Origin of the sequence: Wansuia hejianensis (genome assembly GCF_014337215.1) — a bacterium.
In the GTDB taxonomy this organism is placed as follows: Bacteria; Bacillota; Clostridia; order Lachnospirales; family Lachnospiraceae; genus Scatomonas; species Scatomonas hejianensis.
The window spans coordinates 1,808,662-1,866,332 of record NZ_CP060635.1 but is presented as its reverse complement, the minus strand read 5'-3'; the positions used below and the strand labels follow the sequence as shown (position 1 = coordinate 1,866,332).

At 46.9% G+C, this 57,671-nt stretch carries 52 protein-coding genes (2 of these 52 only partly in view); 48 read left to right on the top strand and 4 right to left on the bottom strand.

Annotation, left to right across the window (positions count from 1 at the left end):
- From H9Q79_RS08505 to holA, 5 genes are all read left to right on the top strand, one after another.
- A protein-coding gene (locus tag H9Q79_RS08505; protein WP_249329636.1) for an ABC transporter substrate-binding protein crosses the window boundary here: on the top strand, positions 1–1,166 show its 3' portion. The gene continues 28 nt to the left of window position 1, outside the view; only the last 1,166 of its 1,194 coding nucleotides appear in the window; the start codon falls outside the window, past its left edge; it ends in the stop codon at positions 1,164–1,166.
- Between the two features lie 294 nt (positions 1,167–1,460).
- Entirely contained in the window at positions 1,461–2,699 is a 1,239-nt protein-coding gene (locus tag H9Q79_RS08500) for an SPFH domain-containing protein (protein WP_118643207.1), read from the top strand.
- A gap of 25 nt (positions 2,700–2,724) precedes the next feature.
- Positions 2,725–3,840: a hypothetical protein gene (locus H9Q79_RS08495; RefSeq protein ID WP_147371409.1), complete on the top strand. Its 1,116-nt coding sequence runs from the start codon at positions 2,725–2,727 to the stop codon at positions 3,838–3,840.
- Between the two features lie 21 nt (positions 3,841–3,861).
- Positions 3,862–4,593 carry a glycosyltransferase family 2 protein gene (locus tag H9Q79_RS08490; protein ID WP_249329635.1) on the top strand — a complete coding sequence of 244 codons (732 nt, stop codon included), beginning with the start codon at positions 3,862–3,864 and terminating at the stop codon, positions 4,591–4,593.
- 7 nt (positions 4,594–4,600) lie between these two features.
- Entirely contained in the window at positions 4,601–5,593 is a 993-nt protein-coding gene (holA, locus tag H9Q79_RS08485; RefSeq protein ID WP_249329634.1) for a DNA polymerase III subunit delta, read from the top strand.
- A 52-nt stretch (positions 5,594–5,645) separates the two neighbouring features.
- Here holA and rpsT read toward each other — a convergent pair whose 3' ends face one another.
- Positions 5,646–5,909 carry a 30S ribosomal protein S20 gene (gene rpsT / locus H9Q79_RS08480; RefSeq protein ID WP_249329633.1) on the bottom strand — a complete coding sequence of 88 codons (264 nt, stop codon included), beginning with the start codon at positions 5,907–5,909 and terminating at the stop codon, positions 5,646–5,648.
- Positions 5,910–6,118: 209 nt separating this feature from the next.
- Here rpsT and gpr point away from each other — a divergent pair, with 209 nt between their 5' ends.
- The 19 genes from gpr (at position 6,119) to rfbD (ending at position 29,339) form a co-directional block, all read left to right on the top strand.
- Entirely contained in the window at positions 6,119–7,024 is a 906-nt protein-coding gene (gene gpr / locus H9Q79_RS08475) for a GPR endopeptidase (RefSeq protein ID WP_118643217.1), read from the top strand.
- A gap of 162 nt (positions 7,025–7,186) precedes the next feature.
- Positions 7,187–8,476, top strand: coding sequence for a stage II sporulation protein P (locus tag H9Q79_RS08470; RefSeq protein WP_249329632.1), 1,290 nt, complete (start codon positions 7,187–7,189; stop codon positions 8,474–8,476).
- 47 nt (positions 8,477–8,523) lie between these two features.
- Positions 8,524–10,338, top strand: a complete 1,815-nt coding sequence (gene lepA / locus H9Q79_RS08465; RefSeq protein WP_283245100.1) for a translation elongation factor 4 — start codon at positions 8,524–8,526, stop codon at positions 10,336–10,338.
- A complete protein-coding gene (hemW, locus tag H9Q79_RS08460; protein ID WP_249329630.1) occupies positions 10,328–11,500 on the top strand; it encodes a radical SAM family heme chaperone HemW in 1,173 nt (390 codons plus the stop codon). The genes lepA and hemW overlap by 11 nt, the downstream gene beginning before the upstream one ends.
- Before the next feature lie 173 nt (positions 11,501–11,673).
- Positions 11,674–12,990, top strand: a complete 1,317-nt coding sequence (locus H9Q79_RS08455; RefSeq protein WP_249329629.1) for a phosphoadenosine phosphosulfate reductase — start codon at positions 11,674–11,676, stop codon at positions 12,988–12,990.
- The gene (locus tag H9Q79_RS08450) at positions 12,983–13,561 is read left to right on the top strand and encodes an IbrB-like domain-containing protein (protein ID WP_249329628.1); all 579 of its coding nucleotides are present in this window, start codon (positions 12,983–12,985) and stop codon (positions 13,559–13,561) included. The genes H9Q79_RS08455 and H9Q79_RS08450 overlap by 8 nt, the downstream gene beginning before the upstream one ends.
- Before the next feature lie 164 nt (positions 13,562–13,725).
- Positions 13,726–14,793: a YkvI family membrane protein gene (locus H9Q79_RS08445; protein WP_249329627.1), complete on the top strand. Its 1,068-nt coding sequence runs from the start codon at positions 13,726–13,728 to the stop codon at positions 14,791–14,793.
- A gap of 657 nt (positions 14,794–15,450) precedes the next feature.
- Positions 15,451–18,285 carry an excinuclease ABC subunit UvrA gene (uvrA, locus tag H9Q79_RS08440; protein ID WP_249329626.1) on the top strand — a complete coding sequence of 945 codons (2,835 nt, stop codon included), beginning with the start codon at positions 15,451–15,453 and terminating at the stop codon, positions 18,283–18,285.
- Positions 18,286–18,369: 84 nt separating this feature from the next.
- A complete protein-coding gene (gene mreB, locus H9Q79_RS08435; protein WP_118643225.1) occupies positions 18,370–19,365 on the top strand; it encodes a rod shape-determining protein in 996 nt (331 codons plus the stop codon).
- A gap of 8 nt (positions 19,366–19,373) precedes the next feature.
- A complete protein-coding gene (recD2, locus tag H9Q79_RS08430) occupies positions 19,374–21,584 on the top strand; it encodes an SF1B family DNA helicase RecD2 (protein WP_249329625.1) in 2,211 nt (736 codons plus the stop codon).
- 119 nt (positions 21,585–21,703) lie between these two features.
- Positions 21,704–22,393, top strand: coding sequence for a ComF family protein (locus H9Q79_RS08425; protein ID WP_249329624.1), 690 nt, complete (start codon positions 21,704–21,706; stop codon positions 22,391–22,393).
- Positions 22,394–22,580: 187 nt separating this feature from the next.
- A complete protein-coding gene (locus H9Q79_RS08420) occupies positions 22,581–23,012 on the top strand; it encodes a hypothetical protein (protein ID WP_118643229.1) in 432 nt (143 codons plus the stop codon).
- On the top strand, positions 23,009–24,103 hold the full coding sequence (locus tag H9Q79_RS08415; RefSeq protein ID WP_118643231.1) for a hypothetical protein: 1,095 nt from the start codon (positions 23,009–23,011) through the stop codon (positions 24,101–24,103). Before H9Q79_RS08420 ends, H9Q79_RS08415 begins: the two co-directional genes overlap by 4 nt.
- A 29-nt stretch (positions 24,104–24,132) precedes the next feature.
- Positions 24,133–25,023, top strand: a complete 891-nt coding sequence (cdaA, locus tag H9Q79_RS08410; RefSeq protein WP_249329623.1) for a diadenylate cyclase CdaA — start codon at positions 24,133–24,135, stop codon at positions 25,021–25,023.
- Entirely contained in the window at positions 25,001–26,311 is a 1,311-nt protein-coding gene (locus H9Q79_RS08405) for a CdaR family protein (protein ID WP_118643234.1), read from the top strand. Before cdaA ends, H9Q79_RS08405 begins: the two co-directional genes overlap by 23 nt.
- Positions 26,312–26,334: 23 nt before the next feature.
- On the top strand, positions 26,335–26,598 hold the full coding sequence (locus H9Q79_RS08400) for an HPr family phosphocarrier protein (protein ID WP_249329622.1): 264 nt from the start codon (positions 26,335–26,337) through the stop codon (positions 26,596–26,598).
- A 137-nt stretch (positions 26,599–26,735) separates the two neighbouring features.
- A complete protein-coding gene (locus H9Q79_RS08395; protein ID WP_249329621.1) occupies positions 26,736–28,073 on the top strand; it encodes a D-alanyl-D-alanine carboxypeptidase family protein in 1,338 nt (445 codons plus the stop codon).
- A gap of 10 nt (positions 28,074–28,083) precedes the next feature.
- Complete coding sequence (locus H9Q79_RS08390; RefSeq protein ID WP_249329620.1) at positions 28,084–28,497, top strand: GtrA family protein; 414 nt, start codon at positions 28,084–28,086, stop codon at positions 28,495–28,497.
- The gene (gene rfbD / locus H9Q79_RS08385) at positions 28,494–29,339 is read left to right on the top strand and encodes a dTDP-4-dehydrorhamnose reductase (protein ID WP_249329619.1); all 846 of its coding nucleotides are present in this window, start codon (positions 28,494–28,496) and stop codon (positions 29,337–29,339) included. The genes H9Q79_RS08390 and rfbD overlap by 4 nt, the downstream gene beginning before the upstream one ends.
- Positions 29,340–29,410: 71 nt before the next feature.
- On the opposite strand, the gene H9Q79_RS08380 is transcribed toward rfbD, so the two are convergent.
- Positions 29,411–32,131: a YfhO family protein gene (locus tag H9Q79_RS08380; RefSeq protein WP_118643242.1), complete on the bottom strand. Its 2,721-nt coding sequence runs from the start codon at positions 32,129–32,131 to the stop codon at positions 29,411–29,413.
- Between the two features lie 253 nt (positions 32,132–32,384).
- Here H9Q79_RS08380 and H9Q79_RS08375 point away from each other — a divergent pair, with 253 nt between their 5' ends.
- The 12 genes from H9Q79_RS08375 to H9Q79_RS08320 all read left to right on the top strand — a co-directional run bounded on the left by H9Q79_RS08375 (position 32,385) and on the right by H9Q79_RS08320 (position 46,538).
- Positions 32,385–34,538, top strand: coding sequence for a pyridoxal-phosphate dependent enzyme (locus H9Q79_RS08375; RefSeq protein WP_118643244.1), 2,154 nt, complete (start codon positions 32,385–32,387; stop codon positions 34,536–34,538).
- Positions 34,539–34,621: 83 nt separating this feature from the next.
- A complete protein-coding gene (locus H9Q79_RS08370) occupies positions 34,622–35,311 on the top strand; it encodes a WbqC family protein (RefSeq protein WP_249329618.1) in 690 nt (229 codons plus the stop codon).
- Between the two features lie 49 nt (positions 35,312–35,360).
- A complete protein-coding gene (locus H9Q79_RS08365) occupies positions 35,361–35,726 on the top strand; it encodes a DMT family transporter (protein ID WP_118643246.1) in 366 nt (121 codons plus the stop codon).
- Positions 35,719–36,075: an EamA family transporter gene (locus tag H9Q79_RS08360; protein ID WP_118643248.1), complete on the top strand. Its 357-nt coding sequence runs from the start codon at positions 35,719–35,721 to the stop codon at positions 36,073–36,075. The genes H9Q79_RS08365 and H9Q79_RS08360 overlap by 8 nt, the downstream gene beginning before the upstream one ends.
- Before the next feature lie 13 nt (positions 36,076–36,088).
- The gene (locus H9Q79_RS08355) at positions 36,089–37,054 is read left to right on the top strand and encodes a glycosyltransferase family 2 protein (RefSeq protein ID WP_118643249.1); all 966 of its coding nucleotides are present in this window, start codon (positions 36,089–36,091) and stop codon (positions 37,052–37,054) included.
- A complete protein-coding gene (gene rffA / locus H9Q79_RS08350) occupies positions 37,047–38,183 on the top strand; it encodes a dTDP-4-amino-4,6-dideoxygalactose transaminase (protein WP_249329704.1) in 1,137 nt (378 codons plus the stop codon). The genes H9Q79_RS08355 and rffA overlap by 8 nt, the downstream gene beginning before the upstream one ends.
- 21 nt (positions 38,184–38,204) lie before the next feature.
- Positions 38,205–40,019: a glycosyltransferase family 2 protein gene (locus tag H9Q79_RS08345; RefSeq protein ID WP_118643251.1), complete on the top strand. Its 1,815-nt coding sequence runs from the start codon at positions 38,205–38,207 to the stop codon at positions 40,017–40,019.
- A 13-nt stretch (positions 40,020–40,032) separates the two neighbouring features.
- Positions 40,033–40,998 carry a glycosyltransferase family 2 protein gene (locus H9Q79_RS08340; protein WP_118643253.1) on the top strand — a complete coding sequence of 322 codons (966 nt, stop codon included), beginning with the start codon at positions 40,033–40,035 and terminating at the stop codon, positions 40,996–40,998.
- Positions 40,999–41,338: 340 nt separating this feature from the next.
- Positions 41,339–42,742 carry an undecaprenyl-phosphate glucose phosphotransferase gene (locus H9Q79_RS08335; RefSeq protein ID WP_118643255.1) on the top strand — a complete coding sequence of 468 codons (1,404 nt, stop codon included), beginning with the start codon at positions 41,339–41,341 and terminating at the stop codon, positions 42,740–42,742.
- A 34-nt stretch (positions 42,743–42,776) separates the two neighbouring features.
- Positions 42,777–44,048 carry an LCP family protein gene (locus H9Q79_RS08330; RefSeq protein WP_249329617.1) on the top strand — a complete coding sequence of 424 codons (1,272 nt, stop codon included), beginning with the start codon at positions 42,777–42,779 and terminating at the stop codon, positions 44,046–44,048.
- Between the two features lie 217 nt (positions 44,049–44,265).
- The gene (locus tag H9Q79_RS08325) at positions 44,266–45,525 is read left to right on the top strand and encodes an LCP family protein (RefSeq protein WP_249329616.1); all 1,260 of its coding nucleotides are present in this window, start codon (positions 44,266–44,268) and stop codon (positions 45,523–45,525) included.
- 95 nt (positions 45,526–45,620) lie between these two features.
- On the top strand, positions 45,621–46,538 hold the full coding sequence (locus H9Q79_RS08320) for a glycosyltransferase family 2 protein (RefSeq protein ID WP_118648682.1): 918 nt from the start codon (positions 45,621–45,623) through the stop codon (positions 46,536–46,538).
- Positions 46,539–46,588: 50 nt separating this feature from the next.
- On the opposite strand, the gene H9Q79_RS08315 is transcribed toward H9Q79_RS08320, so the two are convergent.
- A complete protein-coding gene (locus H9Q79_RS08315) occupies positions 46,589–46,999 on the bottom strand; it encodes a hypothetical protein (RefSeq protein WP_249329615.1) in 411 nt (136 codons plus the stop codon).
- Positions 46,983–47,366: a helix-turn-helix domain-containing protein gene (locus tag H9Q79_RS08310; protein ID WP_118648680.1), complete on the bottom strand. Its 384-nt coding sequence runs from the start codon at positions 47,364–47,366 to the stop codon at positions 46,983–46,985. The genes H9Q79_RS08315 and H9Q79_RS08310 overlap by 17 nt, the downstream gene beginning before the upstream one ends.
- Before the next feature lie 313 nt (positions 47,367–47,679).
- Here H9Q79_RS08310 and H9Q79_RS08305 point away from each other — a divergent pair, with 313 nt between their 5' ends.
- The 12 genes from H9Q79_RS08305 to H9Q79_RS08250 all read left to right on the top strand — a co-directional run.
- Entirely contained in the window at positions 47,680–48,015 is a 336-nt protein-coding gene (locus H9Q79_RS08305; protein WP_118648676.1) for a phage tail protein, read from the top strand.
- Positions 48,016–48,018: 3 nt separating this feature from the next.
- Positions 48,019–48,585 (top strand): major tail protein, encoded by a 567-nt coding sequence (locus H9Q79_RS08300; protein WP_249329614.1) that lies wholly within the window; start codon positions 48,019–48,021, stop codon positions 48,583–48,585.
- 22 nt (positions 48,586–48,607) lie between these two features.
- Positions 48,608–49,162: a major tail protein gene (locus H9Q79_RS08295; protein ID WP_118648673.1), complete on the top strand. Its 555-nt coding sequence runs from the start codon at positions 48,608–48,610 to the stop codon at positions 49,160–49,162.
- Positions 49,163–49,222: 60 nt separating this feature from the next.
- Positions 49,223–49,681, top strand: coding sequence for a hypothetical protein (locus H9Q79_RS08290; protein ID WP_118648671.1), 459 nt, complete (start codon positions 49,223–49,225; stop codon positions 49,679–49,681).
- A gap of 194 nt (positions 49,682–49,875) precedes the next feature.
- Positions 49,876–52,389, top strand: coding sequence for a hypothetical protein (locus H9Q79_RS08285; RefSeq protein WP_249329613.1), 2,514 nt, complete (start codon positions 49,876–49,878; stop codon positions 52,387–52,389).
- Positions 52,382–53,218, top strand: coding sequence for a phage tail family protein (locus tag H9Q79_RS08280; RefSeq protein WP_118648667.1), 837 nt, complete (start codon positions 52,382–52,384; stop codon positions 53,216–53,218). Before H9Q79_RS08285 ends, H9Q79_RS08280 begins: the two co-directional genes overlap by 8 nt.
- Positions 53,209–54,186: a hypothetical protein gene (locus H9Q79_RS08275; protein WP_118648666.1), complete on the top strand. Its 978-nt coding sequence runs from the start codon at positions 53,209–53,211 to the stop codon at positions 54,184–54,186. Before H9Q79_RS08280 ends, H9Q79_RS08275 begins: the two co-directional genes overlap by 10 nt.
- Before the next feature lie 3 nt (positions 54,187–54,189).
- Complete coding sequence (locus H9Q79_RS08270; RefSeq protein ID WP_249329612.1) at positions 54,190–54,939, top strand: hypothetical protein; 750 nt, start codon at positions 54,190–54,192, stop codon at positions 54,937–54,939.
- A 366-nt stretch (positions 54,940–55,305) separates the two neighbouring features.
- Positions 55,306–56,295: a tyrosine-type recombinase/integrase gene (locus tag H9Q79_RS08265; RefSeq protein ID WP_118648662.1), complete on the top strand. Its 990-nt coding sequence runs from the start codon at positions 55,306–55,308 to the stop codon at positions 56,293–56,295.
- A gap of 725 nt (positions 56,296–57,020) precedes the next feature.
- Positions 57,021–57,335, top strand: coding sequence for a hypothetical protein (locus H9Q79_RS08260; RefSeq protein ID WP_118648658.1), 315 nt, complete (start codon positions 57,021–57,023; stop codon positions 57,333–57,335).
- A gap of 30 nt (positions 57,336–57,365) precedes the next feature.
- Positions 57,366–57,641: a phage holin family protein gene (locus tag H9Q79_RS08255; protein ID WP_118648656.1), complete on the top strand. Its 276-nt coding sequence runs from the start codon at positions 57,366–57,368 to the stop codon at positions 57,639–57,641.
- A gap of 4 nt (positions 57,642–57,645) precedes the next feature.
- Positions 57,646–57,671, top strand: partial view of a peptidoglycan-binding protein gene (locus H9Q79_RS08250; protein ID WP_249329610.1) — the 5' portion only. Its footprint extends 742 nt past the window's final position; the window shows 26 of its 768 coding nt (coding positions 1–26); the start codon lies at positions 57,646–57,648; the stop codon falls past the right edge of the window.

The window sequence follows — 57,671 nt, the reverse complement described above, 5'->3', positions numbered from 1 at the left end:
TGGCGGCGGCACTGGCGATTGTGATGTCTTCTTCAGCGCTGGCCGGGTGTGGAGAGAAGGAAGCGGCATCCACCGGGACATCCGCTCAGAGCGCTTCAAAAGAAGCCACTAAAGAAACATCCGCAGAAAATGACGCGGCAGAGAAGAAGACGGAGACAGCGTCTGCAGACGGGGATACACTTGAGGATCTGGACAAGGATCAGGGCTATGTGATTGGTTTTACGGATAATTATGACGGCAATACCCTGCACCAGCAGCAGGAACGGTATTTTCAGGAATTGGCGGATCAGATGAAGGAGCTGGGGATTATTTCTGATTATACCATGACGGTAGCAAACAAAGATGTTGCGACGCAGGTTTCTCAGATTGAAAACTTCATCATGATGGGATGTGATGCGATCATTGTCGATCCTACTTCTGCGACCGGACTGGATGGGGCGATCGAAGAGGCAAAAGCGGCAGGAATTGAGGTAATAGTATTTAATGACGGGCCCGTGAGTTCTTCTGACTGCTATCAGCTGAATGTCGACTGTGTGACAAATTTCGGCTATCTGACAGAATGGTGCTGTGAGAAACTGGGTGGTAAAGGAAATGTACTGGTAGTCCGGGGCATCGCCGGAACGGCATACGATGACCTGGCTTATCAGGGAATCACAGAGGCGCTGGCTAAGTATCCGGATATGAACATCGTGGGTGAAGTGTATGGCGAATGGACCAGCACAACGACTCAGACTCAGATATCTGCAATCCTTCCGTCTCTGCCGAAAGTAGATCTGGTGTGCGGAGAATCAGGTGACGCTTACGGCGCGGCCATGGCATTTGAATCGGCAGGGCTTGAGATACCCCTGATTTATGGCGGAAACAGGGGGGAATTCCTTAACTGGTGGATGAAGGCATCTGAAGAAGACGGATATGAGACGATATCCGGCGTCGCAACCCCCTGGTTCTCAGCCGCCGCCCTGTACCTGGCGATTGACATACTGGATGGTAAAGAAGTTCCCCAGTACATGTATTATCCGATGGATCTGATTACTCAGGATGATCTGCATAAATTTGAAGGCATAGATAATTCCGAGGTCGCCACAAGCGAGCACGACCTGGCCTGGGTGCGTTCGGAGCTTGAAACGCAGGACGAAGTGGCCAATAAACCAGATTTGGTTAAATAATTATGATACACAGGCACCCCTTCGGGGCAGACAGGCAAAATGGTGTCTGCCGGACCGGAGGGGTGCTTTTGTGTCCGGACGAAGCAGCGGAGGGCGGATAGAGAGTTTATCAATATTTATGGATTCAAGCAGAGCCAGGAATAACGTTGACAAATATTCTGCGGAATAATATGATGATAATATAAAGCACGGACAGTTTTTATGCTCACAGTGCACTCCACTATGCATGCCCCGCCAGGGGCATATCAGGGCATGTGTTACGAGATACGCATAATAAAAAGGGGGAGGACGGCAATGCCGATATTTCAGGTTATTAAGTACGAGGGTGATAATTCGACATTTGTGTGGAAACATCCGGCGGAAGATTTTAATACTCATTCGCAGTTGATAGTCCACGAAACACAGGAGGCGGTATTCTTTTTAAATGGCCAGGTGCTGGATCTATTCAGTCCCGGCAAATATACGCTCGAGACGCAGAATATTCCGTTGCTCAGGCATTTCATCAATCTGCCTACAGGCGGAGAGTCCGCGTTTCACTGTGAAGTCTATTTTATAAATAAAGCGGAGCAGATGGCGATTCAATGGGGAACGGACAGCAAGGTGCAGTATCTGGAGCCTAATTACGGTTTCCCTATTTCTATTGGGGCGGGCGGAGAGATGAGTCTGAGGGTCCTGGATTCTAAAAAATTGTTAGTAAAGCTTGTAGGTACGGAAAAAATGCTGACCCGGGAGCGGCTTATGGCTTATTTCAGAATGTTTCTGATGCCCCGGGTGAAGACTTATATCGCCCAGACTATGAAAGCCAATAAGATAAACGTATTTGAGATCGATGAACATCTGCTGGAATTTTCTGATGAGCTGAAAGACAGGCTCGCAGGTGATTTTGCTGATTATGGCATCACACTGGAGCGTTTTTTTGTGGCTCGTATTGTGAAGCCGGAAGGAGATGAACAGTATGAGAAGTTCAAGGAACTGCATTTTCGACAGTATGCGGATATCGCCGAAGCAAAGATCCGTCAGCAGGTGGGCGTGATCGAACAGCAAACAGAATCCCAGAAGACGATTATTGAAGCTCAGGGGCTCGCGCAAAAGCGCAGCATTGAAGGGTACACTTATCAGCAGGAACGAGGCTTTGATGTGGCTGAGAAGATCGCTCAGAATGAAGGGAGCGGGAATTTCAGCAGCGCTGGTATAGGCTTAGGAATGATGGCCGGAATGGGAAACGCTGTGGGAAATACCGTAGGAGCTGCTTTTACAAAAGCAGTTGATAGTGTTTCCGAAGGCCCATTTTCAGGAGCGGCCGGAAGCACAACGGAGAGTTCTTTCCAGAATTCAGGGGCGGGTTCCAAGGAAGAGCCGGAGCAGCAATTTTGCGAAAACTGTGGGGCCAGGCTGCTTCCCGGCAGTGCTTTTTGCGATACTTGTGGCCATCCGGCAGCCGGTGCGAAAAAAGTATGTTCGAAATGTGGCTGCATATTTACAAGGCCCGGGAAATTTTGCCCCAGATGCGGTATGAAACGAGAGGAAGGTTGAGCGCTATATTAAGGGAGGGTATTAAGTGATGAAACAGCTTACCTGTGAAATGTGTGGTGGAACGGATCTGATCAAGGACGGGGGCGTATTTGTGTGCCAGACATGCGGATGTAAATATTCGGTAGAAGAAGCTAAAAAGATGATGATTGAAGGTACAGTGGAGGTTCAGGGCACGGTTCAGGTGGACAACAGCGCACTTGTAGAGAAATACCTGCAAAACGCAAGACGCGCGAAGGCGAAAGAGGATTGGGAAGAGACAGAAAAGTATTATAATCTAGTTGAACAGAACGAACCTGATAATATTGAAGCGATTTTTTACAGCGCTTATGGAAAAGCCAGGCTTTCGCTGATTGATCCGGACATCTATAAAAGAGAACAAATTTTTAATGTGCTGAACAACTGTGTTTCTATAATAGATGATCGTTATAATGCGGAAAAATCCCGAGAGATGGAGGGCATCATCACAGAGATTAGCGATGATATCGATAGGCTGAGAGCCAGCGATTATGTATTTCATCAGGAGCTTGTAAACGGGCGTATCCTTACTGACAAGTATAGAACGGTTAAATTATTTAATAGGCTGCATGTAAATTTTATAGAAACCCTTGAAAATATTACTAAAATAGATAAACAGGTTTATCTATACGATCTTATAAAAAAACATTGTGATTTGCTGGTGAAGTATGGGGAGCTTGAAAACGATAGTATCTTAAGAAGAATAAGAGACGAAGCCTCCAGTGCCGGTGAAAAACTGGCGGTCCAGCAGAGAAAGGAACGGATTGAGGCCTATTGGGCAGAGCACGAGGAGGAAAAGAAAACTCTGGAAAACGAAAAGGCGCAATTGGAAAGCCAATTGGAGGAGGCGGAAAGAGAAAAGGAAAACGTGCCCGGAATGGAAGATATAAAAGCATTGGAAGAACGGAAAAAGGGATTGGAGGATGAGGTGGACCGGATAGCATTTTTTAAAATCCGGGAGAAAAAAGCGAAGGAGCAGGAAATCGAGGATGTCCGCACTCGTATTTACGAAATGAAAGAATCCATAGCTCCTGCGGTCAGAGAGGCACAAGACAGAGTTTATGCGGTAAGAAGAAAGATCGCAGATATCACACGGGAACTGACGAAGGACCGAAGACAGGAATAAAAAACAGCATGGGAGATTTAGATGGACAGCTTATATATTGTGATTCCCGCGTACAATGAAGAAGAAACAATCCATAAGGTTTTGGATCAGTGGTATCCGATTGTGGAAAAATACGACGGCGGCGGAAGGTCCCGGCTGGTTGTGGTGGATGACGGAAGCAGGGACAATACCCATGAGATCCTGACGTCCTATGCCAGAGAAAACCCCTTGCTGGTTCCGCTCACTAAGGAGAACGGCGGCCACGGGGCGGCGATACTGTACGGGTATCGCTACAGCATCGAGCACGGAGCGGATTATATTTTCCAGACAGACAGTGACGGGCAGACTCTGCCGGAGGAATTTGGACAGTTCTGGCAGAGGCGGAAAGCTTACGAGATGGTGATCGGGCATCGGAAAGGCCGTCAGGACGGGGCTTCCAGGGTTTTTGTGACAAAGATGCTGCGGCTTGTGATCAGGATCTGTTTCCATGTGACAGTGACCGACGCGAATACCCCGTACCGGCTGATGCGGTCGGAAGCGCTGGACGCCAGCCTGGAACTGATTCCGGAGAGCTTCAATCTTTCCAATGTGATGATTTCCGTGATCTTCGCGAAGAAGCAGCTTCCGGTGCGCTATATACCCATTACCTTCCGGCCCAGGCAGGGAGGGGTTAATTCCATTAATTTAAAGAAAATCTGCAAGATCGGCAGGCAGGCGGTCCGGGACTTCAGGGAGATGAACCGGAAGCTGGCCGGGGCTGCGGAGAAGGACTGAAGAGCGAATGAAAAGCCTTATAGAAGATATCAAGAATCAACAATACAAAAAAGTCTATTTGCTTTACGGGCCGGAAGCCTATCTGAAGAGTCAGTATAAGCAAAAACTTTTGGAGGCCCTGGTTCCGGAGGAAGATACCATGAATTTTGCCCGGTTTGAGGGCAAGGGTCAGAATGAAGGGGAAATTGTGGATCTGGCCGAGACGATGCCTTTTTTTGCCGACCGGCGCGTGATCCTCCTGGATCATACGGGCTTTTTTAAGGGAAAGTCGGATTTGATTGCCGACTACATGGCCTCTCTTCCAGATTATCTGGTAATGATCTTTGTGGAGGAGGAAGTGGATAAGCGGAGCCGGATGTTTAAAGCAGTCCAAAAGCATGGACGGGCGGTGGAATTCCCCGTTCAGAATGAAGATACGCTGATCCGCTGGGTGCTGGGGATTCTGAAAAAAGAGGGTAAAAAGATTACCCGCGGAGACATGGAGCTGTTTCTGGGGAAAACCGGGACAGATATGGGTCTGATTGACAGAGAATTGGAAAAGCTGCTTACTTATACTATGGGCAGGGATGTGATATCAGCGGCCGACATCGAAGCGGTCTGCGCCACTCAGATCACGAACCAGATCTTTGATATGGTCCGGGCCGTTTCAGAAAAAAAGCAAAAAAAGGCGCTGGGTTTATATTGTGATCTGCTGGCGTTGAAGGAGCCCCCCATGCGGATTCTCTATCTGCTGGCCCGCCAGTTTAACCTGATTCTCCAGGTAAAAGAGCTGCAGGAAAGCGGCTGCGATCAGAGAACCATGGCTTCCCGGACCGGACTGGCTCCATTTGTGGTGAAGAATTATATTCCAATGGCACGGAAGTATTCTGCGGAGGAGCTGCGCAGTGCCGTGGAAGATTTTACACAGACAGAGACAGATGTAAAAACGGGCCGTCTGAATGACGTGCTGAGCGTGGAGCTGATGATTGTCAAATACAGTTCCCAGAATACGCGAGAATGAAAAAAAAGCCCCGGCTGCATGACGGTACAGCCGGGGCTTATAGATTCTTATATTATGCGATAGAGTTTACAGCTTTGCTTAAGCGGGAAACTTTTCTGGACGCATTATTTTTATGGTAAACGCCTTTGGTAGCAGCCTTGTCGATGGTGGAAATTGCATCAACCAGAGCAATGCTTGCAGCTTCCTTGTCGCTTGCGGCAACGGCAGCTTCTACCTTCTTGATGGATGTTTTCACGGCTGATTTGATGGATTTATTTCTCTCAGCTTTTGTTCTGTTTACCAGGATTCTCTTCTTAGCAGATTTAATGTTAGCCAAACTGTACACCTCCAATATTTTGAATTTAATGTATCTGATCATTGAGGCAGACACGGAAACCCCCAATGAAACATGCTTATTCATTCTATTCTATTTAGAAGTATTTGTCAATACATATTTCGCGAAAAAAGTGTAAAACCTATGGAGGAATCAAGAATTCCGCTGCTTAGGAATAAATATGCGGCAGCAAGAGGTTGAAGGAGAAGTGTATGGTGGGAAAGTACAAAGTCCGGACTGATCTGGCAATGGAAAATGGAGAGAAATATGAGAAAGACAATGTGGAAATCTCCGGTGTGGTCATTCACAAGAGCTATAATCAGGAGAAGGATATCCGCACGACAGTTGTCAAAATCGAAAGCGAGCACGGAGCCAAAATGATGGAGAAGCCCATAGGCACCTATATCACTCTGGAAGCTCCTAATATGGCGGTGCCGGACGAGGGGTATCACCGTGAGGTTTCGGTGGAACTGGCGGGGCATCTGAAGAAGCTGCTTCCTCCCAACTTAGACTCTGTGCTGGTGGTGGGTCTGGGGAACCGGAATATCACACCTGACGCCCTGGGTCCCATGGCCATAGAGCATGTGCGGATCACCCGCCATATCATCCGGGAATATGGGGAGCAGGCTCTTGGCGAGGATCAGGTGCCGATGATCAGCGCCCTGGTGCCGGGAGTTATGGCTCAGACGGGCATGGATACGATGGAGATCCTCCAGGGAGTGATCGCCCAGACCAGCCCGGACGTTATTCTGATCATTGACGCGCTGGCCGCCCGCAGCACCAAGCGGCTGAGCTGTACGATCCAGCTGACTGATACGGGCATCAACCCGGGTTCCGGGGTTGGCAATTACCGGTGTGGGTTAAATGAAGAAAGCCTGCATATACCGGTGATCGGCATAGGAATCCCGACGGTGATAGACGCCGGAACTATTGTTCACGATGCTGTATCCAATCTGCTAGAGACGTTGGAGGAATCAGAAATTGATGAATTCCTGTCAGAGCTGATCAGTCCGTCTCTCAACGGGATGTGCGTGACTCCCAAGGATATCGATGAGACGGTGGAACGGCTGAGCTTCACGATCTCTGAGGGAATTAACATGGCGCTCAAAAGAGCCTGACGGTCTGCTGCCTGCAGCCCTGCCTTTCCCGGCAGGGCTGTGAATGGTACATAATTGGAGGGTTTGTCTCATATATAATATCATAGCGTTTGCGCAGGGCACTTGTTCATCCGTAGAAACCGGAAATACCGGTATGCGGCAGAAGAAGAAGGGGCTGATGGTATGAGGGATAAGCAGAAGAAGATCCGGCTGCTGCTCTATTTGTGGCTGGGTTTTATGGGCGTGTATCTGGTAGGCAAGGGGATTATGATTTTGAAGGGGAACGGATGGGAGAAGGGACGAATGATAGCGGCGACGGCCTATGCTCAGGTGGGCAATCAGGCAGCCGCTTTGTTTTTGCCCTCCGTAGGTTATGAGGAAGGCAGTGAGGGCTGGATACGCGGCCTGATGGCTTCGCTGCAGGAACAGGTTCCGTTTCTCACGTTTTTGAGCAGCACGGAGGAGGAAGAAATCATTCTGGAGGACGAATCCACCAGCCAGGCGATTATAGAGGAGAATGAACGGATGATCCGTCAGAGGCTGACGGAGGAAAATCAGAGAAAAGCGGCAGAAGAAGAGAATCAAAAAGAAAAAGAGGCGGAAGAAGCGAAAGCCGCCCAGGCAGAAGCGGAACAGAAGAAAAAGGAAGAAGAAGCCGCCGCTGCCGCCCAGGCTGCCAGGGACCAGATCCAGCCGGTGGCGGAAATCCCGCTGGAAAGCCTGAAAGACTATAATTATCTGCTGAATGAATTTTTTGTGGTGGACCCGAATACTTCTACTGATTCCTCCCAGATTAATGTGGATGATCTGATTAGCAGGGATATGACGATCAAGACGGATTCCAGCCAGCCCCAGATTTTGATTTACCACACCCATTCCCAGGAAGCTTATGCGGATTCTACGGAAGGAGATGTGAATACTACGGTAATCGGTGTGGGCGAGCACCTCGCGCAGATTCTGCGTGATGAATACGGGTACCAGGTGCTGCACAATACGGATACCTTCGATATGGTGGATGGAGTCTGGGACAGGAGTAAGGCTTATAATTATGCGGAGCCTGTGATCGAGCAGATACTGGCGGATCATCCGTCGATAGAAGTGGTGATCGATCTGCACCGGGACGGCGTGGATGAATCCAAGCACCTGGTGACAGAGATAAACGGTGTGCCTACGGCGAGGGTGATGTTTTTCAACGGGTTGTCCAAGACGACGATGAACGGCAATCTGGATTCTCTTCCAAATCCATATATTCAGGATAATCTGGCGTTTTCTTTCCAGCTGGAGTATCTGGCGAAGCAGTATTATCCGCAATTTACGCGGTGCATTTATCTGAAGGGATACCGCTATAACCTTCATGTGCGGCCCAAATCACTGCTTCTGGAGGTGGGCGCCCAGACTAATACTGTGGAAGAGGCCATGAACGCCATGGCGCCCTTTGCGTTCATCCTGAACAAAGTCTTGCAGGGCAATTAAAACTTATGTATAATAAAGACCAACGACAGAAATTGGAGGAAACTGCTTTGGCAGGGATTGATCAGAGTAAAATACGGAATTTTTGTATCATTGCACATATTGACCATGGCAAATCCACGCTGGCGGACCGGATCATAGAGATGACCGGCCTGCTGACCCAGCGGGAGATGCAGGATCAGGTCCTTGACAACATGGATCTGGAACGGGAACGGGGAATCACCATCAAGGCCCAGGCTGTCCGGACCGTCTATAAGGCGAAGGACGGGGAGGAGTATATTCTTAATATGATCGATACCCCGGGACATGTGGACTTTAACTATGAGGTTTCCAGGAGCCTGGCTGCCTGTGACGGGGCGCTGCTGGTAGTGGACGCGGCTCAGGGCATAGAGGCCCAGACGCTCGCTAATGTCTATCTGGCCCTGGATCACGATCTGGATGTATTTCCGGTAATTAATAAAATAGACCTGCCCAGCGCTGAGCCGGAGCGGGTGATCAGTGAGATCGAGGATGTTATAGGAATTGAAGCCCAGGGGGCGCCGCAGATTTCTGCGAAGACAGGCCAGAATGTGGAAGCTGTGCTGGAGGAGATCGTCCAGAAGGTGCCTGCACCCTCCGGGGATTCCGGGGCACCCCTGAAGGCGCTGATCTTTGACTCTGTCTATGATTCTTATAAAGGAGTGATTATCTCCGCCCGCATTATGGAAGGTACGGTGAAGCGGGGCACGAAGATCCGCATGATGGCCACAGGAGCCGTAGAAGAGGTTGTAGAGGTGGGATATTTCGGCGCAGGCCAGATGATTCCCTGCGAGGAGCTGGCCGCAGGCATGGTCGGCTATATCACCGCCAGCATCAAGAATGTGGGCGACACGCGGGTGGGCGATACGATTACTGACGATGGGAGGCCCTGTGATGAGCCGCTTCCCGGTTACAAAAAGGTGAATCCGATGGTTTACTGTGGGATGTATCCGGCCGACGGCGCGAAATATGGAGATCTGCGTGACGCGCTGGAGAAGCTGCAGCTGAACGACGCCTCCCTGTTCTATGAACCGGAGACCTCCGTGGCCCTGGGTTTTGGCTACCGGTGTGGTTTCCTGGGGCTTCTGCACCTGGAAATCATTCAGGAGCGGCTGGAGAGGGAATATAACCTGGATCTGGTTACCACCGCGCCCAGCGTTATATATAAGGTGTACAAGACGGACGGAAGCTGCATCGAGCTGACGAACCCGTCCAATCTGCCTGACCCGTCGGAGATTGAATATATGGAAGAACCGCTTGTGAAAGCGGAGATCATGGTAACGACAGAGTTTGTCGGCCCGATCATGCAGCTCTGTGAGGAGCGCAGGGGCCAGTACCAGGGTATGGAGTATATGGAACAGACCAGGGCGGTGCTGCACTACCACCTGCCGCTGAATGAGATCATCTATGATTTCTTCGACGCGCTGAAATCCCGTTCCAGGGGGTATGCGTCCTTTGATTATGAGATGTTGGGCTACGAGCGCAGCGACCTGGTGAAGCTGGACATCCTGGTCAACCGGGAAGAGGTGGACGCGCTTTCTTTCATCGTCTTTGAAGGCTCTGCATATGAGCGGGGCAGGAAGATGTGTGAAAAGCTCAAGGAGGAGATTCCGCGGCAGCTGTTCGAGATACCGATTCAGGCGGCCATCGGTTCTAAAATCATCGCGCGGGAAACTGTGAAGGCGATGAGGAAGGACGTGCTGGCGAAGTGTTACGGCGGAGATATTTCGAGGAAGAAGAAGCTGCTTGAGAAGCAGAAGGAAGGCAAGAAACGGATGCGCCAGGTGGGAAATGTGGAGATCCCGCAGAAGGCATTCATGAGCGTGCTGAAATTAGATGACAAATAAATTCCAGGGTGTGGGAGAGGCAGATGTCCGGATGAAGGAGATGGAGCTGTATGTGCATATTCCATTTTGTGTGAGGAAATGTGAATACTGTGATTTTTTGTCTTTTGCGGCCGGCCGGGAGATTCAGGCGAGATATCTGAAGGCGCTGGAGGCGGAAATTGCGGGCGGGTCAGACGCGCTCAGGGATTATGAGGTCAGTACGGTGTTTATTGGCGGAGGGACGCCGTCGCTGCTGGAGGCTGATGGGATTGAACGTATTTTAGAGGGGCTGAGGCGGAATTTCGTGATCCGGGAAGGGGCGGAGATTTCGTTGGAGGCTAACCCGGGGACAGTGTCAGGAGAAAAGCTGAAGAGATATAGGGAGTCGGGAGTCAACCGAATCAGTTTCGGGTGTCAGAGTACGGTGAATGAGGAATTGGCGAAGCTGGGGCGCATTCATACCTTTGAGGAGTTTGTGGTAAGCTGGGAGCTGGCGAGGGAGGCTGGTTTCGAGAATATCAACGTGGATCTGATGTCGGGGCTTCCGGGTCAGGATGCGGGCTCCTGGGAAATGTCTCTTCGGGTGATCGCAGGCCTGGGGCCGGAGCATATCTCGGCCTACAGCCTGATCCTGGAGGAAGGGACACCTTTTTATGAGAAGAAGGATCAGCTGGGCCTTCCCGATGAGGATAGTGAACGGCTGATGTATGAAAGCACTCATGCGATTCTGGCGGAATATGGATACCGGCAGTATGAGATTTCTAATTATGCAAAGGCCGGATATGAATGCCGCCATAATCTTGGATACTGGACCGGGACGGAGTATTGGGGACTTGGGCTTGGGGCCTCGTCCCTGTTGGGAAACATCAGGTTCAGGAATACAGGCGATATGGAATACTATCTGGAGAGCAGCGGCCGGCCGGATCTGATTCAGGAAGAGACAGAACGGCTGGATGAAACGGACCGGCAGGCGGAATTTATGATCCTGGGCCTGCGTCTGACAGAGGGGGTTTCAGAGAGAGAATTTGAAGAAAGATTCGGAATCCCGCTCAGGCAGGTGTATGGCGGTCAGGTTGAGAAATACCGGCAGGCAGGGCTGTTAAAGCAGGAAAAGGGCAGGATCGCCCTTACCAGGCGTGGGATATCGCTGAGTAATATGGTGATGGCAGAGTTTCTGCCTTGAATTGGTTTAAGGATCGAACAGGGAGCCGGAGTGTGCCGGTTCCTTTTTTAGTGCAGATTTTTGTGCATCAGTATTGGAAAAATATGGTATAATTATGCGGTAGCAATGTCGAAATATGGAGAATATTCTCGATTGGGCCCAGAAAATGGGCAAGGCAGAGGGATGAGAACAGCATGGCAAAGGAGTATTTAGGAATAAACGTCTATGAGGCGCTGCAGGAGCGCTTCGATTATCTGTTTCAAGAATTCGAAAATATTTTTGTATCTTTTAGCGGAGGGAAAGACAGCGGTCTGCTGCTGAATCTGCTGCTGGATTTCAGGCAGGCCAACTATCCCCACAGATGTATCGGGGTATTTCACCAGGATTTTGAAGCCCAGTATTCCGTGACGACGGACTATGTTACGCGCACCTTTGAACGTATTCGGAATGAGGTTGATCCCTATTGGGTATGTCTGCCTATGGCGACCAGGACGGCGCTCAGCAGCTATGAGATGTACTGGTATCCGTGGGATGATACTAGAAAAGACAGCTGGGTACGGCCGATGCCGGAATTCCCTTATGTGATCAATCTGTCCCACCCGTTTAATCATTACCGTTATCGAATGCACCAGGAAGACCTGGCTAAACAGTTCGGGCGTTTTTATAAGGAACAGCATGGCAATGCGAAAACAGTATGCCTGCTGGGCCTCCGGGCGGAGGAATCGCTGCAGAGGTACAATGGATTTTTAAACCGTAAATACGGGTATAAAGGGAATTGCTGGATTTCCAAGCAGTTTAAGGATGTATGGTGCGCTTCGCCGATGTATGACTGGACGGTAAACGATGTGTGGGCGGCTAATTATAAATTTGGTTATGAATACAACAAGCTGTATGACCTATATTACAAAGCCGGCCTTAAGCCGGATCAGATGAGGGTGGCTTCCCCGTTCAATGATTATGCGAAGGACAGCCTGAACCTGTACCGGGTCATAGATCCGGAAATCTGGCGTAAGCTGGTAGGGAGGGTTCGCGGCGTGAATTTCGGCGCTATTTACGGCAAGACAAAAGCAATGGGATATAAGAATGTCACACTTCCGGAGGGACACACCTGGCAATCCTTCACACGGTTTTTGCTGGATACTCTGCCGAAACGCCTGCGCAACAGCTATGCCAAGAAGTTTAACACGTCTATCCGCTTCTGGCATGAGACAGGCGGAGGGTTATCTGAAAAAACCATTCAGGAGCTGATAGACCATGGATATAAGATTCGCAGAAACGGAGTGTCGAACTACACGCTGGATAAAAAATTCCGCGTCATATTTTTAGATAAGATTCCAGATCATACAGATGATATTAAAAGCACGAAGGATGTGCCGAGCTGGAAAAGGATGTGTTTCTGCATTTTGAAAAATGACCACATCTGCCGTTACATGGGATTTGGCATGAGCAGGCAGGAGCAGAAACGGATAGACCTGATCAAACAAAAATACGGAGGGATGATGCATGAGTGATAAACAGTTTAAAAGCCCTGTATATAATGTTATAGCGGTTCCAATTGAGAAGGTTGTGCCGAATACCTATAATCCCAACAGCGTGGCTCCTCCGGAAATGAAGCTTTTGTATGACAGTATCAAAGAGGATGGTTATACCATGCCGATTGTCTGCTACTATGTGAAATCCCAGGATACCTATGTGATTGTGGACGGATTTCACCGATACCGCGTGATGAAAGAATATCCCGATATTTATGAGCGTGAGAACGGGATGCTCCCGGTTTCAGTGATAGATAAATCCCTTGCTAACCGGATGGCCAGTACCATCCGGCATAACCGGGCAAGAGGTTCCCACGATGTGGATCTGATGAGCAATATCATTAAAGAGCTGCATGAAATCGGCCGTTCGGATGCCTGGATTTCCAAACATCTCGGCATGGATAAAGATGAGATTTTACGCCTGAAACAAATCACCGGACTTGCAGCATTATTCCGTGATGTTAAATTCGGCCAGGCCTGGCAGCCTTCATCTGCCGGCAGAAGAAATTGGGAAGACGATGATGGATGGGAAGACGATATGGAAGGGTAGAAAACAGCAGTACAATTCATATGTAATCTGTGGTATAATCATACTTCAGCGGCTGCAGAGGAGGTCGGCACTTGCAGAAGCGTGGTAGCAGATGATTCCCGGTAGGGCGCGCAATTCTTTGGAGAAGCGGCTGTACGGGCAGATATTTACGGGGTTGAGGGATAATGGGTGAAGAAAGATGTGATAAAAAAGCTGTCGTAAGGATCGCAGGAGGTTTTATCGCCTGGATTATCGGCTCCGGATTCGCGACGGGGCAGGAAGTTCTGCAGTTTTTTTCCAGTTATGGATATTTAAGCTATGCGGTTGCCGCAATCAATTTTGTGGGCTTTTTATTAATGGGATATTTTCTGATGCGGACAGGATTTGAGCATAAGCTCGATAAGGATTTTAACCATTTCCACTATTTTTGCGGCAAAAAGCTCGGCACTTTTTATATCTGGCTGATTATGGCAACACTGCTTCTGCTTATGCCGGTCCTGATATCCGGCGCGGGGGCGACGCTCAACGAATACTATGGAATTAATAAATATATAGCTTCTGCATGTATGACGGGGCTGGTGCTGGCCGCCTACCTGATCGGTTTTGAGAAGCTTGTAAAAATTGTATCATCCATCGGCCCGGTGATCATCGCGTTTTCTTTTATTGTGGGTTTCATCACAATTCTGACGGATTCCGGCCGTTTTATAGACATACCCGAATATGCCCGGGGCCTGTCTGCGTACCGGACGGCGCCGAGCTGGATTCTGAGCGGAGTCTTATACCTGGGCCTGAACTTTTTCCCGGGGAGCAAATATTACACCCAGCTGGGAATGTCTGCTTCGTCCGGTAAAGAGTTAAAAAGAGGGGTTATATCAGGAGCTGTTGCTTTGATACTGTCTATCACAATTATGAGTACGGCGATACTGCTGAATGGGAACGCGACCGCAGGTCTTGATATTCCGGTTCTATACCTGGCGAGAAAGATATCTTACGGCCTGGGGGCAGTCTTTTCCATAACCCTGATCCTCGGAATATTTTCCTCCTGTTCTGCCATGATGTGGTCAGTCTGCAGCCAGTTTAAAGCGGGTGGAAAAAATGGAAATGTTATCTTTGCCATAGGTATAGCAGCCTTAAGCTATGTTCTCAGCCTGTTTTCATTTGGAAGGCTGGTCGGAGTGTTCTATCCGCTCGTGGGATATATCGGGCTGATATTTATTGTGCGTGTAATCTATAAAGGATTTAAACGAAAGTAGATATGGGTTTGTGGCGGGGGGTGGGTGTGGATACCCGGACGAAAAGCAGCGGGAGACCTCCGGCGGCTGCGGCCTGTTGGGCAGACTGGGCTTCGGGTTGAAGTAGTTCTAAGCTTTCCGACGGCTTCTCTCCGGAGGGACCGGGGTAAGTCGCCCAGAAAACTGATGTTTTCTGAGCTCCGTACCCCTCGAAAATTGTGCTGGTGGCACAATTTTCGCCCTCCTGCGAGAAGCCGCCGGAAAGCAAGAACTACTAACAACCCTGCAGAGGTCTGCCCAACAGGCCGCAGCCGCCGGAGGTCTCCCGCTGCTTTTCTGGCTGTTCCAGACGGTACATTGGCCCTCGCCAGAGGTGGGAACCCCGATGGCTTCAGACGGTTGATTTTGTATTCAATAAAGAGATGCTGGCGCCAGCAGGCTGCAATCAGCCAAGAATTACTGTCTGTAATCATATTGATGACACTTTCGGTGAACCTGGGTGATCTAAAACGCCTCTCTCATCACCGACCGTTTGGAAGCAGAACATTAATTGCCCTCTGGTTATTGATGAATCTCCGGTTTTTTGGACAGAACAAATGTTTGCATAACGAATAGAAGTATGATATGATACAGAAGTGAAATGATATAGATAAGTTTGATTGATTAAGAGGAGATAACATGATACAGAAGCAGGGCAATCAATTTATTAAAATACGGGGGGCGGCGGAGAATAATCTGAAGGATTTGAATGTGGACATCCCCAGGAATGAATTTGTGGTGCTTACAGGCCTGTCGGGTTCGGGGAAGAGCTCGCTGGCTTTTGATACAATTTACGCGGAGGGGCAGAGACGTTATATGGAGAGCCTCTCCTCCTACGCCCGGCAGTTCCTGGGGCAGATGGAGAAGCCTAACGTGGAAAGTATAGAAGGGCTGCCGCCTGCCATTTCCATTGACCAGAAGTCGACGAACCGGAACCCGAGATCTACAGTTGGGACCGTGACGGAGATCTATGATTATTTCCGGCTGCTCTATGCGCGTGTCGGCATTCCGCACTGCCCCAAATGTGGCCGTGAAATCAGCAGGCAGACTGTGGATCAGATGGTGGATAAGATCCTCTCACTGCCTGAGCGGACCAAGATCCAGCTGTTGGCGCCGGTGGTGCGCGGCCGCAAGGGGCGTCATGAAAAGGTTCTGGAGCAGGCGAAGCGGAGCGGCTTTGTCCGTGTGATGGTGGATGGCAGCCTGTATGAGCTGACGGAAGAGATCAAGCTGGATAAGAACCTGAAGCATAATATTGAGATTGTGGTAGACCGGCTGGTAGTAAAAGAAGGTATTGAGAAGCGGTTGACGGATTCTATCGAAACAGTCTTGGGCCTTTCAGAGGGGCTTCTGATTGTGGATATCATGGACGGCAGCACACAGAGCTTCAGCCAGAGCTTTTCCTGTCCGGACTGCGGAATCAGCATGGATGAGATAGAGCCCCGGAGCTTTTCCTTCAATAATCCCTTTGGAGCCTGTCCGGAGTGCTATGGACTTGGCTATAAGATGGAGTTTTCGGAGGAGCTGATGATTCCGGACCCGAGCCTTTCCATTTCGCAGGGAGCCATTGCCGTGATGGGCTGGCAGTCCTGTACGGATAAAGGCAGCTTTACCCGGGCGATTCTGGATGCCCTGGCGGATGCCTACCAGTTTTCACTGGATACGCCGTTCTGCGATTACCCGAAGGAAATACATGACGTTATTATCTACGGAACCAACGGAAAGAGTGTAAAGGTACATTACAAAGGCCAGCGGGGAGAAGGCGTTTATGATGTGGCCTTTGAAGGCCTGATTAAAAATGTGGAGCGCCGTTACCGTGAGACTGGTTCAGAGAGCAGCAAGCAGGAATATGAGACATTCATGCGCATCACACCCTGTCCGGCCTGCCATGGGCAGAGGCTGAAGGCGACCTCTCTCGCCGTGACGGTGAGTGATAAAAATATCTATGAAGTGACGAACCTGTCTATCGAAAAGCTGACGGAATTTCTGAGGGGAATGGTGCTGACAGACCAGCAGAAGCTGATCGGTAAGCAGATTCTGAAGGAAATCAAGGCCCGGGTGGGCTTTCTGATGGATGTGGGCCTGGATTATCTGACACTGGCCAGGGCAACCGGCACCCTTTCGGGCGGAGAAGCCCAGCGGATACGTCTGGCTACCCAGATTGGTTCCGGGCTGGTGGGAGTTGCTTATATCCTGGATGAGCCTAGTATCGGCCTGCACCAGAGGGACAATGACAAGCTGCTGGCGACATTGAGGCATCTGCGGGATCTGGGCAATTCCCTGATCGTGGTGGAACACGACGAGGATACGATGCGTGCGGCAGACTGCGTCGTGGATATCGGGCCGGGAGCAGGGGAGCACGGAGGCGAGCTGGTAGGCATTGGCACGGCTGAAGATCTGATGAACAATGAGAGATCCATTACAGGAGCCTATCTGAGCGGAAAAATCAAAATTCCGGTGCCCGAGACCCGCAGGAAGCCCACCGGCTGGCTGAAGGTGCTGGGGGCGCGGGAAAATAATCTGAAGAATATCGACGTGGCCTTTCCGCTGGGAGTGATGACCTGCGTCACGGGTGTCTCCGGCTCCGGAAAAAGCTCCCTGGTCAATGAGATCCTCTATAAGAGGCTGGCCAGAGATCTGAACCGGGCGCGTCTGATACCCGGCAGGCACAAGGGGCTGGAAGGCGAGGAACAGCTGGATAAGGTGATTGATATCGACCAGTCTCCCATCGGCCGGACGCCCCGCTCCAATCCCGCTACCTATACGGGCGTATTTGACATGATCCGGGATCTGTTTGCCGCCACGGCGGACGCCAAAGCAAGAGGCTACAAGAAGGGGAGGTTCAGCTTCAACGTGAAAGGCGGACGCTGCGAGGCCTGCAGCGGTGATGGAATTATTAAAATAGAAATGCATTTTCTTCCAGATGTATACGTGCCCTGTGAAGTCTGTCAGGGAAAACGGTATAACCGGGAGACTTTAGAGGTAAAATACAAGGGGAAAAGCATTTATGACGTACTGGACATGACGGTGGAGGAAGCTCTTAGCTTTTTTGAACACGTTCCCTCCATCCGCAGAAAAATAGAGACACTGAACGATGTGGGACTTTCGTATATCCGGCTGGGACAGCCCTCTACCACTCTGTCGGGCGGCGAGGCACAGAGGATCAAGCTGGCTACGGAACTTTCTAAGCGCGGCACGGGAAAGACGATCTATATTCTGGATGAGCCTACGACGGGACTTCACTTTGCGGATGTCCACAAGCTGGTGGATATTCTGAAGCGGCTGTCGGAGGGCGGCAACACAGTGATTGTGATTGAACATAATCTGGATGTCATTAAAACTGCCGATTATATCATCGACATCGGACCGGAAGGCGGCGACCGGGGAGGCACAGTAATCGCAAAAGGGACTCCGGAGGAAATCGCGTCGAATCCCGTATCTTACACCGGGCAGTATGTCAAAAAATATCTGTAAAAAGTGCTTTCCTTTGCCCTTGTATTTGAGTATAATCATTTTGTGAAGGGTAACTGTTGTTGGATAGACGGAAAGGGGATTATTATGGCAGCTGCGACAGATATTGGAATCGACCTGGGGACAGCCAGTATCCTGGTATATGCGAAAGGAAAAGGAATTGTACTGAAAGAGCCATCGGTGGTGGCTTATGATAAGGATTCAGATAAAGTAAAGGCCATAGGCGAAGAAGCACGTCAGATGATCGGCCGGACTCCCGGCAATATCATGGCAATCAGGCCTCTGCGCCAGGGCGTGATCTCTGACTATGTGATCACAGAGAAGATGCTTCGGTATTTCATTCAGAAATCCATGGGACGAAGAGGCTTCCGAAAGCCCAGAATTGTCATCTGTGTGCCCAGCGGTGTGACGGATGTGGAACGCAGAGCTGTGGAAGAGGCCACCTATCAGGCGGGAGCCAGGGAGGTGACAATTGTGGAGGAACCCATAGCCGCGGCAATCGGGGCCGGCATAGATATCACGAAGCCCTGCGGCAACATGATTGTCGATATCGGCGGGGGGACCACGGATATCGCGGTGATTTCCCTGGGAGGAATTGTTGTGTCCTCCTCGATCCGTATTGCCGGTGATAATTTCAACGAGGCGATTATCCGCTATGTGAGGAAAAACCATGGGCTGTTCATCGGTGAGCAGACAGCAGAAGCGGTGAAGATCAAGATCGGAACAGCTTACCAGCAGCCGGAGCTGATGACCATGGATATTAAGGGTAGGAATGTTGTGACCGGACTGCCGAAGACAGTGACGCTTACCTCGGAGGAGATCAGGGAAGCCCTGGTGGATACGGTCAGCCAGATTGTGGAGGCTGTTCACAGTGTTCTTGAGAAAACCCCGCCGGAACTGGCGGCCGACGTATCAGAACGGGGAATCGTGCTGACCGGCGGCGGCGCTCTGCTGGACGGGCTGGAGGAAGTGATCAGTGAACGTACGGGAATCAACACCATGACGGCTGAGAACCCGGCCTCCGTAGTGGCGCTGGGAACCGGAGAATATGTGGAGATAATGGCGGATTTCGAACGCAGATAGCAGATACTATGAGAGAAAAAATAGAAGGATATGTAGAACATATCGTTTACAGGAATGAGGAAAATGGATATACGGTATTGAATTTGAGCGCGGGTAAGGATGAAATTACCTGCGTGGGAAGCTTTCAGTCGGTACACGAGGGAGAATATCTGGAGGCAGAGGGACAGTATAGCACCCATGCCACATACGGCCAACAGTTTAAGGCCGAACAATACTGGATTAAGATCCCTCAGAACGGGCTGGCGCTGGAACGGTACCTGGGCAGCGGAGCGGTCAAAGGGATCGGGGCGGCGCTGGCTGCCAGAATCGTCCGCCGGTTTGGTGACGATACCTTGAGAATTATGGAAGAGGAGCCGGAGCGCCTTGCGGAGATCAAGGGAATCAGTGACAGGAAGGCCAGAGAAATCGGAGAGCAGATGATTGAGAAATCTCAGATGCAGAACGCCATGATTTTTCTGTCCCAGTATGGCATTTCCCTGACTCTGGGCATTAAGATCTACAATCAGTATCAGGACACCCTGTACCGCATTCTGAGGGAAAATCCCTATAAGCTAGCGGAGGACATTCAGGGAGTCGGCTTTAAAATCGCAGATGAAATCGCAGGCCGCGTGGGGATTCGGACTGATTCGGAATACCGGATCCGCAGCGGCCTCTATTATACACTGAGCCAGGCCAGTGCCCAGGGGCACATGTATCTTCCGAAGGAAGAACTGCTGTACAGAACCAGCGAGCTTCTGGGAGTTGAAAGGGAAGTGCTCGGCAAGTATCTGATGGATATGGCCATTGACCGGAAGATCATTATGAAAGAGGAAAATGTCTATACCAGCCAGTCTTATTTTCTGGAATTAAACACCGCGCGAATGCTTCAGGAACTGAATATAGTGTGTGAGAATGCAGAGGAAGGCATTGAGAAACGAATTGCCATGATCGAGGCTAAGGATGGGATCACCCTGGATATCATGCAGAGAAAAGCCGTTGCGGCAGCTGTCCGGAACGGATTAATGATATTAACGGGAGGTCCGGGAACAGGTAAGACTACCACGATCAATACGATGATCCGTTATTTTGAGTCGGAGGACATGGATATTTTCCTCGCTGCGCCCACAGGCCGGGCTGCCAAGAGAATGACGGAAGCCACTGGATATGAGGCTTCTACGATCCACAGGCTGCTGGAGCTGTCGGGAGTTGTGGAAGAATCATCGGCGAATGTGCGTTTTGAACGGAATGAAGACAATCCTCTGGAGGCCGATGTGATAATCATTGATGAAATGTCCATGGTAGATATCCATCTGATGCATGCGCTTTTATCCGCCATCGTGCCTGGAACACGTCTGATTCTGGTGGGCGATATGAATCAGCTTCCCAGTGTAGGGCCGGGAAGTGTTCTGCGGGATATGATCCGTGCGAAAGCTTTTCCGGTGGTGGAACTGACCAGGATTTTCCGGCAGGCATCGGAGAGCGATATCGTGGTAAATGCCCACAAGATCCATGCAGGCCAGACGGTCAGCCTGGACAACCACAGCAGAGATTTCTTTTTCCTCCAGCGGAATGATGTGAGAGTGATACAGAAAGTGATACTGACTCTGGTGTCCCAGAAGCTGCCAAAATACACGGATGCCAGGCCTCAGGATATCCAGGTTCTCTCTCCCATGCGGAAAGGTCCCCTGGGTGTGGAGAGTCTGAACGAAATCCTTCAGAGATACCTGAACCCGCCGGGACCTGATAAGGCAGAGAGGGAGAATGGAAGGGGAGTCTTCCGGGAAGGCGACAAGGTGATGCAGATCAAGAACAATTATCAGCTGGAGTGGGAGATCCGGGGTAAGCATGGAATCGCGGCACAAAGAGGCATGGGCGTGTTCAACGGAGACCTGGGCGTAATCACCTCCATCAATTCTTTTGGAGAATTGCTGACGGTGGAATATGAGGAAGGCCGCTTTGTAGACTATACCTTTAAACAGCTGGATGAGCTGGAGCTGGCATATGCGACTACCATACATAAGGCCCAGGGAAGTGAATATCCGGCGGTCGTGATCCCTCTCCTCGGCGGCCCGAAGATGCTGATGACCCGCAATCTTTTGTATACGGCAGTTACAAGAGCCAGAAAATGTGTGGTGCTGACTGGCAGCGCGGATACTTTTCAGGCGATGATAGATAATCAGACGGAGGAGAACCGTTATACGACTCTGTCACAGAGAATTGGAGAGTTGGCCCGTGACTGAGACGTATGCCGGTTTGAAAGATGATCAGAGCCGTTGCAGATGAAAGTTTGCGGAATTGTTTTGGAAGAGCTCGGGGAGAAAGGCACTATGTGACCTTTAAGATTAGCAGAGTACTAGATATGCTGTATCCAAGGCGGTGTCCTGTCTGTGATGGGTTTCTGGGCGGCAAAGAGCCTTTGATATGCAGAAAATGTGTCGCCGGCCTTCAGCTTTTAGAGGGGCCGGTGTGCCTGCGCTGCGGGAAACCTTTGGAGCGGAAGGATCAGGAATATTGCCGGGACTGCGGAAAGAAAAGACATAGTTATGAGCGGGGATTTGCCCCATTTTCCTATCGGGGAATGATTCAGGAATCCATGATGCGGTTTAAATATGGCGGCCGCGCGGAATATGCGAAGTTCTATGCCGCCGCAGTCATGGCATACGGGAAGCGGCTGCTGGAATACTGGAGCCCGGATGTCATGATACCGGTTCCCATACACAGGGAACGCCTTTTAAAACGCGGATATAACCAGGCGGAAGAGCTGGCTGTCCGGTTATCTTCAATGTCCGGCATACCCGTGGAGCGCCGTGCCGTTTTGAGGATAAAAAACACCAAAGCCCAGAAGGAGCTGAATGATGTAGAGAGAAAGAAAAATCTGGCACAGGCTTTTTCAATCGTAAAAGGTTACAGCCCGCCCAGACGCATCCTGCTGGTGGACGATATTTACACAACCGGGAGCACTATAGATACGCTGGCTTTACTGCTGAAAAAGAATGGCGCCCAAAGCGTCTATTTCGCCTGCGTCTGCGTCAGCCCCGGAGATACTTAATGATAAATCCCTTTGCATCGTCCCCGAAGTATGGTACAATATACGGGAACACAAAGAGCCAAGCGGCCGAAGGGCATTTGGCGAATGTGCACGATACATGGCGCAGCGAAGCGGAGCCATGTGATACGGGAACACAAAGAGCCAAGCGGCCGAAGGGCATTTACCAAACTATATAAGGAGTTTTCTGATGATCGATGAGAGACGGCTGCGCCTGATGATCAGGCTTGCCCGCTATGAGCAAAAGGATGGAAAAGAAGATTTAAAAATCAGCAAGTATTACCGGAGAGATTATGTTGGCTTTGCGCTTTTGAAGAATCTGTTTCTGGTTACGGTTGCTTATGCGCTGCTTCTGGCAGTCATTGTAGTTTATAATCTGGACTTTTTGGTGGATCATCTGAATGATCTGAATTTACGGCCGCTTCTGGCGGCGGTTATTTTAGGCTATCTGTTTGTGCTGGGTATTTATTCTGTGATCGTTTATACAGTTTCCAGCCTCAGATACGCAAGAGCACAAAAGAGTGTAAAGGCATATTATGGAAAGCTGGATACTTTGGCCGGACTGTATGACGGGAAAAGGAACAGGGCTGCCGGGAAGCCTGCCAGGAGGAGAGCAAAATGACGGTATTCATTGAATTACGGGAAAAAATCAAGGCATTTTATGCCAGGTATGATATATATATTCTTCCGGTTGTGAAATTTGCGCTGGCAATGGTGATTTTCATCGGAATCAATAACATGCTGGGCTACCTCACTATCCTTAATAATCTTTTTGTGGTTGCCGTGCTCGCCCTGATCTGTGCAATTCTTCCCCTGAACGGGACGGTTGTAATAGGGGTGTTCATGATCGTACTGCATTGCTTCGGTGTGGGGCTTGAAGTGGGAGGGTTTGCGCTGCTGATGTACCTGCTGATGCTCCTACTGTACTTCCGGTTTGTGCCTGGAGACGCGCTGGCACTTCTTATGTCTCCGCTCGCTTTTGCATTTAACATTCCGGGAACTGTGCCGCTGGCCCTGGGCCTGCTGAGGGGACCTGTTTCTGCCATATCAGGAGCCTTTGGAGTGGTATCCTGGTACTTTGTGAAGATGGTGGATGGTATTGCAGAGATGAAGAGTATCGGAGATGCCTCACTGCTGGATGTGTTGAAGGAGATGCTGGACCGGCTGGTGAATAATAAGGCAATGCTGCTTTCGGTGATCGCATGTGTGGCAGTTGTGCTGGTTGCTGCAACGATCCGAAAGCTGTGCGCAACTTATGCCTGGGAGATAGCCATTGCGGCAGGCTGTGGCGTTTATGTATTGATTACACTGCTGGGCGGCCTGTTTATGAAGGTGGATACTCAGCTGTTAGTATTAATTGTTGGGATCGCCGGGGCGGCAGTAATCTCTCTGATTCTGGAGTTTTTTGTGTACAGTGTGGACTACGCTGGAAGCCAGTATCTGCAGTTTGAAGATGACGAGTATTATTATTATGTGAAAGCAATTCCCAAGCGGCTGGGATCCCGTTCAGATTATGACCGGTCAGATGGAGATGAAAATGGGGAGCAGCCTGAGGAATTCGAGCGTATATACGGTGTTGGCAGAGAAAAGGAACGCACAGCCCCGCCGGTTCAGGATATAGCGGCTGCACCCGATGTTCCTGAGGATGCGGCTGAGAAGTTCCAGAACGTGGATTTTACATCCAAACTGGAGGAATCTCTGAAAGACCTGTAAACCGCTCTGTGCGGAAAGGAAGTGACATCTTGGAAGCATTCTGGAATTGGATACGGATTCATGTTGTCAGCTGGCTGGCCCCGCCGAAGACAATAGAAATTATCGATATCGTTCAGGTACTTTTAATTGCATATTTTGTGTATCATCTGATTCTCTGGGTCAAAAACACCCGTGCCTATACATTGCTGAAGGGTATCCTTTTCATCGTGGCATTTGTTGTTGTTGCAAATGTCCTGAATATGGATGTCATCGTATGGCTGCTGGGTAATCTGAGCGTTGCAGCGATTACCGCAGTGGTAATCATATTCCAGCCTGAACTCAGAAAGGTCCTGGAACAGATGGGCCATAAGAATCCTCTGTCCTCCCTGTTTTCTCTGAGCAGGGTATCCGAAGTGGCCAATATGCGTTTTTCGGATCAGACGATCAATGAACTGGTGCGTGCCAGTTTTGAGATGGGCGAGGTGAAGACCGGAGCCCTGATCGTAGTGGAGCGGGAAGTGAGGCTGGAGGAGTACGAGAAAACGGGGATTCCTGTAGATGCGATACTCACCGGCCAATTATTGATTAATATATTTGAACACAATACACCGTTGCATGACGGTGCTGTTATTGTACGAAACAACCGGGTGATGGCGGCGACCTGCTATCTCCCGCTTTCTGATAACATGGAGCTGAATAAAAAACTGGGTACGCGCCACCGCGCCGGCGTAGGTATCAGCGAAGTCAGTGATTCACTGACGATCATTGTGTCTGAGGAGACAGGGAATGTCTCCTACGCCATGGAAGGGGAGCTACATACCGCGGTCACTCCGAGTGAGCTGAGAGAACAGCTGCATAAGATTCAGAAACTGTATCAAATGGATTATACCAGATTCAGGAGGAAGGGACGGGATAAACGTGAAAACAAATCTGCTCAGTAAACTGACTAAGAATCTGGCTCTGAAAATCATCTCCGTGGTTATCGCAATTGTGATCTGGTATGTGGTGGTTGATTTTAATGATCCGATAGAGACAGAGAGCTACAGCGTGCGGATAGAAGTGACGAACGAATCCTATATTTCCAATGGGAAGCAGATTTACCGGATTGCGGATGAATATAAGACGGTCACTGTTTATATTAAGGGTAACCGGTCAAAGCTGAAAAGGGTTCAGTCCGGCAACATAAAGGTTACGGCCGATCTGACTCAGATTGTGGACCTGGAAAGGGATCCGGTTACAGTTCCGCTGCAGGCCAGCTGTCCGGGCTTTAGCATGTCAGACATCACGCTCTCCCGTGCTACGATACCGATTGTGATAGAGAACGTTGCGAGCCAGGAGTTCCCGGTGACGGTAACCACAGGCGATACGAGTCCGGGCAAGGATTATGAGGTCGGTGTTCTTACTTCAAATCCGGACCGCGTCACTATTAACGGACCGGAATCCATCGTGAACCAGATAGAAAGCGTGGTTGCTAAGATAGATGTAACCGGCATGACGCAGGACGGCATCAAATCAGCGGAACTGAAGCTGTATGACAAGAATCAGGTAGAAATAGAAGAAAGTACGATCAAGGATCATCTGACATTTGACGGTGGGGTGCCGGACATTAATGTGAAGGTTGAATTATGGAAGAAACGCTCCGGTGTGAAGCTGAGTGTAGCTTACAGTGGAACGCCTGCTGATGGCTATCAGATTACCGAGATTACGACTTCACCTACGGAGATCACAGTAGCCGGGGATGAGAATGCCCTCAGCATACTCGCAGAACAGAATAATACGATTTCCATACCGGCAGACCGGGTATCCGTAGAAGGGGCAAAGGCGGATCTGAGCATGGAAGTGGAACTGTCTGATCTGCTTCCGGCCGATTTGAAGCTTTCATCGACGATGAAGGATTCGGTCATGGTTTATGTGACGGTTCTCCCTAATGGAAGCCGGGAATTCAGTTTAGACGTTGAGGATATCAGAACAGAAAATCTGGCGAGTGATTTGGCCGTATCCTATGACCAGTCAGAGTTCAAAATCCGTGTGAAGGGCTCCGACAGTGCTTTGAATATGTTGGATCTTTCTCAGGTGACAGCGGTCATTGATCTTAAAGGAAAGTCAATAGGAGATTATACAGTCCCGGTTAAGATCACCCTTCCGGCAGGATATCAGCTGGTGGATGAGGTGAATATCACCATACATTTGAAGGAAAAACCGGAAGTGATAAAAGCAGGGGAGCAATAAACGATAATACGGGAGGAAAAAGAATGGTCAGCCAAAAGGTTACGGTGAATAATCCCTCAGGCCTGCATCTGCGGCCTGCCGGAAATTTATGTAATACTGCGATACAATACCAGTCCCATATTTCATTTGATTATCAGGGTGGGAATGCCAATGCCAAGAGTGTACTGAGTGTGTTGGGCGCCTGTGTGAAATGTGGAGATGAAATTACACTCATCTGTGAAGGAGATGACGAAGAAGAAGCGCTGAAAGCCCTTGTAGGAGCGATTGAAGGCGGACTTGGTGAGTAAGGGGTATGTCTGCCGGCCTGCCGGCCTACACGCGCATACTGGCTTACCGTATGTTGTCTTTGAGACTTTGCATGCAAGCATGTTCTGTTTCACGGCTTCCGTCTGGGGCTTTTAGAGTAAGTTACTGGAGGATATTCATGCATAAGAGGTTAAAAAGAATTATATGTGCAGGAACCGCTGCACTTGTCTGGACATTAACTTGTGTAACGGCCTGGGCCGGGGTGGATACGGCCGCCACATTCCAGGTGGATTCCAACAGCTGGAAGAACTGGCCGGCAGGGCCGGACATTCAGGGAGATACAGCGGTAGTAATGGAGCTGGAGACCGGGGCGGTCCTTTATAATAAGGGAATGGACGCCCAGCGGTATCCTGCAAGCATAACAAAAATCATGACAGCCATGCTTGTTCTGGAGAATTGTGATTTGAACGGGCAGGTGACTATGACAGAGACGGGAATGGCAGATGCATATTCGGGCAGCTCCAACTGTCTGCCTAAGCTGGGAGAAGTTTTTTCAGTAGAACAATGCCTGCAGATGATTATGATTAAATCTGCCAATGATGTTTCAACGCAGGTTGCGGAGTATATGAGCGGTTCAGTCCAGGGATTTGCAGACAGGATGAACAGCCGCGCCGCTGAACTGGGATGTCAGAATACGCATTTCTGCAATGCCAGCGGTTTGGAGAATAATGATCATTATACCAGCGCTCATGATATGGCATTAATCATGAGGGAGGCGTTAAAATATGATAAGTTCCGGGAAATCCTCGCCATGCAGAATGTGACGATTCCTGCCACAAATATGTCGGGAGAACGATATTATGAGACCCATGTTCAGATGATGGTTCCGGGGAATCCATATTATTATGAAGGTTGTTTTGGCGGTAAGACAGGTTACACGGATATATCAAAGAGCACGCTTGTAACGTGCGCCCAGCGAGATGGGATCACGTTGATCGGGGTAGTAATGGGAGGGATTGACAGCAACCTGATCTGTGATGATATGAAAGCTGTATTGGATTATGGTTTTCAGAATTTTACAAAAACAGATGCTTCCTATGGGTGTGAAACCATATCCGGCGGTACAGCAATGCTCCCACAGAATGTAAAGTTAGAAAGCCTCACGGCGAAGGCAGAAGAAACTGAGGAAGGAACGCTGGTTACCTATGAACTGTCAAACCAGGTGGTTGGATCGGCTGTAATGACAGATGAAAACTATGCGGTTTTTCAGGAAAAGAGGGGTGTTAAAGATTCTGGAAACCAAGAAGGAGAAGCTGAAAGTGAGAGCTCCGTTGTCACAGTATCCCGCCCGACAGAGGAAAAACAGATATCAGATTCTGATGAGGGACAAGGCTCCGGCACTAAGCTGGCTGTGTATATAGCCATCGCCATTTTGGGAATCTTAATCCTTGGAGGAGTAGTATTGATTTTTCTTGGGGCGTCCAAAAAAAATAACAGAAGGAAACGACGCCGTTGAGGTAAGGAAAATGAGCAGATTGATCGGGCAGTTAGTTCGTTTTGGTATTGTCGGAGCGATTTGTACTGCTGTTGATTTTGGAGTAATGATATTTTTAAAAGAAGTTGCAGGCATATTCTATTTGATTGCCAGCGGCATCTCATTTTCAGTGTCAGTCATAATCAATTATCTGCTGAGTATGCGGTATGTATTTCACGGAAAAAAAGGAAGCAGCAGAGTAAAAGAATTTATTATCTTTGTTGTTCTGTGCGTAATCGGCCTGGGGATCAACCAGGTCATTATGTGGGCCGCAGTCAGCGGATTCGGATTTTCATATGTTTTTTCAAAGGTTGGTGCGACGGGCATCGTAATGGTATATAACTTTTTGACAAAGAAAATCTTTTTAGAAGAAAAAGAGACAGATAGACAGGAGGAAAAGTCATGAGAATATTGGTAACCGGGGTAAAGGGTCAATTGGGCCATGATGTAATGAATGAACTGGAGAAGAGAGGCCATACCGGGATTGGGGTTGATATTGAGGAGATGGATATTACAGATCCTGCCGCGTGTGAAAATGTGATAAAAGAGGCAGATGTTGAGGCTGTGATCCACTGCGCCGCTTATACGGCTGTGGATGCCGCAGAAGATAACATTGAGCTCTGTACAAGGGTCAATGCCTATGGCACGGAGAACATTGCCAGGGTATGCGAAAAACTGAATCTGAAGATGATGTACATCAGCACAGATTATGTATTTGACGGTACCGGAACCCGCGCCTGGGAACCGGATGATGAGAGGCATCCCCTGAATGCTTATGGTATGAGCAAATATGAAGGTGAACTGGCTGTCACCGGCCATGTAAAAAAATTTTTCATAGTGAGAATTGCATGGGTATTTGGTGTCAACGGGAAGAATTTTATCAAAACGATGCTGCGCCTGGGAAAGGAGAACGGAGCTGTTTCAGTCGTCAATGATCAGATTGGTTCTCCTACTTATACGTATGACCTGGCCGTACTGTTAGTTGATATGGTAGAGACAGAGAAGTATGGGTTTTACCATGCTACAAATGAAGGGCTTTGCAGTTGGTATGAGTTTGCGCAAGAGATTTTCCGCCAGGCCGGAATGGAGGTTAAGGTTACGCCAGTATCATCTGCTGAATTTAAGGCGAAAGCAAAACGGCCGTCCAACAGCAGGATGAACAAGGAAAAACTCACATTAAATGGATTCAAGAGATTACCTTCCTGGCAAGACGCTCTGGAGCGGTATCTGAAAGAGATTGGCGATTAATCGGAAATATAAAAGCCGCCCTGTATATGGATAACAGACAATCGGTTGATCCATATGCAGGATGGCTTTTATTAATTCTTCAATTTTCTTTTATGGCGGAGCATTATGATTAGGATACATATTCCCCAGCAGGTAGCACTAATGATTAAGGCCTCTTTTAATAGCGGCTGCTCATAGTTGAGGGTAACAGTATGCTCCCCGGAATCAAGTTTTACCGCAATAAAACCATAATCTGCGCGGAGAAGTTCGGCTGCCTGCCCGTCTACGGCTGCCTGCCAGCCCTGTTCATATGGGATCGGGAAGAATAATAATCCCTCTTCAGGCACTGACGCGTTACAGAGCAGATGGCTGTCATTACCGGTATCCTCCATGGATATCACAGCGTCGGAAGAATATTCGGCAGTTTCAGAGTAATAGAAACGGAAATTAGAAACGGAAGTTGTCAGGGTAGGCGAATTAGTTGTAAAATACAAGGTGTTCGCACCTTCGGGCAGCGTTATTTTAACGGAAACAGGCTCACCGCCAATGACGGTTGCCGTATAGGGAGCCTCACCGCTGTTGGTGCGGATTTCTACGTCAAAAGATCCGTTGACAGCAACGTCAAAAACCGCTGTTATTTTTCTTCCAGAGGAAGTCCCGTTATTGAGCAGAGGTATGGAAGCAGAAGGGACAGACCAGGACAGACTGCCGTCATCCGCGGCTGAAACTGTTTCCGGAAGGGAGGACTTGTCAATCGTCAGATCAGACGTAGTTATATAGGTATAACCGTCAATATTATCGGAGGATGCAGAAAAGTCATCTTCTTTCTCCGTTATTAGGTACTGTGAAAGCAAAGCCTCTGTATCCAATGTGCCTCCCGCAGATTCGAACTCGGAATCGGTAATAGTTTTGGTATAGAACTTCGCAAAGGATGAATATTCCCGGTTTTTATACAGACAGAGGCTGCCAAACTGGCGGATTAATTCATAATTAGAGTTCTGGAGGGTCGGATTCTTGGAGACCAGATACTTGACACCCAGAAGGGCAGCATACCCGGTGTCCCCGGCAACCTGCCGGAAATTTAAGTGGGTATTATTAACATAATATAAATTAGGCAGGAGTTTATCTGCAAATTCTAAAATATTTTTATTTTCTGTAGAATTATAGGTGCTGATTCCACGATAATATTGCCCCAGAGAATCCATACACTGAGAACCTGCAGCATAATCTTTTTCCATTCGATAAAAAGTGTTGTCTGTCTCGCGCAGGTAGGCCATCAGGTTCTGAAAATCATTGCCATATAAATTCTCAAAATAATCAGAACCCCGTTCTATGGTTCCTCTGCCGGCTACGGTGGTATACGTATCACTGGCGACATTAAGGCCAACGGCCAGAATTAACAGGGTAAAGGTTATAGTTTGAATACGTCTGGTTTTCGAACGGGCCAGAAATATTAACAAAAAGATCATTCCTAAAGCGGTTATGCAAAGGATCATCGCATTGCAGAAAAAAGTAAGTGTAGAGGCGTTACGGGCGGAAGTCAGATATACGGCTGTAAAAATCAGCGAGGCTATCACACCGCCTGTTAAACTGAATTTTTTGAATTTCAGCACATAATCAAGCATATAGGCGACTAATAGGGCAAAAAAGGGCATGAGCAAAAATGTGTGCCTGGAAAAAGGGTAAGAGAATGCGTTGAATACCAGGCTGCCGAACATGATCAGCACGGAAAATAAACCTGCAGCTACTGCAATAAACTGAACTGTCTTTTCTCGAAAACTAGCTTTGATTTTAGGAAATGCAAACAGAAATTGAATAAACAGGATTAAAAACAGGGATGAAAAAAACAAATTGGGCGCTTCATAGTAATTACTATATCCCTGATAGGGGGCACTAAGAGAGCCGATGCCCTGTAAATTTCCTGAAAGGAGTTTATGCAGCAAAGTGTTATAGTAATCAGCAGGGTAAGTTGAAAAAGAAGCCAGACAGCGTTCTATGAGACTCTGGCCACTGCTCATTCGAGAGGATACATTATATACTAAAGCATAGGATGGGAGCAGGTTTATCATTCCCATTCCCACACCCAGCAGGAGTAAAGCACATTGCCTGCAAAAGGTGCTCAGAAAAGCCCTCAGCCCTTGTTTTTGAAGAAGCAGTATTCTTAAAAATAAGTAAAATGCTGTTACAATCAGCACCATATAGGAAAGATAATAAGTACACATTACCATTAAAGCCGTACAAAAGGCAGTGGCAACGGAAATTCGTTTTTTCTGCAAAGATTTTTCTATCAGCATTAAAAGTAAGGGAAGAAATATCAGAATAATACTGAACTGATAATGTTGTCCCCATACGGTTAAAAAACCATTAAATGCATAAAGATATGCGGCAAGAAACTTTCCCTTATTTGAAAAATTGAAACAGGACAGGAAAGACCAGGCTGCGAGAGCGGCCAGAAGCATTGTTAAAATATGAACATAAATAAGGAAGCCCGGCATCACCTGGGGTCCAAAAAGTATTCCGGGCAGGTAAACTAACCAGAGAGTGGGGCTGAAAAGATTCATCTGATACATGCTGGTACCAAAGCCGTTGGTAAAATCCCAAAGCGAGAAATTGCCATTACGGATATGGTTGACGATAGAACTGTACTGCATGATATATTGCTCAGCAGTGTCTGAACCAATATCGTTAAAAAGAAATACGTTTTTACCAATAATATACTGGTGATAAGCTATGAACGCAGTTGTGAGAATAAGGATGGAAAGCAGTAATTTAGGGTGCTTTTTAAAATAATCAATCGTCTTGCGTAAAAACATTTGCTCGCTCCCTTGCGTAGTATTTATACAAAAAAACAAAATTTTTATTGAGAAATTTCGCCGGAAAATTTTTACATTGCAGAACAGCGCGAGCTGTTCCCTGACCCGCCAGAGACATGTGTTACGGGATACACTGAAGTATAGCAATTATAGCACAGCTGAAAAAAACAGGCAAGGCATATGACTTGAATGGCAGACAAAAGTGTGGTACACTGTCCACGGTGACAATTATTGTGGAACCCAAAGGAAGAGAATGATGAAAACGCTGATGATATTAGGAGCAAGCTATACCCAGGTCCCTCTGTATGAGGCGGCCAGGAGTCTTGGAATACGTACGATTGCTGCCAGTATACCCGGTAACTATCCAGGATTTGATTGCGCAGATGAAAGCGTGTTTGTTAACATCGCCGATCCAGAGGCGGTGACGGATGCTGTAAGAGAGAAGAACGTAGACGGCGTTGCCACTTGCGGCCTGGATCTGGGTATGCGCGCAATCGGCGCTGCCTGTGAAGCTCAGCGTCTGCCGGGGCCTACCCGTGAGGCGGCGGAGAAAGCGTCGAATAAATATGAAATGAAAAAGGCATTGACAGCGGCAGGAGTTCAGACTGCCCGCTTTTATTGCATTCATAATGAAGAAGAACTGGAAGCAGCCATGGACAGGCTGCCTTTTCCGGTTATTGTGAAGGCGGTGGATCTCATGGGCAGCCGGGGAATCTTCCGCAGCAATACGAGGGAAGAGGCAAGGGAGAATTTCCACAGGAGCATGGAGGCCACCGGAAAAGATTATTGTCTGATTGAAGAATTTATCGAGGGTGAGCTCTTCGGCGTAGAGGCGATGATTCAAAACGGTAAGCTTCTGTTCATGCTTCCCAATAACACAGAAGCTTTTGTAAGCGCAACACCGACGCCGGTTGGACATTCCGTACCTCTCAGAGAACTGGATGCGCTGGGGAGACAGATAGAAGAACAGACAGAACTGGCCGTCCAGGCGATCGGGCTGGATAACTGCCCGTTAAACTGCGATTTCATAAAAAAGGATGGCAAGGTCTATGTGATTGAGCTGACGGGACGTTCCGGAGCCACCGGTCTTTCTGAGATGACTGGTATTTACTATGGGTTAAATTATTATGAAATGATAGTCCGGCTGTCTCTTGGAGAAGATGTGAGCAGTTATTTTGCTGAACCGCTTCCACGCACTCCGAACCTGACGCATACGCTGATGTCTGTACGGAAGGGAATTGTCAGGAATATTATCAATGATAATGGTTTGGATGAGGATTTGATAGACTTGTCCTTTAATATAGAACCTGGAGATGAAGTGCGTCCTTATACGAACGGGCGTGACAGGATTGGTCAGGTGATTATTAAAGGCGGAAGTCTGGAACAGTGCGAAAAACGTTTGGAAGGAATTTTGCGTAATATACATCTGGAGCTGGAAGGGGATCTTCCGCTCATCCGGACGCCCATCCAATTGCTGGAAAGCCGGGAGGATGATAACCAGATTTATATGAAACGGGAGGATCTGCTTCCGTTTTCATTCGGGGGCAACAAGGTTCGATTTGCACAAGCGTTTCTGGAAGATATGGAACGAAAGCAATGTGACGCCATGCTCATCTATGGAGGTTATCATTCGAATCTTTGCCGGATTCTGGCTGCCGCCTGTGCCGGAAGGGGCATTCCCTGCAGCATGATCCATAACGTGGATGACGTTGATCCGGGGGAAATAAGCTGCAACATGCATTTGATCCGGTCTTCCGGCGTGCGGGAATACAGATGCCGCAAGGGAGAGATAGCGCCGGTAGTTCAGGCTGCCTTGAATGATTTCCGGCAGGAAGGATATAATCCTTACTATATTTATGGTAATATTTATGGGCAGGGAAATGTTACGGTGCCCATGGAGGCTTATTTGGCAGTATATCAGGAGATCTTGCAGCAGGAAGCGGAGCTGGGCTGTCATTTTGACTATATTTTTCTGGCTTCCAGCACAAATACTACCCAATCCGGGCTGTTAGCCGGTCATCTGCTGGTGGGAGATGCGAGAAAGATTGTGGGCATATCAGTGACGCGCAGTTCTGAGCGGGCTGTTGCGGTGATCAATGAAAACCTACAGGAATATCAGGATAAAAGGGGAATCACTTTTCATGACTCCACAGAATCGGAGATCCTGGTGGAGGATAAATATCTGGCCGGCGGTTACAGCCGCTGGAATCGGGAGATCATTGAGGTTATCCGGAGTGTATACAGGACAGAAGGGATCGGGCTGGACCCGACATATACAGGAAAAGCTTTCTGGGGTATGCTGGAATATCTGAAGGAGCAGAAGATCACAGGAAAAAGGATTCTGTTTTTGCATACGGGGGGAACGCCCTTGTTTTTCGATATTTTGCCGGTATTAAATGACCTTTAATGTTTTGGATACCCTGAGACAAGCAGGTACGCGCGTTTGGCCGGCTGCCTGCGGGAATAAAATTAGAAAAGGTGGAGGCACAGATGAAAAAAATAGCTATCTTGCAGTCGAACTATATACCGTGGAAGGGTTATTTTGACATCATCAATATGGTGGATGAGTTTATACTCTATGACGATATGCAGTACACCAGGCGTGACTGGCGCAACCGGAACAAGATTAAGACGCCGAAGGGCCTGCAGTGGCTGACGATACCTGTGATCAACAGTGGAAAGTTTTTTCAGAAAATTAATGAGACTGAGGTGACCGATTCTCAGTGGTGCCATGACCATTGGCGGGCAATTTCGTTGAATTACGCAAAAGCGCCATATTTTAAAATGTATGCGGAGCACATGGAAGAGGTGTATCACAGATGTGAGAAAGAAACGCATCTGAGCAGAATCAATTATCTATTTTTGACAGAGCTCTGCGGACTTCTGGATATACATACGAAGATCACCTGGTCCTCGGATTACGAGCTGGTGGATGGGAAGACGGAGCGTCTGGTCGGCCTTTGCCAGTCTGCCGGAGGAAGCGAATATCTGTCGGGGCCGGCTGCAAAGGATTATATTGTAGATTCATTGTTTGAAGAGGCCGGGATCACTCTAAAATATATGGACTATTCTGGCTATCCGGAATACCATCAGATGTTCGGGCCTTTTGAGCATGGAGTGACCGTTTTGGATCTGCTTTTTAATGAAGGCCCGAAGGCCCGTGAGTTCATGAAAAGCTGATGCGGAGAACAAAACGGTTGAATTATAAATAAAATTGTGAGAGAATGTTATGAATAAGCCCAAGAAAGTTAACAGAATTTCAGTTCCCATATTAATCCTGCTTCATGTCAGCCTGCTGTTTTCTTCATTGAGCGGAGTCTGTTCAAAAATGGCAGCCAACCAGCCGTTTCTTTCCCTGCCCTTTTTTCTGTGGTATGGTACGGTTCTGGTCATTATGTTCGGATATGCCATCGTATGGCAGCAGATACTGAAGAGGATGCCGCTGACAGTCGCTTATGCCAACAAGCCGGTGGGACTGATCTGGGGGATGCTGTGGGGAAGCCTTATTTTTCAGGAAAGGATTACCTGGAATATGATTCTGGGTGCGGGCGTGATATTCGTGGGAATTTGCCTGGTGGTGACTTCTGATGAGTAAATTTGCTGTTTCTGTCTGCGTTCTGTTGATTTCAGTGCTTATATCGGCGGTTTCCCAGATCCTGCTGAAAAAAGCGGCCAATCGATCTTATGAATCGAGACTGAAAGAATATTTGAATCCGCTGGTGATTTTTGCCTATGGATTGTTTTTCGTATCCACTGTTCTGACGATGCTGGCTCTTAAGGTTGTACCGCTGTCATTACAGCCGATTCTGGAGTCCACCAGCTATATTTATGTTTCAGTGATGGGCTATTTTTTGCTGAAGGAACGGTTCAGCCGCAGGAAATTGGCGGGACTGTCCCTTATATTGCTGGGTATTTTTATCTATTCCGTAAATATTGCAGGATAAAAGGAGAATATACATGTTAGTTTCTATCGTGATTCCGTGCTATAATTCGGAACATACCATCGGGCAGGTGGTGGATCTGTGCATGGAAGAATTTGATAAAATGGACGGTTATGAATGTGAGATGATTCTGGTGAATGATTACTCGCCGGATGGCACATTCGAGACGATCAAAAGAATGACTGAGAAATATCCCAATGTAATCGGCCTGAACCTCTCTAAAAATTTTGGACAGCACGCGGCGATTATGGCTGGCCTTCAATATGTCAGCGGTGAGCTGGTGATAGGCATGGATGACGACATGCAGAACCATCCGTCTCAGATCCGGCAGTTCCTGGAGAAAGAAAAAGAAGGCTATGATGTTGTGTTTGGGGTCTTTAAAGAAAGAAAATTTTCTGCGTTTAAAAATCTGACGGGGGCGGTCAGCCGTTTTCTGCTGTGGCATCTGCTGGAACGTCCCAAGGGAATACAGATGAGCAGCTTTTGGCTGGCAAAACGGTATGTGATCGACCGGGTAAAAGAATATGAAGGCTGCAACGCATTTATACAGCTTCTGTTTTTCCGGACGACGCACAATATGGCTAACATTGATATCGAGCACTATGAACGGGAAGTTGGAAAATCTAATTACACGTTCAAGAAAGGGTTGAAGCTGTTCATGTCTTTCATGAACTATTCGATTATTCCTCTGCGGCTGGCAACTTTCTTTGGCGTAATCTTTTCAATGGCAGGTTTTGTGGCGGCGCTGGTAGTGCTGATCCATAAATTGATGAATCCTGCCGTGGCCGTCGGGTGGTCTTCGTTAATGTGTGCTTTGTTAATTTTATTTGGCATTGTGTTCCTGATGCTGGGCATTATGGGAGAATATGTCGGAAAGCTGATATTGACCAGTAATAAAACACCGCAATACGTAATTCGGGAAACATTGAACGTAAATAGCAGCGAAAAGGAACAGAAGATAGAAGGAAAGAATGATGATTGATTTTAACAGACCGCCGTATGTGGGCAAAGAGCTGGAATATATTGAAGAGGCAGTGCGGGAAAATAAAATCTGCGGCGATGGAGCTTTTACTAAAAAATGTTCCGCCTGGATGGAGCAGGAGCTTCATACGAAATATAGCCTGCTGACTACCTCCTGTACACATGCGTTGGAAATGGCGTCATATCTGGCAGATATTCAGCCCGGAGACGAGGTGATTATGCCATCCTATACATTTGTCTCTACTGCCGATGCATTTGTCCTTCGAGGGGCAAGGATTGTGTTTGTAGATGTGCATCCGGAAACCATGAATATAGATGAACGTCTGATCGAGGACGCCATTACAGACAAGACAAGGGCTATAGTTCCGGTACATTACGCAGGCGTGTCCTGTGAGATGGACACAATTCTGAATATTGCTGAACGGTATGGATTGAAAGTCATTGAAGATGCCGCCCAGGGGGTCCACGCCTATTATAAGGGGAAAGCTCTGGGAACACTCGGTGATTTTGGCTGCTTCAGTTTCCATGAGACCAAGAATTATACCATGGGCGAGGGCGGTGCTCTTCTGTTTCAGGAAGATAAATACCTGGAAAAGGCAGAAGTCCTCCGGGAAAAGGGGACTGACAGAAGTAAGTTTTTCCGCGGCCAGGTGGATAAATATACCTGGGTGGATTTCGGATCTTCCTATCTGCCCAGCGAGCTGAATGCCGCATATCTCTGTGCCCAGCTGGAGGCTTGCGCTGAGATTGATCATAAACGAATGGACATCTGGAATTATTATCATGACAATTTAAAGCCGCTGGCAGAAGCAGGGTATATTGTGCGCCCTGAGGTGCCGGAGTACGCGGTTCACAATGCACATATGTATTATATCAAGGTAAAAGATTTAGAAACCAGAACCCGTCTGATCGCCTTTTTACGGGAACGGCAGATCTGCAGTGTCTTTCACTACATACCGCTGCATTCCTCTAAGGCCGGCAAGAAGTTCGGACGGTTTCACGGTGATGATATTTACACGACGAAGGAGAGTGAGCGCCTGATGCGGCTGCCCATGTATTATTCCCTGACTTTGGAAGAAGCCGCATATGTGGTTGCATCTATTCGGGAATTTCCGGATTTCAGACTATAGTGAGTTTAAAGGAGAATCGTCATGGCACAAAATACGCTGCTGCGTTTTGTGAAAAAATTAAAACCATATACGATCCTGAAAGGCCTGAGATACCTGAAACACTATGGACTGAAGGATTTCATCAGCCGCCTTCAAGAGAGGATGGAGCCGGAAGAGGTGCCCTATGGCCCCTGGTACATGCAGCATAAAGCATCAGAGGAAATTCTTGAAAAACAAAGAAAACATAAATGGCTGCAGCCCCCGCTGATCAGCATAGCCGTCCCGGCCTATCATACGCCGGAGGTTTTTCTGCGCCAGCTGCTGGAAGCGCTGATCGGGCAGACGTATCCCAACTGGGAACTGTGCATGGCAAATGCCAGTCCCGAAGACCAGAAAATGGCTGCGGTTCTGAAGGAATACAGCGAAATGGATGAAAGAATCCGGTTTCAGAACCTGGAAAAAAACCTGGGAATTGCAGAAAATACCAATGCTGCTTTTGCCATGGCCCGAGGTTCGTTTATCGGCCTTCTGGATCATGACGACCTTCTGGCTCCTGACGCGCTGTATGAGATCGCACTCAGGATACAGGAGGAAAAAGCGGATTTCATCTATACGGATGAGGATAAGGTGACAGAGGATCTGAGCGAGCATTATCAGCCGCATCTGAAGCCTGATTTTAATCTGGATCTTCTGCGTTCCAACAATTACATCTGCCATTTTCTCGTGGTAAAAAAGAGCCTGGTTGAAAAGGCGGGCGGTTTCCGCAAGGAATTCGACGGCGCCCAGGATTATGATTTTATCTTCAGATGCAGTGAGCTGGCAGAGCACATAGCCCATGTACCGCGGATTCTCTATCACTGGCGGACTCATAAGGCTTCTACGGCAGACAATCCGAACAGCAAGCTATACGCTTACGAGGCGGGGAAAAGGGCTATAGAGGGCAATCTGGCGCGGACGCATACAGAAGGCACGGTTTCCCATACAAAGGATTACGGATTTTATGACGTACATTATTCGGTGAAAGGCAGCCCTCTGGTTTCGATCATCATACCGAATAAGGATCAGAAGGAAACGCTGGCCCAATGCCTGGATTCAATCTGGGAAAAATCCACTTATTTGAATTATGAAATCATTATTGCAGAGAATAACAGTGAAAAGGATGAAACCTTTGAGTATTACAGACAGATAGAAAAGAGAGAAAATGTCCGGGTGCTGTACTGGAAGAAAGGTTTCAATTTTTCTGCGATCAATAATTTCGCAGTGAAAGAGGCGAAGGGCGATTATCTGCTTTTCCTGAATAATGATATAGAGGTTGTGACTCCGGAATGGATTGAAGAACTGCTGGGCAACTGCCAGCGGGAAGAAGTGGGAATTGTGGGGAGTAAGCTTTATTATCCGGATCATACCATACAGCACGCTGGGATTATTGTGGGTCTAGGCGGTGTGGCGGGCCATGCCTTCCTGAACATGCCCGGCAGCCGCAGCGGCTATCTCCACAAGGCCTCCATTCAGATGGATTACAGCGCGGTGACCGCTGCCTGTATGATGATGAAACGGCCGTTATTTGAACAGCTGGGGGGCTTTGAAGAAAAGCTTTCCGTTGCCTTTAATGATGTGGATCTATGTCTGAGGACGGTAGAAGCCGGCTATCTGGTAGTCTACAATCCCCATGTGGAAATGCTTCATTATGAGTCAAAATCCAGGGGGGCAGAGGACAGCAAAGAAAAAGTCCGCCGCTTTCAGGGAGAGATCGAATTTATGAGGACTCGCTGGATCAGCCTTTTGAAAAAGGGCGATCCTTACTATAATGAAAACCTGACTCTCAGCAAATGGAATTATTCTCTGCGGGCCAGATAAGGAGTACAGACAGATGCAGGAAGTCTCTGTGATTATACCAAATTATAATGGCGTACCATATCTGGAAACCTGCCTGGATGCCCTGAAGGGGCAGACCTTCCAGGGCTTTTCTGTGATATTGGTGGACAACGGCTCTGCAGACGGTAGTGTGGATTTAGTGCGTAACAAATATTCCTGGGTAAAGCTGATCGATCTGCCGGAGAATTACGGTTTTTGCCGTGCTGTCAATGAAGGAATCAGGGTTTCAGAGACGCCATATGTGATCCTGCTGAATAACGATACAGAAGTATTCCCGGATTTTGTGGAGCAGCTGCTGAAGGGCATAAAAGAGCGCCCCACAGCTTTTTCCTGCGCGTCAAAGATGATTCAGGCACAGGATCGGACCAAGGTGGACGATGCCGGGAATTTTTACAGCGCGTTTGGCTGGGCGTTTGCAAGGGGAAAAGGGAAGGATATATCGAAGTATGGCAAACCGGACAGGATATTTGCAGCCTGCGCAGGCGCGGCCATATACCGGATGGAATATCTGAATCAGACGGGGCTGCTGGATGAGGAGCATTTTGCTTATCTAGAGGATCTCGATTTGGGTTATCGGGCGCGGATTGCCGGTTATGAGAACTGGTATCTGCCAGAAGCTAAGGTGTACCATGTGGGCAGCGGCACCAGCGGATCGCGTTACAATGAATTTAAGATCCGATACTCTTCGAGGAATAATGTTTATCTGATTCACAAAAATATGCCATTGTTTCAGTGGATTTTGAATCTGCCTTTGCTGGCTGTGGGTTTTGGTATTAAAACGTTGTTTTTTGCGATGAAGGGCTATGGCAGGGAATATCTCGCTGGCATAAAAAACGGTTTTTCTATCAGCTATAAAAAAGAAAATCACGGAAAAAAAGTGAGGTTCCGATGGAAGAATTTTGGCAATTATTGCAGGATACAGATTGAACTGTGGGCAAATTTATTTCGGAGGTTTTATTAAAGTTTATAAGTATCAATGATAAGACAACGTAAACCGTTCCGGTCCCCTTGTCTGCAGGCCGGACATACGGCTTACGCTGTTTTGCGGAATATACTCCGTATCCCGTAACACAAGCCCCTGGCGGGGCTGGGAACCGCTTGCACTGTTTTAAAATGTATAGTATTATTATACTTCAGAGTATCCTGCGATGTATGCCCCCTTGGCGGGGCGGAGGAACGGTATGAGCTGTTCTGCAGGATATACCCCGGGCACCTTGCAATGTGTGCCCTGGCCGGGCGGGGGAACAGCTTATGCTGTTCCGTAAGGTTTGGGAATGGGAAAGGGAAACAGGTGATTTACTGTGATTAAGGATAATCAAAAGTATTTTAACCGGATGCATGTTGTGATCGATGCCGTTGTGACCATCTTTTCTTATGTGGTGGCATGGCTGCTGAGATTCCGGACGAACTTGTTTGGAATTCCGGTCCGGTCGCTGCCGTTTGAGTATTATATGATGGCGCTGGTACTGATTGTTCCAGGCTATCTGCTTCTTTATTATGGATTTAATCTGTATACGCCGAAGCGAGTTCAGGGGCGGCGGCTGGAGCTTGCCAATCTATTAAAGGCCAATACGGTGGGGCTGCTGATCATTATTCTTACACTTTATATGATTAAACAGGAACATTTCGCCCGGAGCATGCTGTTTATCTTTTACGGGCTGAATGTTGTACTGGAGGTCATTGTCCGCAATATTATCCGCTATGCCCTGAGAAAAATCAGGCGCCGCGGGTTTAATCAGAAGCATATTTTGCTGGTGGGATACAGCCGTGCGACGGAAGAGTACATTGACAGGATTCTGGCATTTCCTGAATGGGGATATACGATCCGGGGAATTCTGGACGACCATGTGACAGCCGGAACCACCTACCGGGGAATCAAGGTACTTGGCCGGATCGGGAATCTGATGGTCATTCTGCCTGAGAACAAGCTGGATGAAATCGCAATAACCCTGGGCCTGAATGAGTATTACCGTCTGGAAGAAATTGTCGCGCTGTGTGAGAAGTCAGGCGTGCATACAAAATTTATTCCGGACTATCATAACATCATACCTACGAAACCCTATACGGAGGATCTGATGGGGCTGCCAGTTATTAATATCCGTTACGTCCCTCTGAGCAATACCTTTAATGCTATGATCAAGCGAGTGATGGATATTGTGGGATCGCTGCTGTGTATTATCCTTTTTTCTCCGGTGATGCTGCTGGCTGTGATCGGCATCAAGGTCACTTCACCAGGGCCGTTGATTTACAGGCAGACCCGGGTGGGATTGCATAACAGAAGCTTTGAGATGTATAAATTCCGCTCCATGGAGGTCCAGAAGCCTGACGAAGAGAAAAAAGCCTGGACGGTGAAAAATGATCCGAGGGTTACAGGATTTGGGAAATTCATGCGGAAAACAAGCATCGATGAGCTTCCGCAGCTTTTTAACGTTTTGAAAGGTGACATGAGCCTGGTAGGACCGAGGCCGGAACGTCCGTTTTTCGTGGAAAAGTTCCGTGAAGAAATTCCCAGATATATGGTAAAGCATCAGGTACGGCCGGGAATGACCGGATGGGCGCAGGTAAATGGATATAGAGGGGATACATCTATCCGGAAGCGGATTGACCATGATCTGTATTATATTGAGAACTGGTCTGTGGGGCTGGATGTGAAAATATTGTTTTTGACCGTTTTTCGCGGGTTTGTGAACAAGAATGCATACTGACAGAAAGTAACGTTAAAGGAATGGGAATAGACGAATGACTGATAGACAGAGGGCACACAGAAGAAAAAAGAAAATCAGAAGAAAAAGGATTCTGTTTGCAGTTGAGATTATTGTACTGCTGCTGCTGTCCCTGGTACTGGTTGTAGCTGTCTGGGCAGCGCACAAATTCTCTCTGATTAATCATCAGGAATTGGACGAAGACAGACTGCTTACGTCTGATAAGGTCAACAGCGGTTCTGTGGCGGCAGGCGATGCGGATGGGGGTCAGCAGAATCCGGTGTCCTCACTGACGGGCGTTGATGTGATTGCTTTAGTAGGGCTTGATACGCGGGATGAATTAGAGGGGCAGAACAGTGATACCATGATTATTGCCTGTATTAATCACAATGATAAAACGATCAAGCTGGCGTCTCTGTACCGTGATACTTATCTGAACGTCGGAGACAGTTATTATGGTGAACCTGATTATTATACGAAAGCCAATGCTGCCTACAATTTTGGCGGGCCGGAGCAGATGCTTTCGATGATAAACCTGAATTTTGACCTGAATATTACGGAATTCATGACGGTGGAGTTTAAGGCGCTGGCAGACACAATCGAGCTGCTCGGTGGGCTGGACATTGATATGACCCGGGAAGAGGTTATTCATCTGAATAATTATAATGTGGAGACCTCATCGGCCTGTGAAATGGAATATGCTGAATTGGAGCTGCCTTCCGCCGATGAATTTGACGGAGCGATGACCAGGACGTTTCATTTGAATGGAAGCCAGGCAGTATCTTATGCCAGAATCAGAAAGACGGCCGGGAATGATTTCCGGAGAACGGCCAGGCAGAGGCTGGTTTTGGAAAAGATCATGGAAAAAGCGAAAAGTGCGGATCTGGGGACACTGGATGCTGTTTTAAATACCGTCCTCCATCAGATAACGACTAATATGGATAATAATAAGATCGTATCCATGATTCAGCCTCTGCTGTCTTATACTATTACGGATCAGACTGGATTCCCATTTGCACATATGGAGGACGATGGAAGCCTGACAGGAGAGGATTGCGTTCTGCCGGTTACACTGGAATACAATGCAATACATTTGCATCAGTTTTTCTTTCCGGATGCTGCATACACTCCGTCCGCGACTGTATTGGAGTACAGTGAGCAGATTATAGCGGAGTGTGGCTATGGAGAAGAATCTGTTGAAATGGCATTGGGAATCGATGATGGGGGTGAAATCCCACAGTGGACGCAGGAATTGCAGGATCAGGCAGATGCTGAGGCTTACGCTTCCGGATATGAAGGTGAATATTAACCGGTACATCAGCCGGGACAGGCGCACATGGGCTGCTCTGTCCCGGCTGAATGTTTATGAAAACCCAGTGAGCGACGGCCTTTGCAGGCGCTGTAAACAGAAATTTGTTGCTCTTTTCCGTGAGATATAGTATTATGTGAGAGTGGGAAAGAAAAAAATTGTGAAACCTTGCATAAAATATATACCTGAAAAGGAGTATAAATAGGGGAATATTTGAATGACGAACAGAAGAAAACAAAAAAGACACAGAAGAAAAAAAATCCTGTTTGCAGTTGAAATTGTCGTATTATTGTTGTTGTCACTTGTGCTGTTTGTGTCTATCTGGGCAGCACACAAATTTTCGCTGGTGAATCATCAGGATCTGGATAAAGACCGTCTGTTCACGGCGGATGGCGTAAACGGCGGGGCAGCGGCTGGCGATAAGGCAGACGGGCAGCCGCAGGATACAACATCTGCCCTTACGGGAATTGATGTAATCGCACTTGTAGGATTGGATACCCGGGATGAATTGGACGGAAGAAACAGCGATACAATGATCATTGCCTGCATCAATCACAATGAAAAAAGTATTAAACTGGTTTCGCTGTATCGTGATACCTATTTGAATGTAGGTGATGATTATTATGGCAATTCAAATTATTACACAAAGGCCAACGCGGCCTATAACCTGGGCGGACCTGAACAGTTCCTTTCCATGGTCAACCTGAATCTGGATTTGAATATTACCGAATATGTAACCGTAGATTTTTCGGCTCTTTGTACGACAATTGAGTTGCTGGGCGGGCTGGACATCGATATGACCAGGGAAGAGCTGATCCATCTCAATGATTATAATGTGGAGACGTCCGAAGCCTGCAATATGGAATATGAAGAGATCGAGGTTCCTCCGGCAGATGAATTCGATGGGGCAATGACAAGAACCTTCCATTTGAATGGAAGTCAGGCAGTTTCCTATGCAAGGATCCGTTATACGGCCGGCAATGATTTCCGCCGTGCCAGCCGTCAGAGGCTGGTGCTGTCGAAGATCATGGAAAAGGCGAAGACAGTTGATCTGGGAACCCTGGATGCAGTGATGAACGCGGTGCTGCCTCTGGTAACGACTAATTTGGACAATTCAAAAATTGTTTCTATGATCCAGCCGCTGCTCACATACTCCATGCCGGAAGAGAATCAGGACGGTTTTCCGTTTGCACACATGCCGGATGACGGAAGTATTACCGGGAGCGACTGTGTGATTCCGGTAACCTTAGAATATAACGTCACGCGTCTGCATCAGTTCCTGTTTCCGAATGAAGAATATTCTCCTTCATCGGTTGTGCAGGAATATAGCTATCAGATTGTCATTGACAGTGGTTATGGAGAAGAAGATATAGATACGGCGCTGGGGATGGATGATGGTGCGGAGATCCCAAAATGGACACAGGAGCTGCAGGACCAGGCGGATGCGGAAGCCAGCGGCAGTGATTATAATTATTAAACATGCATTTGTGGGATGACCTAATTTGTCGTCTGTACGCTGCATTCGTCTGCGCCACAGGAGATTATACAAAATTAGTTGGGTATTGAGAAATCATGGAAAATTATAATGTAGATATATTGATACCAGCCTATCGGCCAGGCCCGGAGTTTCAAGAACTACTCCGGCGCCTGGCTAAACAGGTTTATCCGATTCGGAGAGTGTTGATTGTGAACACGGAAGAAAAGTTTTGGAATACTGGCTGGGAGCAGGAATATCCCGGATGTGAGGTGGTGCATATCCGGAAGGAAGAATTTGATCACGGCGGCACACGGCATTGGATGGCTCAGCAGTCTTTGGCGGATATTTTAGTATTTATGACTCAGGACGCCTTACCGGCAGACGATTGGCTGATCAGCCGGTTGATGGAACCATTTACACAGGCTGGCGTAAAAGCTTCTTATGCCCGGCAGCTTCCCAGAGAGGACTGTGAATTTTTAGAATGTTATACAAGACAATTTAATTATCCGGAAAAAAGCCGGGTGAAGACGAAGGCAGATCTTTCGGAACTAGGTATTAAAACCTTTTTCTGTTCCGATGTATGTGCGGCCTATGACCGTGTTATTTACAATGAACTGGGCGGATTTCCGCGTCCTGCGATTTTTAATGAGGATATGATTTTTACCGGACGCCTGATCGAGGCTGGCTATGGGGTTGCCTATGCCGCTGATGCAAAGGTGATTCACTCTCATAACTACAGTGGCAGACAGCAGTTCCACCGAAATTTCGATCTGGGGGTATCTCAAGCCAGGCATTCGGAGTTGTTCTTACGGTATTCGTCCGAGGGCGAGGGTATTCGTTTGGTGAAACAGACTGCTGCATACGCCTGCAAGATGGGTAGACCGTGGTTGCTTTTTCCGCTGGTATGGAAAAGTGCCTGTAAGTATGCAGGGTATTTTCTGGGGAAAAGGTATGATAAGCTGCCAGGGTGGATGGTGCGGAAGTGTACAATGAATCGGGATTTTTGGAAGTAGAAAATAAAGCGGTTGCGTATTTCAACGCAACCGCTTTTTCAGGCTCTGATTTACAAATTGTCTCCATAAAGGTAATATTCTTCAGCACGTTCAAAAAATTGATCCTGACCATATTTTTGTATGAATTTAATTTTCTCTTCAGCTTGTGCCATGGCCTTTTTGATTTTCTTGCGGCGCTGCTGAATTTTTTTTATAATTATCTCATATTCCTGTGAAGGTATTTTCTGCACTTTTGCGGAATCTAACAATTCGTGAGCCTGAGCCTCTATTGTCTGAATTTCCTCTTTTTGAAAGTCATCTGCTGCTATATGACGCATGGCGTGTTGGTAAGCTAGCATGCGGCCTTCTTCTGACAGTCGGGCGTTAATGAGAATAGTGTAACTTCCATCTTCATTAGGAACCACCATTTCGTTGCCTTTTGCAGGAAAATTAATTAAAACCACATTAACATCCGTCGTCATAATTACCACGCTCTTTTCTTTTTAATGCAAGGGCCATATTGTGTAAGGCTTTCAGATCTTCTGGATCAGCATCTCGGGATACGTCAAATAACATACGAAGCTCTTTGTTCTCAAATATCTCCTGAGCAATGGATGCTGTCTCGTCATTTAGGTAGTAGCGATCTTTATCAGCATCCTCCCTGCCTGTCATTAAATAGTCTACGGATACTCCAAAGTAATCGGCAATTTTTTTCATGTTATCTGATTTAGGAGTGCTGCGTCCGCGTTTCCAATCACTCAATGTTGATTGGGTAACTCCTGTTTCTTTTGATACTTTATAGGCGGACACGCCAAATCTCTGTAAAAGTAGTTCAAAAATCTCATACATAATTTGGTCACCTTTCATAATTATAAAAATATACTAAGAAAATCCGATATAATTATTGACAGCATTGGAAAAGCGTAGTATAGTATAAACATGCACCGGAAAACCGATATATAAAACATACATGCTTCGGAAATGCTTATCTGTAATAAGAATAACACATTTCTGAAATGGCTGCAAGAATTATTTGAAGGTAAACGGGGCATAAAGCCGCCAGTTCATGTATTCCGGAATACAGTATTTACCTGCAGGAAGGCGGTAATAAATTATTACCTGGTAAAGCCTGGGAAACGGTTAACCAGAGAGAGGAGATAAAATGACCACATTTGAAAAAATCATTACCGCTATACAGCCATTTGGATATCCGTATGCGCAGGATGTATATGTTGGAGAAAGTGACCACTGGTTTACTTATAATTATGTCAGTGATTATGGGGATCTATACAGTGATAATGAGCCGGCGGAAATTGTTGTCAGTGTACAGGTTCATCTCTACCTTCCTTTACAGGAAGAATTTATAGAATTAAAGAACCGTGTCCGCAGAGCAATATATGCTCAAGGCTTTACCCTACCTCAAATTACGTTCCAAATGACGGAGGATAAAGTTTACCGCCATATGATTTTTACATGCAATATTGAAGAGGAGGAATGAGAAATGGCTTATATGGGATTGACAAAGCCAACAGTTGCACAGCTTATAGAAAGCGGAAAAGGAAATATTGCATATACAGGCGGTTTCAGATTAGGGCAAGCCATTAAAATGGAAATCAGGCCTGTGTATGAAGATATATCTGTATATCAGGGAATGAATGATAAAGGATATGACCAGGAAATTGCCTATGCTGATGTAAACTTGGATGTTTCTGCATTGCCAGCTGAAACAAACAAGCTCATGTTTGGACATATTGTAGGTGCTGGTGAAAACACAGTATCTTACAGATGCAATGATACAGGAGCTTATGTGGGCTTTGGTGCAATATGCAGGGAAAAAGTTAATGGAACTTTAAAATATATAGCGTTTTGGCTGTATAAAGTAAAATTTATGGAGAAATCTCAGAGCCATGAGACGGGAGGCGACTCCATTGAATACGACACACCATCCCTGGAGGGCAGAGCACTTCCGGTTAATGGATATGACTGGATGGTTAAATGTATTCATGGTACTGAGGAAGAAGCAATTGCATGGCTGAATACCATGGCAGGAATCAGTAAAAATAAATAGATAGAAAGAGAGAGGACTAAAAATGGCTTATATTGGATTAAGAAAACCGATCATTGGAAAATTGGATACGGAAACGGGTAAATACAGCGCACCTTTTGCTTTTGGAAAGGCAATTGGTCTGCAGGTAACACCGAGCTATGCCGAGGGGGCATTAAATGCAGATGATATTCAGGCTGAGTATGATAAAGTATTTAACTATGCGGATGTTACGCTCAATACCAGCACAATTCCGATCCAGGCTCATCACGATATGTTTGGACATACAGTAGAAACGGAAACTGGAAAATCTATTGAATTCAACGCAAATGATGAGAATAACTATGTGGGAATGGGATGGATTACAGTTGAAAAGGTAGATGGGGTACGTTCTTATACAGGTAATTTCCTGAGTAAAGTGAAATTCTCTGAGCCTTCTGAGGACTATGCTACCAAAGGAGATGCAATAGAGTATAAAACACCTTCAATAACTGGCCGTGCGCTTGCGATGGAAGATGGCAAATGGAAATCTGTGGGCATCTTTGATACAGAGGCAGCGGCCCTTGAATGGATTAATGGACAGTTTGGAGTAACTGCGTAAATACAATATATGAGTCTGCGGGGGGCGGCAGGCAGCCGCCCCTGGAAAAGGAGAAGAAACATGTTTGACAAATTAAATTATATCCGATTATCAGATAAGGAGTACCCTATTAAATGTGACATGCTTGTTCTGGAACGAATCCAGGATGAATTTGGCAGCCTGTCAGATTTTGAAAACAAATTAAATGGATTTGTACCTGCAAAAGATGAAAGTGGCAATTATAAAAGAACAGAGGAAGGTCTGCTGTTGGGTGTCTATGAAATGCCTGATTTAAAGGCTGTGAATCAGACACTATTTCTGATGGTTGAAGAAGGGCTTTCTATAGAAGCGGAAGAAAAAGATGAACCCAGAAGAAGTTTGACCAAAGAGCAGCTTCTGAGAGAGGTGGATTTAAACCCTATGGAGCTGGGCAAAAAGCTTCATGAAGAATTTTTGAGGTGTTTTGTGCGAAAAAACGGGAAATCCACGCAGAGGAAGACGGCAGTCCGGAAGACAGAGCAGAAGAGTCTGGAGAAATAAACTTTGCGTGGATCGTCTTTATTGGCATGCAGGTGGGATATCGTGAGCCAGAGTTAGCGCACATGTATTTTGGAAAGTGGTGTGATCTATTTGAAGAATACAAAAAAATGCATAATTTCAAGGTGAAGCGGATGATATTTGAAGAGAAAAAAGAAGTTTCTTTATTAGACTTATAGCTTTTAGGAGAAGAAATTATGGCAGATATAAATAAATCAATAAATGATACTACGAAAAAGCTGGAAGTGTTAGGAAATACGTTCCAGAAAAAAATCGCTGATCCAGTCTTGGGGAAATTTCTTCCTCTGGCCCAGAATGGCATACAGGCTTTATCAAGCGAAATTGAGGCGATTACTCCCGTCGCGGCAGTAGCCACGAGTGCACTTGAAGGCATGTTAGCTGTAAAAGAAGCTGCGGGATTTATAAAAACTATGTCTGAAACGGCGGAAAGTGTTGGGGAATTCATTCTCAAGGCTGCCAGTTATGCGGCTGCAGCAGATACAGCCACGGGCGCACAGTTAGGCCTAAATGCGGCGATGACGGCATCTCCCGTAGGTTGGATGGCGGTTGGGGTGAGTGCGCTTGTTGGAGTAGTTGCGTTGTTGGCCTCAAATATAGAAGTTGCTAAATCCGATACGGATATTCTGATTGATTCTGCATCAGACTTAAAAGATGAACTAAATAAGTCGCAGGAGAGCATTTCTGCAACGATTAATAGCGCAGATGAAAGTATAGCCAGTGTTGGAGCGAGTTCAGCGGTTACTTCTGGTTATGCCTTAGAGGCAGCAAATAATTTGAAAAAACTCATTGACAGCGGTGGGGCGGCTGCAGGCAATCAGGCGGAAATGGCCCAGGAAGTTGAAAAATTGAATATTCTATTTCCTGAAATGGGATTGGAAATAGACTCTGTAACCGGCAAAATAAACATGGGTATGGATGCCATATATAGCTACATTGACAACATGAAGCAGATGTCATTAGCCGAAGCTTATAACAGGGCAGCTGCAGATTCTTACGATGAGTTGGTACAGGCGCAGATGAAGCTAAATGAATCGCAGGAAGCGCAGACTGAGATTGCAAATCAACGTAAGGCAAAAGAGAATGAGCTGGAAAAGATTCGTGAAGGAGAGATCGAAAGAGTTGAGGCTCTCCGACAGGCAGAGAAAGATTACCAGAAGGCTATGTATGAAGGGGCCGACAATCTGGGCGAATATGAAGGCAAAATATATGAACTGCAGAATAGCTATGTGGAAGTTGAAGGAAGAACATTATCCGTAGTGGATGCGGAAGTGGAATTGCAACGCCAGATTGGGGAACTGACAGAAGCTGAAAAAGGACTGCAGGAAGAAATTGATGAACAATCAGAGGCCGTGGCTGGTGCGACGGAGACTGCAGACGGGTATATTGAGAAATCTGTAGAGCTGAAAGAAGAAGCGCAGAAAGCTGCTGAAGCGGAGCGAGAGCGGGTAAATGCCATGCAGGCTAAAAATGAAGCTTCTTTGGCGAGTATCGAAATTGCCGGCCAGGAGCTTGAGGCTTATCAAAATCTTACGGAAGAACAGCAGCAGATGGCCGTTGACTTTACTAACAGCGTATTAGCCATGGAAGAAAACCTGCAGAACAGTATTTCGAGTCAGCTTGGCCTGTTTGAAACTTTAAATACTGGAGCAGCAACATCCATGGAGGAAATTCTTGCCGGACTGGATTCTCAGATTAATGGGGTTGAAACGTGGGAACAAAACTTGAATACATTGATCAGTAGAGGAATTAATGAGGATTTGATACAGACGCTTATTGAGGCAGGGCCCCAGGCTGGATCAGCTGTACAGGCAATTGTAGATGCCGGTGAGGGGCAAATCAGTGAATTAAATGACAAATGGGCGTTAAAAGAACAAATTCTGAACGTTACAAATGACGCGGGACAAGCTTTGATGGGAAGCGGTATGGAGAAGATAGCAGAAGGATTTGCAGGTATGTCTGAACTTCTGAATGCCAGCGGAGCGGATGGCGTCCTGGGACTTGTGGAAGGGATGCAGGCGGCACAGCAGCAGGCTTTGGATGCAGGAGAAGATTTGGGCATTAAAACGATAGAATCTATTGATTCGGGCCTGGGAGTCAATTCTCCTTCCTGGAAGACGAAAGATGCCGGTTTAAATCTGAATCTTGGGCTATCACAGGGTATGCGCGAGAACATGGGAATCATCAGGATAGCGGCGGGAGAAACAGGGAGAGTTGCAGTCGGCATGATTGAGACAGGATTAAATCTCAATGCCATAAAAGGCTATGGGTCAAATGCGGCTTCAGCTCTGGCAGAAGGTATATTAAAAGGGCGTTCAACCGTTATTGCAGCCGCTACAGAAATTGCCGCGGCAGCAGTTAATGCAGCCAAGGAAAAACTGGAAATTAATTCTCCGTCAAGAGTGTTCAGAGAGATGGGAATTAATAGTATGGAGGGATACTCTTTAGGAATTAAAAATGCCAGATCAGAGGTTTCGAAGGCAGTTTCAAGGGCTATGGACTTTTCAGATCTGAAAAAAGATGGAGTCTCAGCAGATAGTTTGCTAAGGGAAAATGAACAAAATGGTTTGACTTATAGTAATTTAGTTCGTGCTTTCTCTACGGCCCTTCATTCTATGGATTTGAGCATGAAACTAAATGGACGTGAATTTGGGCGTGTGTTGAAGGAAATGGGGGTGGCTGTAAGTGGTTAAATATGAGAGCGGAACCACAGGCGATGTTTTTGATCTGTCCGGACGCGCGGCGCGTCTGCTGCTAAAAGAAACGGAATTATATGATTATGCCTGGGACGTGGAAGAAATTAAGCAAGAATTAGGTAGTTTTATCAATGGTTTTGGGAAAAAAGCAGCTGAATATAAAATGGAAATTGATTTTACCGGTAGCCGGGCAGAGCGGGCTGATAGCATGGCAAAATTTTTTGAAGTGGTAGAGCAGGATATTCTAGCAAAAAAGACAGGGAAATTATATTTAGAAGATCAATATATCAATTGTTTTGTTATAAAAGGCGCTTATGAAGACTTGAAAGATCAATATAACAAAGTGCGAAAAGAAGTAACGGTATATGCACCGTATCCATTCTGGATAGTGGAAAGAAAAGCTACATATCAAAAACAGGATATCCCAAAGGGATCTGGAAATCTGGATTATGCTTATGACTATCCATATGATATGACACCCTTAAAAAGGGGAATTGATTATTTGGAAAATGACCATTACACAGATAGCCATTTCAAAATGATTATTTATGGCCCTGCATCTGACCCTGCGGTTTATATCCAAAATCAGGCGTATCAAGTATATACAACTATAGAGGAAAAAGAATACCTTGTGATAGACAGCAAGGAGCATACGGTATGCCGGGTGAAAAATGACGGAACTAAAATCAGTGAATATAATAACCGGTTAAAGGAACAAAGTATTTTCGAAAAAATACCTGCCGGTATACATCAGATAAACTGGTCGGGCAATTTCGGGTTTGATATTATCCTATTTCATGAAAGGAGTGAACCCAAATGGAATTAATACTTGCAGCTCCTGACGGAAGAGAAATCCGAAATGTATATGAGGATATAGATATAGAATTGGGTTTACAGAATGACTTTGAATTATCTGTTTCTTATCTAAACTGGGAGAACAGGCTAGACTATGGATCAATGCTGTATGTGCCAGGAACTGAATATGGAGGAATTATACAGGAGATAGAAAGTGTTGCCGATGACGGGATTATCTATGTGCGTGGCGATACCTGGCGGGGAATGTTGAATAAAAAAGTTATATTGCCAGATGCAGGGCAGTCTTATAAGGCTGTCAGTGGAGAACTAAATAATGTGCTTGAACAACTGATTGGATCGCAATTTGACAGCTTGATGCTGGTGGCGGTACATAACACGGAAACTTATGTAACTGATTTCAAACTAGAAGCCTATTGTACGCTCCTCGAAGGAATTAACAGAATTTTGAGATCTGTCGAATATCGCTTGAAATTAATCTACATACAGAATCGATATGGGGGTTATGTACAATATGAAGCAGTGCCTTCTGTAGACTATAGTGATAGAGTAGAAATGAGTCAGGATAGCCGTTTGAAATTTACCTGTTTCGAAAGTAGAAGAGAATTCAACCATATGATTTGTCTGGGAAAGGATGATATGGATCCCAGACCAGTGATCCATTTATATGCGCAGCCGGACGGAAGCATTGGTACCAACCAGTATTATAAAGGTAGAAATGAAAGAGTAGTTGTCTATGAGGTAAATTGCGAAGTAAATGAGATGGTGGACAAGGGAACTGAGAAATTTACGGAACTAATGGATTATAAAAGATTTGAAGCGGAACTTGCTGATGTTGGCGACTTTGGAATTGAAATAGGAGATACTATATCGGGCCGAGACTATATTACGGGGATATATGTAAAAAAGCCTGTTGTAGGCAAAGTATTGAAATTAAAAAATCAAAAAGCTAATGTTGAATATAAAATAGAAGGAGAATAAGTTATGAATATTGTAACAGGTTATGGTGGAAGGCCGCATATAACGGCTAATGATGCCGGTAGTTTTAATCAGGGGATTTTTTCTGCCAAGGACGGAGTCTTGACAGTGGGAAGAAAGTTTGAATATTCACTAATATCCAATAATGAGCTGAGAATCTATGACGGAGAAGGAATTATGCAGGGGGTGCATTATAGGATATTGCCAGGAACTTATGAAAGTGTTGTACTGGAAAATGGAACCCAGGGAAATAAGAGAATTGATCTTATAGTGGCACGTTATGAAAAAAATGCAGAAACAGGGATTGAAAGCGTAGAAGTAGCTGTGAAAAAAGGAGCTGAGACCACAGAGATACCAGTAGAACCCACAGCAATGATAGGTGATATAAGAAAGGGAGCGACTTTACATGAGATGCCCTTGTATTCTGTAGAATATAATGGAATAACAGTAAAAGAAATTGTTTCTAGATTTACAGAGATTGCTGATTTGAGAATGGTAAGGGAGGAGATTGATAGACTAAACAGTAATTTAGGCGGACTCATATCTACGGAGCAACGCACGGTCACTTTTACATCGGATTGGTGCCATATCAATGATAAAAATGGTTATATTTTGCTGAATGTTTTTGCTGTACAGGATGGAACAAATAATTATGTCAAGAGTATCCAGCGTGTAAGTTACGGAGGATATACGGTTATAGCTAACGTGAACAGTGGACAATATGTACTCTGGCTGGTCTGGGGAAAAGCTATGTAAGTCTATCCAATAACTAGCCAGTAGATCGACCCGCCCGCAACGTTAACTTCGCAGCCTATTTTAAGGTACTGCCGATCTAGTGCATGGACGGTTACTTTCGGATAGCCGCCGGGGTAAAATGATGCCGCAATCGCCCAGAGCGGATTTGTCAATTTATAAGGTGACAAGTCGATGTCATGCGTATATCCGCCTGTAGTGGCATCGTGTGCCAATCCGCTAAATGGATAAGCGCCAAAAATTGCTTTAAACCCGTTGGGTAGCGTGAGCTGTCCGTATACGTTACTTTGCAGATGAGTATAGCCATCAACTAAATTACTGTTTTGGAAACTTCTTAGTCCATGATATTATGAACCAGGAGGTGATAAAATGGAGAAGTTGATCGAGGAAATTCTGGAGGCTATGCAAGACAATTTGAGCCAGGAACAACTTCAAAGGCTGGAAAATGTGTTAATCATTAAGACGCATGGTCTAGTGCTTCAGAAAGAACGCACTGATCTAATTGTAAGCGAACGACGATGGGAAAAGGCGTTGCGATTGTACTTGGCAAGTAAGCGCCTTGAAAACTGCTCAGAAGGAACAATTGAAAACTATGACCGATGTGTCCGGATGCTGATGCAAACCATAGGGAAACGGTTACCGGAGATTACGACAAATGATCTCCGGTATTACCTCGCGATGTATCAGGAAAGGCGTCGAATATCTCTGTCTTATCTGGAAACATTGAGGCACTACATCAGCAGTTTTTTTAGTTGGCTGTCAGATGAAGGATATATATCGGGTAACCCGGCGCGGCGCCTGAAACGGGTTAAAGTTCCACGGAGAATTAAGCGCCCATATTCAGCTGAAGAGCGTGAACATCTGCGTTGCATAGCGCAGACAGAGCGGGATTTGGCGTTGATGGAAGTATTGTATAGCACGGCCGGACGTATAGGGGAAGTATTAGCCTTAAACCGATCAGATGTGGATTTTATAGGTCGAGAGGTGATTGTTTATGGAAAAAAGAGCAAAAAAGAGAGGGTAGTCTGTTTGACAGAAGAGGCCGCTTATCATTTGCGTAAGTATCTGGAAAAACGGGTAGATGAAAATCAAGCACTGTTTGTTAGTTTGAAGGCACCGCATGAACGATTAACATCCAAAGCAGTGCAGGCCATGCTGCGAAAATTGGGACAAGCCGCCGGTATACATGCGCATCCACATAAATTCCGTCGTACATTGTTGACAGATGCAAGTGCCAGGGGAATGAGCTTACAGGAACTGCAGGCTTATGCGGGGCATGCTAAGCCCGAAACGACTATGATTTACGTGACTGTCCGGGCAGCAGAGGTCAAGGCATCGTTCCGACGTTTGGTAGATTAATGAGATAATGTAATATGAATTTTTTGTCCGGCTGAAAGGGCGGCTTAGTTTTTTATACATATTTTTGAATATATGTAACAGTTAGCGGAAAATAAGCTAAAACTAACAAAGATAGTTTAAACAGTAATTTTGATATCTTTGCAAACGGCGGTGAAAATTCAGATGGTAAAGCTCTGCGTATTGATACCGCTGTTATGCAGGGAAAAAATCTGCTCTACGAATGCTGGGGGCCATCATTTTTTCCTTATGGTTCGAATACGTCCGGAGCTCCGTCTGCATGGCCGGGCCTTGTCCTAGCCTTTATTCTGCCGTATGGCTCCGAAGGATGGACACGACAGGTAAAATATGCGTTTGAGCTGAGTGGTGACATCTATTATATGACCTACAAAAACGGGATCATCGATAAAAACTGGACGAAAATAACAGGCCCTACTTAAATTCCAGGCATATACAACAGTCCCAGGCACACCTTTCCTGAATATGCGGATGAAAAATGGATCACTATGTTCCTTGATCCAACGCCAGCATAGGAAAAACCGGTTATAGTAGGCACTGAAGTGTTACGATCATCGTTCCATATGTTAACTATCTTCCCATATTTTTCAGGAACATTATTCCACATCATATAGTCTGTATTATTTATATTCGATAACATTACGCTTTCGTATTTGACGATATTACTGTTTTGGTAATTAGTGTATGAATGAAAGAAGGTGATAAGAATTATGAACGACGAAGAGGTGATGATTAAATTAGAAAATCAATCTGTGAGAATATTAAATATAGAACATTGCATAGAAAATTTGGAAAAAGGCAATCAGGCGATGCATGATCTGGTTTTATCAGTAAATGAATTGGCCATTAACATGAAAAACATGTTACAAGAACAAAAGGATCAGGGAGAAAGACTTAAAAAATTGGAAGGTGAACCAGTAGAACAGTTGAAAAGTGTTCGGTTGACAGTATTAACGGCAATTATATCGGCATTGGCAGGGACTTTTGTTACTGGCCTGATTGCCGTAATTTCTGGTTATATTTGAGATTTTAAACGATAAGGAGGAGATGAAAAGATGGATGTAACCTTTTTGATGGATTATTTAAGTCCAATAGTTGTAGGCATTTGCCTGATGGTGGGCTTTACGATAAAGATAGCTGTTCCAGCAATACCGAATCGATTAATACCATTGATTGCGATGCTATGTGGTCTATTTTTAAGTATAATTATAAATTTACCTTCTGTTGATGTGGAAATTATATTGAAAGGAATGTTTTCGGGGTTAGCGTCAACGGGTCTATATGAAATGCTGAGAAATCTTTTATATCCAAATTCGAGTGAAGGAGGCTAAGAAAATGGGATGTAAGAATTTTAAACAAGG

Coding starts and splice junctions, on each gene's coding strand:
- H9Q79_RS08500 (WP_118643207.1), top strand. CDS start 1,461: ATGCCGATATTTCAGGTTATTAAGTACGAGGGTGATAATTCGACATTT.
- H9Q79_RS08490 (WP_249329635.1), top strand. CDS start 3,862: ATGGACAGCTTATATATTGTGATTCCCGCGTACAATGAAGAAGAAACA.
- holA (WP_249329634.1), top strand. CDS start 4,601: ATGAAAAGCCTTATAGAAGATATCAAGAATCAACAATACAAAAAAGTC.
- gpr (WP_118643217.1), top strand. CDS start 6,119: ATGGTGGGAAAGTACAAAGTCCGGACTGATCTGGCAATGGAAAATGGA.
- H9Q79_RS08470 (WP_249329632.1), top strand. CDS start 7,187: ATGAGGGATAAGCAGAAGAAGATCCGGCTGCTGCTCTATTTGTGGCTG.
- hemW (WP_249329630.1), top strand. CDS start 10,328: ATGACAAATAAATTCCAGGGTGTGGGAGAGGCAGATGTCCGGATGAAG.
- H9Q79_RS08455 (WP_249329629.1), top strand. CDS start 11,674: ATGGCAAAGGAGTATTTAGGAATAAACGTCTATGAGGCGCTGCAGGAG.
- H9Q79_RS08450 (WP_249329628.1), top strand. CDS start 12,983: ATGAGTGATAAACAGTTTAAAAGCCCTGTATATAATGTTATAGCGGTT.
- H9Q79_RS08445 (WP_249329627.1), top strand. CDS start 13,726: ATGGGTGAAGAAAGATGTGATAAAAAAGCTGTCGTAAGGATCGCAGGA.
- uvrA (WP_249329626.1), top strand. CDS start 15,451: ATGATACAGAAGCAGGGCAATCAATTTATTAAAATACGGGGGGCGGCG.
- mreB (WP_118643225.1), top strand. CDS start 18,370: ATGGCAGCTGCGACAGATATTGGAATCGACCTGGGGACAGCCAGTATC.
- recD2 (WP_249329625.1), top strand. CDS start 19,374: ATGAGAGAAAAAATAGAAGGATATGTAGAACATATCGTTTACAGGAAT.
- H9Q79_RS08425 (WP_249329624.1), top strand. CDS start 21,704: ATGCTGTATCCAAGGCGGTGTCCTGTCTGTGATGGGTTTCTGGGCGGC.
- H9Q79_RS08420 (WP_118643229.1), top strand. CDS start 22,581: ATGATCGATGAGAGACGGCTGCGCCTGATGATCAGGCTTGCCCGCTAT.
- H9Q79_RS08415 (WP_118643231.1), top strand. CDS start 23,009: ATGACGGTATTCATTGAATTACGGGAAAAAATCAAGGCATTTTATGCC.
- H9Q79_RS08400 (WP_249329622.1), top strand. CDS start 26,335: ATGGTCAGCCAAAAGGTTACGGTGAATAATCCCTCAGGCCTGCATCTG.
- H9Q79_RS08395 (WP_249329621.1), top strand. CDS start 26,736: ATGCATAAGAGGTTAAAAAGAATTATATGTGCAGGAACCGCTGCACTT.
- H9Q79_RS08390 (WP_249329620.1), top strand. CDS start 28,084: ATGAGCAGATTGATCGGGCAGTTAGTTCGTTTTGGTATTGTCGGAGCG.
- rfbD (WP_249329619.1), top strand. CDS start 28,494: ATGAGAATATTGGTAACCGGGGTAAAGGGTCAATTGGGCCATGATGTA.
- H9Q79_RS08380 (WP_118643242.1), bottom strand. CDS start 32,131: ATGTTTTTACGCAAGACGATTGATTATTTTAAAAAGCACCCTAAATTA.
- H9Q79_RS08375 (WP_118643244.1), top strand. CDS start 32,385: ATGATGAAAACGCTGATGATATTAGGAGCAAGCTATACCCAGGTCCCT.
- H9Q79_RS08370 (WP_249329618.1), top strand. CDS start 34,622: ATGAAAAAAATAGCTATCTTGCAGTCGAACTATATACCGTGGAAGGGT.
- H9Q79_RS08365 (WP_118643246.1), top strand. CDS start 35,361: ATGAATAAGCCCAAGAAAGTTAACAGAATTTCAGTTCCCATATTAATC.
- H9Q79_RS08360 (WP_118643248.1), top strand. CDS start 35,719: ATGAGTAAATTTGCTGTTTCTGTCTGCGTTCTGTTGATTTCAGTGCTT.
- H9Q79_RS08355 (WP_118643249.1), top strand. CDS start 36,089: ATGTTAGTTTCTATCGTGATTCCGTGCTATAATTCGGAACATACCATC.
- rffA (WP_249329704.1), top strand. CDS start 37,047: ATGATTGATTTTAACAGACCGCCGTATGTGGGCAAAGAGCTGGAATAT.
- H9Q79_RS08345 (WP_118643251.1), top strand. CDS start 38,205: ATGGCACAAAATACGCTGCTGCGTTTTGTGAAAAAATTAAAACCATAT.
- H9Q79_RS08340 (WP_118643253.1), top strand. CDS start 40,033: ATGCAGGAAGTCTCTGTGATTATACCAAATTATAATGGCGTACCATAT.
- H9Q79_RS08330 (WP_249329617.1), top strand. CDS start 42,777: ATGACTGATAGACAGAGGGCACACAGAAGAAAAAAGAAAATCAGAAGA.
- H9Q79_RS08325 (WP_249329616.1), top strand. CDS start 44,266: ATGACGAACAGAAGAAAACAAAAAAGACACAGAAGAAAAAAAATCCTG.
- H9Q79_RS08320 (WP_118648682.1), top strand. CDS start 45,621: ATGGAAAATTATAATGTAGATATATTGATACCAGCCTATCGGCCAGGC.
- H9Q79_RS08315 (WP_249329615.1), bottom strand. CDS start 46,999: ATGACGACGGATGTTAATGTGGTTTTAATTAATTTTCCTGCAAAAGGC.
- H9Q79_RS08310 (WP_118648680.1), bottom strand. CDS start 47,366: ATGTATGAGATTTTTGAACTACTTTTACAGAGATTTGGCGTGTCCGCC.
- H9Q79_RS08305 (WP_118648676.1), top strand. CDS start 47,680: ATGACCACATTTGAAAAAATCATTACCGCTATACAGCCATTTGGATAT.
- H9Q79_RS08300 (WP_249329614.1), top strand. CDS start 48,019: ATGGCTTATATGGGATTGACAAAGCCAACAGTTGCACAGCTTATAGAA.
- H9Q79_RS08295 (WP_118648673.1), top strand. CDS start 48,608: ATGGCTTATATTGGATTAAGAAAACCGATCATTGGAAAATTGGATACG.
- H9Q79_RS08290 (WP_118648671.1), top strand. CDS start 49,223: ATGTTTGACAAATTAAATTATATCCGATTATCAGATAAGGAGTACCCT.
- H9Q79_RS08285 (WP_249329613.1), top strand. CDS start 49,876: ATGGCAGATATAAATAAATCAATAAATGATACTACGAAAAAGCTGGAA.
- H9Q79_RS08275 (WP_118648666.1), top strand. CDS start 53,209: ATGGAATTAATACTTGCAGCTCCTGACGGAAGAGAAATCCGAAATGTA.
- H9Q79_RS08270 (WP_249329612.1), top strand. CDS start 54,190: ATGAATATTGTAACAGGTTATGGTGGAAGGCCGCATATAACGGCTAAT.
- H9Q79_RS08265 (WP_118648662.1), top strand. CDS start 55,306: ATGGAGAAGTTGATCGAGGAAATTCTGGAGGCTATGCAAGACAATTTG.
- H9Q79_RS08260 (WP_118648658.1), top strand. CDS start 57,021: ATGAACGACGAAGAGGTGATGATTAAATTAGAAAATCAATCTGTGAGA.
- H9Q79_RS08255 (WP_118648656.1), top strand. CDS start 57,366: ATGGATGTAACCTTTTTGATGGATTATTTAAGTCCAATAGTTGTAGGC.